The organism is Enterobacter sp. 725m/11, from assembly GCF_011683705.1.
Lineage (GTDB): Bacteria > Pseudomonadota > Gammaproteobacteria > Enterobacterales > Enterobacteriaceae > Enterobacter > Enterobacter bugandensis.
In genome coordinates this window covers 1-48,261 of the sequence record NZ_JAAQOK010000039.1, presented here as the reverse complement: position 1 = coordinate 48,261, position 48,261 = coordinate 1, and the positions used below count along the sequence as shown (strand labels likewise).

The 48,261-nt window shown below is 58.7% G+C and carries 51 protein-coding genes; 18 read left to right on the top strand and 33 right to left on the bottom strand.

From position 1 onward, the window contains the following. The 9 genes from hycI to hycA form a co-directional block, all read right to left on the bottom strand. Window positions 1-422, bottom strand: a 422-nt coding sequence (hycI, locus tag HBA26_RS16760) for a hydrogenase maturation peptidase HycI (RefSeq protein WP_166720961.1), incomplete at its 3' end; no start/stop codon positions are given. Then, on the bottom strand, window positions 415-825 hold the full coding sequence (locus tag HBA26_RS16755) for a formate hydrogenlyase maturation HycH family protein (protein WP_059358065.1): 411 nt from the start codon (window positions 823-825) through the stop codon (window positions 415-417). The genes hycI and HBA26_RS16755, both read right to left, overlap by 8 nt. Next, entirely contained in the window at window positions 822-1,589 is a 768-nt protein-coding gene (locus HBA26_RS16750) for an NADH-quinone oxidoreductase subunit B family protein (RefSeq protein ID WP_028014210.1), read from the bottom strand. Before HBA26_RS16750 ends, HBA26_RS16755 begins: the two co-directional genes overlap by 4 nt. After that, a complete protein-coding gene (locus HBA26_RS16745; RefSeq protein ID WP_041908477.1) occupies window positions 1,589-2,131 on the bottom strand; it encodes a formate hydrogenlyase complex iron-sulfur subunit in 543 nt (180 codons plus the stop codon). Before HBA26_RS16745 ends, HBA26_RS16750 begins: the two co-directional genes overlap by 1 nt. Window positions 2,132-2,140: 9 nt before the next feature. After that, window positions 2,141-3,850, bottom strand: coding sequence for a formate hydrogenlyase subunit HycE (gene hycE, locus HBA26_RS16740; RefSeq protein WP_041908476.1), 1,710 nt, complete (start codon window positions 3,848-3,850; stop codon window positions 2,141-2,143). A 15-nt stretch (window positions 3,851-3,865) separates the two neighbouring features. Next, window positions 3,866-4,789 (bottom strand): respiratory chain complex I subunit 1 family protein, encoded by a 924-nt coding sequence (locus HBA26_RS16735; protein WP_063155080.1) that lies wholly within the window; start codon window positions 4,787-4,789, stop codon window positions 3,866-3,868. A 1-nt stretch (window position 4,790) separates the two neighbouring features. Further along, window positions 4,791-6,605 carry a formate hydrogenlyase subunit 3 gene (gene hycC, locus HBA26_RS16730; protein WP_126344966.1) on the bottom strand — a complete coding sequence of 605 codons (1,815 nt, stop codon included), beginning with the start codon at window positions 6,603-6,605 and terminating at the stop codon, window positions 4,791-4,793. After that, window positions 6,602-7,210 (bottom strand): 4Fe-4S dicluster domain-containing protein, encoded by a 609-nt coding sequence (locus HBA26_RS16725; RefSeq protein WP_028014215.1) that lies wholly within the window; start codon window positions 7,208-7,210, stop codon window positions 6,602-6,604. The genes hycC and HBA26_RS16725 overlap by 4 nt, the downstream gene beginning before the upstream one ends. Window positions 7,211-7,283: 73 nt before the next feature. Continuing rightward, window positions 7,284-7,748, bottom strand: a complete 465-nt coding sequence (gene hycA, locus HBA26_RS16720) for a formate hydrogenlyase regulator HycA (protein WP_047364415.1) — start codon at window positions 7,746-7,748, stop codon at window positions 7,284-7,286. A 211-nt stretch (window positions 7,749-7,959) separates the two neighbouring features. On the opposite strand from hycA, the gene hypA reads away from it, so the two are divergent. From hypA to HBA26_RS16670, 10 genes are all read left to right on the top strand, one after another. Next, window positions 7,960-8,310: a hydrogenase maturation nickel metallochaperone HypA gene (gene hypA, locus HBA26_RS16715; protein WP_063155082.1), complete on the top strand. Its 351-nt coding sequence runs from the start codon at window positions 7,960-7,962 to the stop codon at window positions 8,308-8,310. A gap of 3 nt (window positions 8,311-8,313) precedes the next feature. After that, complete coding sequence (gene hypB / locus HBA26_RS16710) at window positions 8,314-9,177, top strand: hydrogenase nickel incorporation protein HypB (protein WP_045261247.1); 864 nt, start codon at window positions 8,314-8,316, stop codon at window positions 9,175-9,177. Next, window positions 9,168-9,440, top strand: a complete 273-nt coding sequence (locus tag HBA26_RS16705; RefSeq protein ID WP_028014219.1) for a HypC/HybG/HupF family hydrogenase formation chaperone — start codon at window positions 9,168-9,170, stop codon at window positions 9,438-9,440. The genes hypB and HBA26_RS16705 overlap by 10 nt, the downstream gene beginning before the upstream one ends. A gap of 3 nt (window positions 9,441-9,443) precedes the next feature. Continuing rightward, a complete protein-coding gene (hypD, locus tag HBA26_RS16700) occupies window positions 9,444-10,565 on the top strand; it encodes a hydrogenase formation protein HypD (RefSeq protein WP_126344965.1) in 1,122 nt (373 codons plus the stop codon). Next, window positions 10,562-11,572: a hydrogenase expression/formation protein HypE gene (gene hypE / locus HBA26_RS16695; RefSeq protein WP_063155084.1), complete on the top strand. Its 1,011-nt coding sequence runs from the start codon at window positions 10,562-10,564 to the stop codon at window positions 11,570-11,572. Before hypD ends, hypE begins: the two co-directional genes overlap by 4 nt. Before the next feature lie 63 nt (window positions 11,573-11,635). Next, on the top strand, window positions 11,636-13,708 hold the full coding sequence (flhA, locus tag HBA26_RS16690) for a formate hydrogenlyase transcriptional activator FlhA (protein ID WP_063155085.1): 2,073 nt from the start codon (window positions 11,636-11,638) through the stop codon (window positions 13,706-13,708). A 151-nt stretch (window positions 13,709-13,859) separates the two neighbouring features. After that, on the top strand, window positions 13,860-14,858 hold the full coding sequence (locus HBA26_RS16685) for an ABC transporter substrate-binding protein (protein WP_028014223.1): 999 nt from the start codon (window positions 13,860-13,862) through the stop codon (window positions 14,856-14,858). Beyond that, window positions 14,858-15,895 (top strand): iron chelate uptake ABC transporter family permease subunit, encoded by a 1,038-nt coding sequence (locus HBA26_RS16680; RefSeq protein ID WP_028014224.1) that lies wholly within the window; start codon window positions 14,858-14,860, stop codon window positions 15,893-15,895. The genes HBA26_RS16685 and HBA26_RS16680 overlap by 1 nt, the downstream gene beginning before the upstream one ends. Then, the gene (locus HBA26_RS16675) at window positions 15,895-16,656 is read left to right on the top strand and encodes an ABC transporter ATP-binding protein (protein ID WP_041908454.1); all 762 of its coding nucleotides are present in this window, start codon (window positions 15,895-15,897) and stop codon (window positions 16,654-16,656) included. The genes HBA26_RS16680 and HBA26_RS16675 overlap by 1 nt, the downstream gene beginning before the upstream one ends. Window positions 16,657-16,672: 16 nt before the next feature. After that, entirely contained in the window at window positions 16,673-17,893 is a 1,221-nt protein-coding gene (locus tag HBA26_RS16670) for an MFS transporter (protein ID WP_063155086.1), read from the top strand. 5 nt (window positions 17,894-17,898) lie between these two features. Here HBA26_RS16670 and HBA26_RS16665 read toward each other — a convergent pair whose 3' ends face one another. Continuing rightward, the gene (locus HBA26_RS16665) at window positions 17,899-18,243 is read right to left on the bottom strand and encodes a nitrous oxide-stimulated promoter family protein (RefSeq protein ID WP_047364429.1); all 345 of its coding nucleotides are present in this window, start codon (window positions 18,241-18,243) and stop codon (window positions 17,899-17,901) included. A gap of 175 nt (window positions 18,244-18,418) precedes the next feature. Here HBA26_RS16665 and HBA26_RS16660 point away from each other — a divergent pair, with 175 nt between their 5' ends. Continuing rightward, window positions 18,419-18,649, top strand: coding sequence for a SymE family type I addiction module toxin (locus HBA26_RS16660; RefSeq protein WP_041908449.1), 231 nt, complete (start codon window positions 18,419-18,421; stop codon window positions 18,647-18,649). A gap of 113 nt (window positions 18,650-18,762) precedes the next feature. Then, window positions 18,763-21,324, top strand: coding sequence for a DNA mismatch repair protein MutS (mutS, locus tag HBA26_RS16655; RefSeq protein ID WP_045261242.1), 2,562 nt, complete (start codon window positions 18,763-18,765; stop codon window positions 21,322-21,324). Between the two features lie 93 nt (window positions 21,325-21,417). On the opposite strand, the gene HBA26_RS16650 is transcribed toward mutS, so the two are convergent. The 3 genes from HBA26_RS16650 to HBA26_RS16640 are packed head-to-tail and all read right to left on the bottom strand — an operon-like array spanning window position 21,418 to window position 23,669. After that, window positions 21,418-21,639, bottom strand: a complete 222-nt coding sequence (locus tag HBA26_RS16650; protein WP_063158007.1) for a non-oxidative hydroxyarylic acid decarboxylases subunit D — start codon at window positions 21,637-21,639, stop codon at window positions 21,418-21,420. A gap of 10 nt (window positions 21,640-21,649) precedes the next feature. Further along, the gene (locus HBA26_RS16645) at window positions 21,650-23,077 is read right to left on the bottom strand and encodes a non-oxidative hydroxyarylic acid decarboxylases subunit C (protein ID WP_126344963.1); all 1,428 of its coding nucleotides are present in this window, start codon (window positions 23,075-23,077) and stop codon (window positions 21,650-21,652) included. Further along, window positions 23,067-23,669 carry a non-oxidative hydroxyarylic acid decarboxylases subunit B gene (locus HBA26_RS16640; RefSeq protein ID WP_028014231.1) on the bottom strand — a complete coding sequence of 201 codons (603 nt, stop codon included), beginning with the start codon at window positions 23,667-23,669 and terminating at the stop codon, window positions 23,067-23,069. Before HBA26_RS16640 ends, HBA26_RS16645 begins: the two co-directional genes overlap by 11 nt. 173 nt (window positions 23,670-23,842) lie before the next feature. On the opposite strand from HBA26_RS16640, the gene HBA26_RS16635 reads away from it, so the two are divergent. Beyond that, window positions 23,843-24,250: a MarR family transcriptional regulator gene (locus HBA26_RS16635; RefSeq protein ID WP_028014232.1), complete on the top strand. Its 408-nt coding sequence runs from the start codon at window positions 23,843-23,845 to the stop codon at window positions 24,248-24,250. On the opposite strand, the gene HBA26_RS16630 is transcribed toward HBA26_RS16635, so the two are convergent. Then, the gene (locus HBA26_RS16630; RefSeq protein ID WP_126345024.1) at window positions 24,247-25,134 is read right to left on the bottom strand and encodes a LysR family transcriptional regulator; all 888 of its coding nucleotides are present in this window, start codon (window positions 25,132-25,134) and stop codon (window positions 24,247-24,249) included. The genes HBA26_RS16635 and HBA26_RS16630 overlap by 4 nt on opposite strands. Before the next feature lie 108 nt (window positions 25,135-25,242). On the opposite strand from HBA26_RS16630, the gene HBA26_RS16625 reads away from it, so the two are divergent. Then, window positions 25,243-26,445: an MFS transporter gene (locus HBA26_RS16625; protein ID WP_048959484.1), complete on the top strand. Its 1,203-nt coding sequence runs from the start codon at window positions 25,243-25,245 to the stop codon at window positions 26,443-26,445. After that, a complete protein-coding gene (locus HBA26_RS16620) occupies window positions 26,442-26,819 on the top strand; it encodes a DUF4440 domain-containing protein (protein ID WP_048959483.1) in 378 nt (125 codons plus the stop codon). Before HBA26_RS16625 ends, HBA26_RS16620 begins: the two co-directional genes overlap by 4 nt. A gap of 52 nt (window positions 26,820-26,871) precedes the next feature. On the opposite strand, the gene rpoS is transcribed toward HBA26_RS16620, so the two are convergent. The 13 genes from rpoS to cysG form a co-directional block, all read right to left on the bottom strand. Beyond that, on the bottom strand, window positions 26,872-27,864 hold the full coding sequence (gene rpoS, locus HBA26_RS16615; protein WP_013098493.1) for an RNA polymerase sigma factor RpoS: 993 nt from the start codon (window positions 27,862-27,864) through the stop codon (window positions 26,872-26,874). A gap of 59 nt (window positions 27,865-27,923) precedes the next feature. Continuing rightward, the gene (gene nlpD / locus HBA26_RS16610) at window positions 27,924-29,048 is read right to left on the bottom strand and encodes a murein hydrolase activator NlpD (RefSeq protein WP_126344962.1); all 1,125 of its coding nucleotides are present in this window, start codon (window positions 29,046-29,048) and stop codon (window positions 27,924-27,926) included. Window positions 29,049-29,164: 116 nt separating this feature from the next. Then, window positions 29,165-29,791 carry a protein-L-isoaspartate(D-aspartate) O-methyltransferase gene (locus tag HBA26_RS16605; RefSeq protein ID WP_028014237.1) on the bottom strand — a complete coding sequence of 209 codons (627 nt, stop codon included), beginning with the start codon at window positions 29,789-29,791 and terminating at the stop codon, window positions 29,165-29,167. Next, complete coding sequence (gene surE / locus HBA26_RS16600) at window positions 29,785-30,546, bottom strand: 5'/3'-nucleotidase SurE (RefSeq protein ID WP_041908434.1); 762 nt, start codon at window positions 30,544-30,546, stop codon at window positions 29,785-29,787. The genes HBA26_RS16605 and surE overlap by 7 nt, the downstream gene beginning before the upstream one ends. Continuing rightward, the gene (truD, locus tag HBA26_RS16595; RefSeq protein WP_047367485.1) at window positions 30,527-31,576 is read right to left on the bottom strand and encodes a tRNA pseudouridine(13) synthase TruD; all 1,050 of its coding nucleotides are present in this window, start codon (window positions 31,574-31,576) and stop codon (window positions 30,527-30,529) included. Before truD ends, surE begins: the two co-directional genes overlap by 20 nt. After that, the gene (gene ispF, locus HBA26_RS16590) at window positions 31,573-32,052 is read right to left on the bottom strand and encodes a 2-C-methyl-D-erythritol 2,4-cyclodiphosphate synthase (protein ID WP_006811766.1); all 480 of its coding nucleotides are present in this window, start codon (window positions 32,050-32,052) and stop codon (window positions 31,573-31,575) included. Before ispF ends, truD begins: the two co-directional genes overlap by 4 nt. Next, window positions 32,052-32,762 (bottom strand): 2-C-methyl-D-erythritol 4-phosphate cytidylyltransferase, encoded by a 711-nt coding sequence (gene ispD / locus HBA26_RS16585; RefSeq protein ID WP_126326394.1) that lies wholly within the window; start codon window positions 32,760-32,762, stop codon window positions 32,052-32,054. Before ispD ends, ispF begins: the two co-directional genes overlap by 1 nt. A gap of 19 nt (window positions 32,763-32,781) precedes the next feature. Then, a complete protein-coding gene (gene ftsB, locus HBA26_RS16580; RefSeq protein WP_003862095.1) occupies window positions 32,782-33,093 on the bottom strand; it encodes a cell division protein FtsB in 312 nt (103 codons plus the stop codon). 79 nt (window positions 33,094-33,172) lie between these two features. After that, entirely contained in the window at window positions 33,173-33,499 is a 327-nt protein-coding gene (locus tag HBA26_RS16575) for a DUF3561 family protein (RefSeq protein ID WP_028014241.1), read from the bottom strand. A 58-nt stretch (window positions 33,500-33,557) separates the two neighbouring features. After that, a complete protein-coding gene (gene cysC, locus HBA26_RS16570; protein ID WP_028014242.1) occupies window positions 33,558-34,163 on the bottom strand; it encodes an adenylyl-sulfate kinase in 606 nt (201 codons plus the stop codon). Further along, window positions 34,163-35,587, bottom strand: a complete 1,425-nt coding sequence (cysN, locus tag HBA26_RS16565; RefSeq protein ID WP_048959480.1) for a sulfate adenylyltransferase subunit CysN — start codon at window positions 35,585-35,587, stop codon at window positions 34,163-34,165. Before cysN ends, cysC begins: the two co-directional genes overlap by 1 nt. Window positions 35,588-35,596: 9 nt before the next feature. Further along, on the bottom strand, window positions 35,597-36,505 hold the full coding sequence (cysD, locus tag HBA26_RS16560; protein ID WP_008499613.1) for a sulfate adenylyltransferase subunit CysD: 909 nt from the start codon (window positions 36,503-36,505) through the stop codon (window positions 35,597-35,599). Between the two features lie 9 nt (window positions 36,506-36,514). Then, a complete protein-coding gene (gene cysG, locus HBA26_RS16555; RefSeq protein ID WP_162196524.1) occupies window positions 36,515-37,864 on the bottom strand; it encodes a siroheme synthase CysG in 1,350 nt (449 codons plus the stop codon). A gap of 246 nt (window positions 37,865-38,110) precedes the next feature. On the opposite strand from cysG, the gene HBA26_RS16550 reads away from it, so the two are divergent. Then, window positions 38,111-39,154 (top strand): aminopeptidase, encoded by a 1,044-nt coding sequence (locus HBA26_RS16550; RefSeq protein WP_126344961.1) that lies wholly within the window; start codon window positions 38,111-38,113, stop codon window positions 39,152-39,154. Between the two features lie 46 nt (window positions 39,155-39,200). Here HBA26_RS16550 and cysH read toward each other — a convergent pair whose 3' ends face one another. The 3 genes from cysH to cysJ are packed head-to-tail and all read right to left on the bottom strand — an operon-like array spanning window position 39,201 to window position 43,468. Beyond that, window positions 39,201-39,935 carry a phosphoadenosine phosphosulfate reductase gene (cysH, locus tag HBA26_RS16545; RefSeq protein WP_126344960.1) on the bottom strand — a complete coding sequence of 245 codons (735 nt, stop codon included), beginning with the start codon at window positions 39,933-39,935 and terminating at the stop codon, window positions 39,201-39,203. A gap of 15 nt (window positions 39,936-39,950) precedes the next feature. Next, the gene (cysI, locus tag HBA26_RS16540) at window positions 39,951-41,663 is read right to left on the bottom strand and encodes an assimilatory sulfite reductase (NADPH) hemoprotein subunit (protein ID WP_166720960.1); all 1,713 of its coding nucleotides are present in this window, start codon (window positions 41,661-41,663) and stop codon (window positions 39,951-39,953) included. Beyond that, a complete protein-coding gene (cysJ, locus tag HBA26_RS16535) occupies window positions 41,663-43,468 on the bottom strand; it encodes an NADPH-dependent assimilatory sulfite reductase flavoprotein subunit (RefSeq protein ID WP_126344958.1) in 1,806 nt (601 codons plus the stop codon). Before cysJ ends, cysI begins: the two co-directional genes overlap by 1 nt. 303 nt (window positions 43,469-43,771) lie before the next feature. Here cysJ and queD point away from each other — a divergent pair, with 303 nt between their 5' ends. Continuing rightward, entirely contained in the window at window positions 43,772-44,137 is a 366-nt protein-coding gene (gene queD / locus HBA26_RS16530) for a 6-carboxytetrahydropterin synthase QueD (RefSeq protein WP_206512918.1), read from the top strand. Window positions 44,138-44,166: 29 nt separating this feature from the next. Here queD and queE read toward each other — a convergent pair whose 3' ends face one another. The 3 genes from queE to HBA26_RS16515 are packed head-to-tail and all read right to left on the bottom strand — an operon-like array spanning window position 44,167 to window position 47,159. Beyond that, window positions 44,167-44,838 carry a 7-carboxy-7-deazaguanine synthase QueE gene (gene queE / locus HBA26_RS16525; RefSeq protein WP_028014249.1) on the bottom strand — a complete coding sequence of 224 codons (672 nt, stop codon included), beginning with the start codon at window positions 44,836-44,838 and terminating at the stop codon, window positions 44,167-44,169. A gap of 54 nt (window positions 44,839-44,892) precedes the next feature. Continuing rightward, the gene (locus HBA26_RS16520; RefSeq protein WP_045261276.1) at window positions 44,893-45,600 is read right to left on the bottom strand and encodes an N-acetylmannosamine-6-phosphate 2-epimerase; all 708 of its coding nucleotides are present in this window, start codon (window positions 45,598-45,600) and stop codon (window positions 44,893-44,895) included. Next, window positions 45,600-47,159, bottom strand: coding sequence for a maltose/glucose-specific PTS transporter subunit IIC (locus HBA26_RS16515; protein ID WP_069732761.1), 1,560 nt, complete (start codon window positions 47,157-47,159; stop codon window positions 45,600-45,602). The genes HBA26_RS16520 and HBA26_RS16515 overlap by 1 nt, the downstream gene beginning before the upstream one ends. A 165-nt stretch (window positions 47,160-47,324) precedes the next feature. Here HBA26_RS16515 and HBA26_RS16510 point away from each other — a divergent pair, with 165 nt between their 5' ends. Then, complete coding sequence (locus HBA26_RS16510; protein ID WP_048959475.1) at window positions 47,325-48,149, top strand: MurR/RpiR family transcriptional regulator; 825 nt, start codon at window positions 47,325-47,327, stop codon at window positions 48,147-48,149. Window positions 48,150-48,261 lie beyond the last annotated feature (112 nt).

The following is a 48,261-nucleotide window of genomic DNA, read 5'->3' as shown; positions in this document are numbered from 1 at the left end:
AGATGTGTATAAGAGACAGCCTCCTCCACCGCCGCCTTCACCGGCGGCGTCATCGGGTAATAAAACCCGACAATGTCCGGCTGAATTCCTAAAAACAACACCTCGCCCACGTCGTCTTTAATCTGATCGACCAGGTAGTTCAGCGGCATATTGTGGGTGGTCATCATAAACATCTCGGCGATGTCGTCCGGATCAATCAGGCGGATCTCGCCCGGGTTGAGCCCCATATCGGTGGCATCGACGATTAGCAGCCTTTCCGGGTGCAGCTCGCGAATGGCGACCACATCGTTTTCCGGCGCGCTACCGCCGTCGATTACCACCCAATCGCCCTGCGGGTTCGCGGCGCACATTTCTGCCAGAAGCGGGCCCGCGCCGTCGTCGCCCATCATGCTGTTGCCGACACACAGTAAAACGTCAGTCACGTAATCTCCTCACCATCAGGTAGATGGCGCTCTCCTGATGAATATCGTGCAGCATGCCGAGCAGCGTTTTGCTCCACGCCTGCTGCGCCGGGGTTTGCCTGCCGAGCGCCGCGTCAAAGGCGTTGGCGAGCATCGTGATATGGTTGGCGTCGATAACGATCTCGCCGTACTTCGGTACGCCCTCCATCTTGCGCCGCGCGGTGCTGCCCTCCTCCAGCGTGGCGATCCACGCCAGGTATTCCGTCCACGGGCAGCTGAGCGCCGCCTCCAGGCAGTCGATCACCCCGAGGTGGTGCCCAATCGCCAGGCTGTAATAGACCACCTGCTGCGCCGCATCCGGCGTGGCATCGTTCTCATCAATAAACTTACGGCTCAGCTGGCTGAACACCACCGTTTCACTCATCGGATACGCGCCTCATCCACAATGCTGTTCAGGTTTGCCACGATCTCATTGAGACGCGGATCGTTTTCCGCCTCCAGCCAGCGCGCCACCTGATGGTCGCCCTGGCTCAGCAGGCGCAGGTAATCGTCGGCAATCTGACGCCCGTAGCGATAGCCCGCCAGCCTGCGCGCCGTGCGGTCCACCTTCACGCGCAGCGGCTGCACCATGTCCGGATGCAGAATGGCTGCGGGCTGGTTGTCGATCTCGCCAGGTGCGCGGGCGTGGATCTTCTGCTCCAGCAGGCCGAGCGCCATCGCAAAGCCGTACAGCGTGGCGGCGGGCGTCGGCGGGCAGCCCGGAATATAGACATCCACCGGCACGATTTTGTCGGTGCCGCCCCAGACGCAGTAAAGATCGTGGAAGATGCCGCCGCTGTTGCCGCAGGCGCCGTAGGAGATGCAGATTTTCGGATCCGGCGCGGACTGCCAGGCGCGCAGCGCGGGCGATCGCATGGCGCGGGTCACCGCCCCGGTAAACAGCAGAATGTCCGCATGACGCGGGGACGGTACCACTTTGATGCCGAAGCGCTCGGCGTCAAATAGCGGCGACAGGGTGGCGAAGATCTCGATCTCACAGCCGTTGCAGCCGCCGCAGTCCACGCGGTAGACGTAGGCCGAGCGTTTGATTTTTTTCAGTAGCGACGCTTTCATGCTGGCGATGGACTCCTCCACCGTCAGCGGCACCGGAATGCCGTTATCGTCGCGCGGGCCGAGTAAGTTTTCCATCAGCTGGCCTCTCTCATATGGCGGGTAATATCAATGCGGTCGGACGGCAGCAGGCACTTCTGACGTTTGCACTCCGGGCAGGTTTCGAAGCTTTCGCGGTGATGCTCCGCGCGGGCGTCGCCGTTGTGCTGCAGCAGCGCGATCGCGTAGTCGATCTCTTTTTGCACGGCGAACGGACGCTTGCAGACGCGGCAATTGCACAGCGCGAAGCGCGACTGCTGGAGAAAATCCTCTTTTTTCCACACCGCCAGCTCGTACTCCTGGGAAAGTCGAATGGCGACCGTCGGGCAAACCTCCTCGCAGCGGCCGCAGAAGATGCAGCGCCCGAGGTTAAACTGCCAGGCCAGCTCGCCGGTTTTGAGGTCCGTTTCCACCGTTAAGGCGTTCGACGGGCAGGCGTTGACGCAGGCCGCGCAGCCGATGCACTGCTGCGGGTTGTGCTCCGGCTTGCCGCGAAAGTTTTTATCCACCGGGATCGGCTCCAGCGGATAGCTGCTGGTCTGCGCGCCGGTTTTGATCACTTTTTTGATAAAGGTAAACATGGCGTGTCCTTATTTCAGCGGCGAGTTCTTGCGCTCGATGCTGTAGCGCTCAAGCTCTTTGTACGGCACCACCTGGCTTTTCTTCTTGCGCACGTCCACCACCGTCATGCGGTCAGTGCAGGAGTAGCACGGATCGAGGCTGCCGATGATCAGCGGCGCGTCAGAGACCGTGTTACCGCGCAGCATATAGCGCAGAGTAGGCCAGTTGGCGTAGGTCGCAGCGCGACAGCGCCAGCGGTAAAGCTTCTGATTGTCGCCGGTCATGCTCCAGTGAATGTCATCCCCGCGCGGCGCTTCGGCAAAGCCGAGGGCAAAGCGGTTTGGAATATAGGTGAAGCCTTCTACCATCAGCGGACCGCCCGGCAGGTTATCGAGGCCAAAGTCAATCATGTTCAGGGCGGTGTAGACCTCGTTAATACGCACCTTGAGGCGAGAAATAACGTCGCAGCCCTGTTCGCTGTGCACGGTCATCGGCAGCAGGCCGTAGCCGACGAACGGGTGATCGGCGCGGGTGTCGCGGGCGTGGCCGCTGGCGCGCACCATCGGGCCGACATTGCTGAAGTCGCGGGCAATTTCCGGATCGAGGCGACCAATCCCGACGGTGCGCTGCTCGATGTTTGGCGTGCTGAGCAGCATGTCCACCAGCTCCTGCACGTCGCGACGCATCTGCTGCGCCAGCTGGCGAGTCTTGATCATGTCGTCTTTCAGCAGGTCGCGGCGGATCCCGCCGATCAGGTTCAGGCCGTAAGTTTTACGCGCCCCGGTGAGAATTTCCGCCATTTTCATCGACGCTTCGCGCACGCGGAAGAACTGCATAAACCCGGAGTCAAAGCCGACGAAGTGGCAGGCCAGACCGAGGTTTAGCAGGTGCGAGTGCAGGCGCTCCACCTCCAGCAGAATGGCGCGGATCATCTGCGCGCGCTCCGGCACCACGATCCCCATACCGTTCTCCACCGAGGTGGTGTAGGCGGTGCTGTGGGCGAAGCCGCAGATGCCGCACACGCGGTCAGAGAGGAACGTGACCTCGTTGTAGCCCATGCGGGTTTCCGCCAGCTTCTCCATGCCGCGGTGGACGTAGAACAGGCGGTAGTCAGCGTCGATGATATTTTCGCCGTCGACGAACAGGCGGAAGTGGCCCGGTTCGTCGGAGGTGACGTGCAGCGGGCCGATCGGCACCACGTTGTTCTTCTTGCTGCCCAGCTCGTTGATGAACTCGTAGGTTTCGCTGTCGGTGGTCGGGGCCGGACGCTGGCGGTAATCCATGCTGTCCTTGCGCAGCGGATAGAGTTCATCCGGCCAGTCGTCCGGCAGCACCAGACGACGCTCGTCCGGCAGGCCGACCGGCACCAGGCCGTACATGTCGCGCACCTCGCGCTCACCCCAGACGGCAGCAGGAACGCGCGGCGTCACGGACGGGTATTCCGGCTTATTCGGGTCGACTTCGACGCGCACGGTGAGCCAGCACTTCTCGCCCTGCTCCATCGACATCACGTAGTACACCGCGTAGTTACCGCACAGCTGGCGCTCGTCGTTACCGAACAGCACCGACAGCCAGCCGCCCTGCTGGTAATAGAGAAACTCCACCACTTCCGGCAGGTAGTTCACCTTCACGGTAATGGTGATCTGATCTTTGGTTTGCCAGGACTCCTCCAGCACCACGCCGGGGAAAGCCTGATGCAACGCGGCGAGATACTGCTGACCTTTCTTTTCTTCAGACATAAACACTCTCTTTAATCACGCCACCAGCAAGGAGACGAACGCTAAAAATGCAAAACCAAAACCGGCCCAGGTGATGCGCGAGGTTGCCGCAAAACGCAGGCGCGCCATGCTGTTTTCAAACAGGGCGATGACCAGCACGCCGACCAGCAGCTTGAGGGCGGCCACCACCACGGCCAGCAGCAGGCCGCCTGCAGAGAAGTACGTCATCTGCCCCCACGGGAAGAAAACGCCAACAAACATCTGCAACACCACCAATTGCTTAAGGCTGATGCCCCACTTCAGCACCGCAAAGCCGTAGCCGCTGTACTCGGTGAGCGGCCCTTCCTGCAGCTCCTGCTCCGCTTCCGCGAGATCGAACGGCAGCTTGCCCATCTCAATAAACGTGGCGAACGCGCAGGCGCAGAGTGCCAGCACGAGCGGGATGGAGCGGGCCACCGGCCAGTGGTAAACGGTGTCGGTGATAAAACTGATGTGGGTCGAACCTGCAACCTGCGCGGCCACCCACAGCCCCAGCAGCAGGATCGGTTCAACCAGCACGCCGAGCATCGCCTCGCGGCTGGCGCCGATGCCGGTAAACGGGCTGCCGGTGTCCAGGCCCGCAATCGCAAAGAAGAAGCGCGCGATGGCGAAGAGATAGATGAGCGTAATCAGATCGCCGAGCACCGGCAGCGGCGAGCCTACCGTGACCACCGGCAGCGCGGTGGCGATGGTGAGCATCACGCCGACCATCACGAACGGCGTCAGGCGGAACACCCAGCCCGCGGCATCCGGCGCGACGCTCTGGCGGGAGAGCAGTTTGAAGAGATCGCGGTACTCCTGGAGCATGCCAGGCCCGCGACGGTTGTGCATTCGGGCGCGCGCCACGCGCGTGATGCCCGACAGCAGCGGCGCGGCGGCGAACAGCACCAGCGCCTGAAGAATTGCCAGTAAAAGACTCATGTCAGGCTCCTCGTGAAATCACAATCACTACCAGCACCGCCAGCTCGATCAGCGCCAGTCGGCGGAACAGCACGGGCACGGCAGCACTCTGCCAGCCCGGCACCCAGCCCTGCGGGTTAAGCCACTGGCGCAGCTTCAGCACGGCGGCGAAGTTCTCCTTCACCGGCATGGCAAAACCGTGGGCGGTGATAACCATTGACGGCTCGTGTTCATAACCGCAGGCCCACGCCGCGCCGCGAGAGCGGGAGGCGAGACGGTCGCGTCTGAAGAACAGCATCAGCACGAACGGCAGGAGCGGCCCGGCGATCAGCAGCAGCGCAATCATCGGCTGGGAGACAACGGTATGCGCCGTCGCCAGCGGCAGCGGAACGGCGTGGCCCAGCAGCGGCAGCAGCCACGGCGCGGCAACCCCACCCGCAATGCAGCACAGCGCCAGCGCGACCACGCTGGTGGCCATCAGTACCGGGGCGCAGCAGGCGTTTTCCGCTTCACGGGTACGCGGCGCGCCGAGGAAGGTGACGCCGTAGACCTTCGCCATGCACATCACCGCCAGCGCCCCGGTAATCGCCAGGCCCACCGCCAGCAGCGGGCCGAGCAGCCGCGCGATAAACGCGTCGCTCTGGCCGAGCGCGAAGAAGGACTGATAGATCACCCACTCCCCGGCAAAGCCGTTCAGCGGCGGCAGCGCGGCCATCGCCATCAGCCCCACCAGCATGGCGAGTGAAATCATCGGCATCTTTTTGCCAATCCCACCGAGCTTTTCGATATCGCGATGGCCGGTGCGGAACCAGACGCTGCCCGCGCCGAGGAACAGAGTGGTTTTAAACAGGCTATGGTTGACGAGGTGATACAGACCGCCGATAAACCCGGCGGCAATCAGCGCCGGTTGGTTGAGCGCCAGCCCGGTGACGCCCGCGCCCATGCCGAGCAGGATGATGCCGATGTTTTCCAGGGTGTGATAGGCCAGCAGACGCTGGATGTTGTGCTCCATCAGGGCGTACAGCCCGCCGACAAAGGCGGTGATCATTCCCGCAATCAGCAGCGCTACCCCCCACCACAGCGGCGGCTGACCGCCCGTCAGGGTAATCGTCAAAATGCCGAACAGACCGACCTTCATTACCACCGTCGAAAACAGCGCGGCGGCGGGCGCAGAGGCATTCGCGTGCGCCTGCGGGACCCAACCGTGCAGCGGGATAATCCCGGCCAGCAGGCCAAAGCCGACTGCGCCCAGCAGCCAGACGTCGTTCCCCAGCGGCTGGCCGTTAAGCGCGGCAAAGTCCAGGGTGCCAAAACGCTGCCACACCAGCCAGCAGGCCAGCGCCAGCAGCAGCGTGCCGAGGCGTCCGAGCGCAAACCATAGCTTGCTGGAGGCGCTGCAGCCGGTCAGGAACACGCCACACAGCGCCATGATCTCCGCCATCACCACCAGCGCGCCGAGGTTGCTGGCGATAACCGTGCAGACCGCGGCGGCCATCAGCAGATTGACCAGCAGGCCGTTGGCTTTGGTCTGCTGATGGCGGTGCCAGTCAATATTGAACAGGCTGATAAACAGCCCGCACAGGCCAAAGGTCACCAGCCAGATGGCGTTCAGCGGCGTAATCGCCACGGTATGGCGAATCAGCGGCATGAGTGTTTCCACTGATTGTCCGCCGAGCAGGACGACACCGCCCGCCGCCAGCGTCATCAGGCTGCCGACTGCCCCGCCGATACCGGCTATCCAGCCGCTCAGGGTTTTATGGAAAGAGAACACCAGCGCCAGCGCGGCGGCAGCGGCAAAGTACGCCACGGCGCTGTTAATCATAAATATCGCGTTCATTTCGCCCCCTCGTTTAGCGCCTGCAGAAGCGAAAGATCGCCGACGTCGGTATTAATGGTCAGCTCGCGCTTGCGCCTGCTGGTGCGGGCGATATCGCGGATGTTAACCAGGATCAGCGCTTTGGTCGGGCAGGTCCGCACGCAGGCCGGGCCCTGTTCGTCAAAGCTGCACAGGTCGCACTTCACCGCAATAGCGCGGATGCCGGGCACCCAGTCCAGCAGCGTGCTCACGCGTGCCGGAGCCGGTGGCGCAGGCGGCGCTTTCGGGGTATTGGCGTTCGCCGGGATATGCAGCGGGCGGCTGCCGGAGAATTCAATGGCACCGAACGGGCAGGCGATGCCGCACAGCTTGCAGCTCACGCACAGGCTTTCGTTCAGCTGGACCGCGCCATCGACGCGGGTGATGGCATTGACGGGACAGACGCCCGCGCAAGGGGCATCTTCACAGTGGTGGCAGAGCTGCGGGGCAGACTCTTTCTCATTACGCATGACGCGCAGGCGCGGCATGGACTGCAGCCCGTGCAGGCGGTGCGTTTCCGAACACGCCGCCTCACAGGTCCGACAGCCAATACAGACCGTCGAGTCAGCAATTACAAAACGGTTCACCGGGCAATCCTCTGGTGATGGTCATTTTTGACGACGAAAAACTGTCTCATCGACACTTTTCGACATTCGGTTATCAGGCAAGATTTGCGGGGGCCTTTCCCGCGACGAGCTGTTTGAGGTCGACCGGCAAGTCGTGCTCAACCGCGGCGTAGAGACCGTTGTAAACCGGCGCGATTTTCTCCAGATAGTGCTCAAGCACCTGCTGGCGATCGCGGTTGCTGACGTAGCCGTCGACCATGCCGTCGGCCATCAGCTGCGCCTGCGCAATACGTTGTTTTTCACCCTCTTTATTCTCAACGTAGTACTCGATGGTGTGGCTGTTAAAGCTGTCTGCCAGGGTCACAAAGACCGTGAAATGACCGAACAGGACAAAGCGCATATCCCCCTGCGCCGCGCAGCTCATTGCATGATGCAGTCGGGCTTTTGACAGGGTGATCCCCTGAACCAGAGAGTTACAGTAGAGGTGCCACTGATCCTGAAGCTGCTGGTGGCGCTGCGCGATGTAATCCGCTTTTTCGCTAATTTCCCAAATAGTCATAGAAGGTATCCGGTTAATGGAGATAGCGGCTGTTAAGCAGATTCCGTGCCAGTTTTTAATTTGTTGATTTGAATGATTTTTATCAAAAAAGACACTGTCAACGCCGCCGTGTCGACGTGTCATTTCGACAGCGCTGACATCGTCACGCCGTAACGCAAATCAAGCTGGCACCGTTATTGCATTTACTGGCGCAAATCATTGAGGAGGCGTCATGCACGAAATCACCCTCTGCCAGCGGGCTCTGGAACTTATCGAACAGCAGGCAGTGCAAAACCACGCGAAGCGCGTCACCGGCGTCTGGCTGAAGGTCGGGGCGTTTTCCTGCGTCGAGACCAGCGCCCTGAACTTTTGTTTTGAGCTGGTGTGCCGCGGCACGCTGGCGGAAGGCTGCGCGCTGCATATCGACGAGCAGCAGGCGGAGTGCTGGTGCGAGCAGTGCCAGCAGTACGTCACCCTGCTCTCATCAAAGGTTCAGCGCTGCCCGCAGTGTCAGAGCACGGATCTTCGCATCGTGGCGGATGACGGTATGCAGATCCAACGCCTCGAAATCGAGAAGGAGTAATGTATGTGTAGCACCTGCGGTTGCGCCGAAGGCAACCTGTATATAGAAGGGGATGAACACCGTCCCCACTCCGCGTTTCGCTCCGCGCCCTTTTCCCCTGCCCCGCGTCCTGCGGCGGCCCTGACCGGCATCACCTTTGCGCCGCAGCGTTCCGACGCGGGCGATCTGCATTACGGCCACGGCGAAGCGGGCACCCACGCGCCGGGCATAAGCCAGCGCCAGATGCTGGAGGTGGAGATCGACGTGCTGGACAAAAATAACCAGATCGCCGCCCGCAACCGCGCCCGCTTTGCCGCGCGTCAACTGCTGGTGCTGAACCTGGTCTCCAGCCCCGGCTCCGGCAAAACCACGCTGCTGACCGAAACGCTCACGCGCCTGAACGAACGCGTCTCCTGCGCGGTGATCGAAGGCGATCAGCAAACCGTTAACGACGCAGCGCGCATCCGCGAAACCGGGACGCCCGCCATCCAGGTTAACACCGGCAAGGGCTGCCACCTGGATGCGCAGATGATTGCCGACGCCGCCCCTCGCCTGCCGCTGGCGGATAACGGCATCCTGTTTATCGAAAACGTCGGTAACCTGGTATGCCCGGCAAGCTTCGACCTCGGCGAACGGCATAAAGTGGCGGTGCTCTCCGTGACTGAAGGAGAGGACAAGCCGCTGAAGTACCCGCACATGTTCGCCGCCGCCTCCCTCATGCTGCTGAACAAAGTCGATCTGCTGCCGTACCTGAACTTCGACGTGGATAAGTGCCTTGCCTATGCCCGCGAGGTGAACCCGGACATTCACATCCTGCTGGTTTCCGCCACGCGCGGCGACGGCATGGACGCCTGGTTGGACTGGCTGGAGAGCGAACGATGTGCATAGGCGTACCGGGACAAATCCATTCCCTCGACGGCAATCAGGCTAAAGTGGAGGTTTGCGGCATCCTGCGCGACGTCGACCTGACGCTGGTGGGCAGCACCGATGAGACGGGCGCGTCGCGCCTCGGCCAGTGGGTGCTGGTCCACGTGGGGTTTGCGATGAGCGTGATTAACGAAGCGGAAGCCCGCGACACGCTGGACGCGCTGCAAAACATGTTTGACGTGGAGCCGGACGTGGGCGCGCTCCTGTACGGCGAGGAGCGCTAGCCTATGCGTTACGTTGATGAATACCGCGCGCCAGAACAGGTGATGCAGCTTATCGGACATCTGAAAACGCGCGCGGCGCTGCTGGACTACACGAACGAAAGGCCGCTGCGGATCATGGAGGTGTGCGGCGGGCACACGCACGCCATCTTCAAGTTTGGCCTCGACCAGCTGCTGCCGGAGAACATCGAGTTTATTCACGGCCCCGGCTGCCCGGTGTGCGTTTTGCCGATGGGGCGTATCGACAGCTGCATCGAAATTGCCGGCCAGCCCAACGTCATTTTCTGCACCTTTGGCGACGCGATGCGCGTGCCGGGGAAAAACGGCTCGCTGCTGCAGGCGAAGGCGCGCGGCGCGGACGTGCGGATCGTTTACTCGCCGATGGATGCCCTGACGCTGGCAGAGGCTAACCCTGAGCGCAAGGTCGTCTTTTTCGGGCTGGGTTTTGAAACCACCATGCCCGCTACGGCCATCACGCTGCAGCAGGCGAAAGCGCGCAACGTCACTAACTTTTTCTTTTTCTGCCAGCATATTACGCTCATTCCCACGCTGCGCAGCCTGCTCGAAGAGCCAGACAACGGCATCGACGCGTTTCTGGCGCCGGGCCACGTCAGCATGGTGATTGGCACAGACGCCTACGGTTTTATCGCTGATCAGCACAATCGTCCGTTAGTGGTGGCTGGTTTCGAACCGCTTGATCTACTGCAAGGCGTAGCCATGCTGGTTGAGCAGAAAATAGCGTCCCTGAGCGCGGTCGAAAACCAGTACCGCCGCGTGGTGCCCGATGCGGGAAATGAACGGGCGCAGCAGGCGATAGCTGACGTGTTTAGCGTTGAGGGCGACAGCGAGTGGCGCGGGCTGGGGCTGATTGCCGAATCCGGCGTGCGCCTGACGCCTGCCTATCGCGAATTTGATGCCGAAGCGCACTTCCGCCCTCAGCCGCAGCAGGTGTGCGACGATCCCCGGGCCCGCTGCGGCGAGGTGCTTACCGGCAAATGCAAACCTCATCACTGCCCGCTATTTGGCAACACCTGTAACCCGCAAACCGCGTTTGGCGCGCTGATGGTCTCCTCTGAAGGGGCATGCGCCGCGTGGTATCAGTATCGCAACCAGGAGTGTGAAGCATGAACACGGTGGAAATGGCGCACGGAAGCGGTGGACAGGCGATGCAGCAGCTGATTAACCGGCTGTTCATGGAGGCCTTTAATAACCCCTGGCTCGCCGAACAGGAGGATCAGGCGCGCATCGCGCTCTCAACCCTCACCGCACACGGCGACCGGCTGGCGTTCTCCACTGACAGCTACGTGATTGACCCGCTATTCTTCCCGGGCGGCGATATTGGCAAGCTCGCCGTCTGCGGTACGGCCAACGACGTGGCCGTCAGCGGCGCCATTCCGCGCTACCTCTCGTGCGGATTTATCCTCGAAGAAGGATTACCGATGGAGACGCTTGCGGCAGTGGTCAACAGCATGGCGCACACCGCCCGCGAGGCGGGGATCGCTATCGTCACCGGGGATACCAAAGTGGTCCAGCGCGGCGCGGCGGATAAGCTCTTCATCAACACCGCCGGAATGGGGGCGATCCCCGCCGACGTTCACTGGGGCGCGCAGCAGCTTTCGGTGGGCGACGTGCTGATTGTCAGCGGAACGCTGGGCTGCCACGGGGCAACCATCCTGAACCTGCGCGAAGGCCTGGGGCTGGACGGCGAGCTTCGCAGCGACTGCGCGGTGCTCACCCCGCTTATCCAGACGCTGCGCGACATACCGGGCGTCAAAGCCCTGCGCGACGCCACCCGGGGCGGGGTGAATGCCGTTGTCCACGAGTTCGCCGCAAGCAGCGGGTGCGGGATTGAACTGAGCGAGCGCGACCTGCCCGTTAAGCCTGCCGTGCGGGGGCTGTGTGAGCTTTTAGGGCTTGACCCGCTAAACTTTGCCAACGAGGGCAAGCTGGCGATCGGCGTGGAACGTTCGGCGGCGGAAGCCGTACTTGAACAGCTGAGAGCGCATCCCTTAGGGAAAGACGCGGCCATCATTGGCGACGTGGTTGAGCGCAAAGGGGTGCGCCTGACCGGACTTTACGGCGTGAAGCGCACGCTGGATCTGCCGCACGCTGAGCCGTTACCCCGAATTTGCTAGAACCGCGCCATAAGCGGTCAGCAGTGAAGTCTCTTTTTTGCCAGTTTCTATTGGAAAGCAATAATGCCGTATACACCGATGAGCGATCTTGGACAGCAGGGCCTGTTTGACATCACGCGCACACTTTTACAACAGCCCGATCTCGGCGCGCTGAGCGATGCCCTGACACGGCTGGTCAGGCAATCGGCGCTGGCGGACAGCGCGGCGATTGTGCTCTGGCATAGCGGAACGCACCGCGCGAGCTACTATTCCACGCGCGAGAATGGCAAAACGTTTGAATACGAAGACGAAACGTACCTCGCGCACGGCCCGGTGCGCCGCATTCTCTCCCGGCCTGAAGTGCTGCACTGCAATTTTGAAGAGTTTCGGATGGCATGGCCGCGGCTGGCAGAGAGCAATCTCTATCAGCCTTTCGGTCATTACGGCATGCTGCCGCTGGCGGCGGAGGGCCATATCTTTGGCGGCTGCGAGTTTATCCGCTATACCGACCAGCCCTGGAGCGAGGCGGAGTACGAGCGGCTGCACACCTTTGCCCAGATTGTGGCCGTTGTCGCGGAGCAGATCCAAAGCCGCGTCACCAATAACGTGGATTACGACCTGCTGAGCCGCGAGCGCGATAACTTCCGCATTCTGGTCGCCATCACCAACGCCGTACTCTCAAGACTCGACATGGACGAGCTGGTCAGCGAAGTCGCCAAGGAGATCCACCACTATTTCAGGATCGACGCCATCAGCATCGCGCTACGCGGGAACCGCAAAGGCAAGCTGAACATCTACTCCACCCACTATCTTGATGAGGCCAATCCGGCGCACGAGCAGAGCGAGGTGGACGAAGCGGGCACCCTTTCTGAGCGGGTATTTAAAAGCAAAGAGATCCTGCTGCTGAATCTTAGCGAGCAGGACCCGGTGGCGCCGTACGAGCGGATGTTGTTTAACACCTGGGGCAACAAAATTCAGACCCTGTGCCTGCTGCCGCTGATGTCCGGCAGCACCATGCTTGGGGTGCTCAAACTGGCGCAGTGCGATGAAGCCGTGTTTACCACCGCCAACCTGAAGCTGCTGCGCCAGATCGCCGAGCGTATTTCCATCGCGCTGGATAACGCCCTCGCCTATCAGGAGATCCACCGCCTGAAAGAGCGGCTGGTGGACGAAAACCTGGCGCTGACCGAACAGCTCAACAACGTGGACAGCGAGTTTGGCGAAATCATTGGGCGCAGCGATGCCATGTACAGCGTCCTCAAGCAGGTTGAAATGGTTGCCCAGAGCGACAGCACGGTGCTGATCCTCGGTGAAACCGGCACCGGTAAAGAGCTGATAGCCCGCGCCATTCATAACCTGAGCAACCGCAACAGCCGGCGGATGGTGAAGATGAACTGCGCGGCGATGCCCGCGGGTCTGCTGGAAAGTGACCTCTTCGGCCACGAGCGCGGCGCGTTTACCGGGGCCAGCAGCCAGCGGCTGGGCCGTTTCGAACTGGCGGATAAAAGCTCGCTGTTCCTCGACGAAGTGGGCGATATGCCGCTGGAGCTGCAGCCCAAGCTGCTGCGCGTTTTGCAGGAACAGGAGTTTGAGCGCCTCGGCAGCAACAAGCTTATCCAGACCGACGTGCGGCTGATTGCCGCCACCAACCGCGACCTGAAAAAGATGGTCGCCGACCGCGAGTTTCGCAGCGATCTTTACTATCGCCTGAACGTCTTTCCGATCTGCCTGCCGCCGCTGCGCGAGCGCCCGGAAGATATTCCGCTGCTGGTGAAGGCCTTTACCGCGAAGATTGCCCGCCGGATGGGGAGGAATATCGACAGTATTCCTGCCGAAACGCTACGTACCCTTTCGGCGATGGAGTGGCCGGGGAACGTGCGCGAGCTGGAAAACGTCATTGAGCGCGCGGTGCTGCTGACGCGCGGGAACGTCCTTCAGCTCTCTTTGCCTGAAGTATCCCTTCAGGAAGCCCCCACGCTTTCGGCAGAAGTCGCGCAGGAAGGCGAAGATGAATATCAGCTGATATTGCGCGTGCTGAAAGAGACCAACGGCGTGGTAGCCGGACCGAAGGGCGCAGCTCAGCGGCTGGGGCTGAAACGCACTACCCTGCTCTCTCGCATGAAGCGTCTGGGAATCGATAAAGAGAGCCTGCTTTAACCCGTCATTCCGGCGCCGCTTATGGCGCCGCTTTTCGTCACCCTGCGCAATTGTCCCTCATTGACACAATATATTTTCCTCTGTATAAAATTCCGCCTTAATAATGCGTTTCATTTGCATCAAAAATAATATTAATGAAGGGTAGCGTTTCATGAAGAAGGTCATCTGCGCGTTAGGCCTGGCGATTGCGTCGGTCAGTTCTGCTCTGGCAACCACATATCCTCTGACGATTGAAAACTGTGGCTATAAAGAGACATTCACTAAAGCGCCGGAACGCGTCGTGGCCCTCGGTCAGAACACCGTGGAAATTTTGCTCCTGCTGGGGCTGGAAGATAAGGTCAAAGCCAGCGCCTTCTGGCCGACCAAAGTGCTGCCGCAACTGGCTGAGCAGAATGCAAAAATCAAAACCCTGACCGTCGAAATTCCGACTCTTGAATCCATCCTTGCGCAAAACCCCGATTTTGTTCCTGCACAGCTGCCCCTGCTGCTTGGGCCGGAAAGTAAGGTCGCAAAACGTGAAGATCTGGCTACCGTCGGCGTGAACAGCTATTTATCTCCAGGCATGTGCGCCACCAAAAAAGCGGCAGGCGATATGTACGGCAGCCGCCAGACGCTGTGGGATATGACGTACCTTTATAAAGAGATTGAAGATTTCGCGAAGATTTTCAACGTTGAAGCGCGCGGCCAGGCCGTTATCGCTGATTTCAAAAAACGTGAGGCCGACCTGCGTCAGGAATTTGGTAAAAACAAAAAAGATCTCTCGTTTGTTTTCTGGTTCTCAAGCGCCTCGCCTTCGGCAGATGCATATGTCGGCGGGAAAAACAGCGCCTCCGGTTTTATTGCTAACGTGCTGGGTGGCCATAACGCCATTACCGCTGAGACCGAATGGCCGACCGTCGGCTGGGAAAGTATTATTGCCGCGAACCCTGATGTGATTGTCGTCTCCAGTCTGGACCGCAACCGCTGGGCGCTGGATAACGCGGATGAGAAAATCAAATTCCTGAAAAGCGATCCTGCCGTGAGCCAGCTTGATGCCGTCAAAAAAGGCCATATCGTGGTGATGGACGGTCAGGCGATGAACCCGACGATTCGTACGATTTACGGTGCTGAACAGGTGGGTGAACAGCTCAGAAAACTGGGGCTGAACTGATGACGGCAGCCGTACTTCAGGCCCGCCAGGGCCTGATCCTGACCACTTCCGCTCTGCTTGCCGTTGTCCTGCTGTTTTTAGTGATTGCTCTTGGCGTCAGCGTCGGCGAGCTGTCGATTCCGCTGTCCAACGTCTTTTACGCTATTGGCAATAAGCTGGGGCTGACCGACGTTCCGCTCAACCGCATTTATGAGAGCGTAATCTGGGACTTTCGCCTGAGCCGCGCGCTGGTGGCGGCCTGCTGCGGGGCCGGTTTAGCCATCTGCGGTGCCGTGCTGCAAAGCCTGCTGAAGAACGCGCTGGCGGAACCCTACGTGCTCGGCGTGTCGGCGGGTGCCTCAACCGGGGCGGTATCGGTCGTCGTCCTGGGCATCGGCACCGGCGCGGTATCGCTCTCTGCGGGCGCGTTTGCCGGGGCGTTCGCCGCCTTTGCGTTTGTCGCCTTTCTGACGAACGGCGCGCGCGGCGGCAATGAACGCACCATTCTGGCAGGCGTTGCTGCATCTCAGCTTTTCAACGCCATTACCGCCTACACCATCAGCACCTCCGCCAGCGCGCAGCAGGCGCGCGACGTGATGTTCTGGCTGCTGGGCAGCTTTAGCGGCGTGCGTTGGCCGGAATTCCAGCTGGCGCTGGTTGTCGTGCTGGCGGGCCTTGCCGTCTGCCTCTACTATTCCCGGGCGCTGGACGCCTTTACCTTTGGTGATGACGCGGCTGCCTCCTTAGGCATTGCCGTGCCCTGGGTGCGTCTTGCCCTGTTTACCACCACGGCCCTGATCACCGCGACCATCGTCAGCATGGCGGGCTCAATCGGCTTTGTAGGGCTGGTGGTGCCTCACGTCATGCGCTTCCTGTTCGGGCCGCTGCACCGCACGCTGCTGATTGCCAGCGCGCTGGCGGGGGCGATCCTGATGGTGCTGGCCGATATCGCCTCGCGCATGCTGATTGCCCCGCAGAGCCTGCCCGTCGGCGTGGTCACCGCGCTGGTGGGCGTACCTTTCTTTGCCGTGATTATCTACCGCTCAAGGAATAAGTGATGAGTATCTGCGCTGAAAATATTACCTGGAAGGTAGGCAAAAAAGTTATCGTCAATGGTGTCTCGCTGAAGGTTTCACGCGGCGAAACGGTGGGTTTGCTTGGTCCTAACGGCTGCGGCAAATCGTCCCTTTTGCGTATCCTGGCAGGCCTGCGTCGCCCGGATTCGGGCAGCGTGACCCTGGACGGGCAGGACATTTCCCGCATCGCCAAAAAGCAGCTTGCCCGCCGGGTGGCGTTCGTTGAGCAGCACGGGATGACCGACGCCAATATGCGCGTGCGCGACGTGGTCAAACTTGGACGTATTCCGCACCACTCCCCTTTTTCTAACTGGAGCGCGCAGGATGACGACACCGTCACCGCGGCTCTGCAGCGTGTCGATATGCTGGACCGCAGCGAGCAGGGCTGGCTGAGCCTGTCCGGCGGCGAGCGTCAGCGGGTGCATATTGCCCGCGCGCTGGCGCAAACGCCAACCGAAATCCTGCTGGATGAACCGACCAACCACCTGGATATCCATCATCAGATGCAGCTGATGCAGTTGATCAGCCAATTACCCGTTACCAGTATCGTCGCCATCCACGATCTCAACCACGCTTCAATGTTCTGCGACTCGCTGATTGTGATGCAGAAGGGGCAAATTGTGGCGACCGGAACGCCGCAGGACATCTTATCCGAGTCGTTGCTCTGGGATGTCTTCCGGGTCAAAACCAAAATTGAGATCTCGCCGTTTCATGGCAAAAAGCACATTCACTTTATCGTTTAGGGACGAGTGATCGACAATGTCCCTTCGCCCCGCCACCACGCTCTGGCCGCCCGTTTTACTGGGTAGCCAGTTTGTTTTTAACATTGGTTTTTACGCCGTCGTTCCCTTCCTGGCGGTATTTCTGCGTGACGACATGCTGCTCTCCGGCGGGCTCATCGGGCTGATCCTGGGCCTGCGCACGTTCTCGCAGCAGGGGATGTTTATCGTTGGCGGTGCGCTCTCGGACCGGTTTGGCGCGAAGGTCATCATCCTCAGCGGCTGTATAGTTCGTGTTTCAGGCTATCTGCTGCTGGCCTTCGGGGGATCGCTGTGGCCGATTATTCTGGGCGCGTGTCTGACGGGCGTCGGCGGCGCGCTATTTTCTCCCTCAATTGAGGCTCTGCTGGCGAAAGCGGGTACCCACAGCGAGGCGAAAGGGAAACGAAGCCGGGCAGAGTGGTTTGCGCTCTTTGCCGTCTGCGGGGAGCTCGGCGCGGTACTGGGCCCGGTTGCTGGCGCTCTGCTAACGGGGCTTGGCTTCCGCCAGGTGGCGCTGGCGGGGGCAGGCATCTTTATCATTGCGCTAGTGGTGCTTTACTTCTGTCTGCCTGCTGCCGGGCAACGTTCACAGAAGATAAAAATAGTGCCCTGGTGGACGACGTTCCGCCAGCCGCGCTTTGTCGCCTTTATCATTGCCTACAGCTCCTGGCTGTTAAGCTATAACCAGCTCTATCTGGCGCTGCCGGTGGAGATCCAGCGCTCCGGCGGTAACGAGAAAGATCTCGGCCCGCTTTTTATGCTGGCCTCCGTTCTGATCATTACCTTACAGCTGCCGCTGGCGCGTGTCGCCCGACGCGTGGGCGCGGTGAACATTCTTCCGGTGGGCTTTTTGCTGCTTTCCGCCGCCTTTGCGAGCGTGGCAATGTTTGCGGCAACAGAACCGCCTGAGGGCTGGCTGCGGCTTCTGCCCTCGGTCTCGTTTGTCACGCTGCTGACGCTGGGACAGATGCTGCTGGTGCCCTCAGCAAAAGATCTCATTCCGCGGTTCGCCGATGAATCCACGCTGGGCGCGCACTATGGCGCACTCTCCACCGCCGGTGGTATTGCGGTACTGGCTGGAAACTTGTTATTTGGCAGCCTGCTGGATCGCGCGCTGGTGCCTTCAACGCAGGCGATTTACCCGTGGCTGCTGCTGGCGCTCTTTCCACTCTGCAGCGCGCTGGCCCTGAACGTGATTTGCCGCCCGCTACGAAGCTGATCGGTTCACTTTTTCGGGCGATACTTCTCCGGCAGTTCCGGCACCGGACGACGATCATCCATCAGATGGCGGACGGTCAGAATGGGGTGACGCCATAACATACGCGGGCCTGCCCAGCGCATAATCTGCTTCATCTCTTCACGTCTGGCAGGCTGGTAGCAGTGCACCGGGCATTGTTTACAGGCGGGCTTTTCTTCACCAAAAACGCACTTATCCAGGCGCTTATCAGCATACGCGTTGAGCGCCTGATAATGCCCCGCTTCCTGAGAAGCCTGTGGACACTGCTTTGCGTACAACGCGATCATTTTCGCGATGGTCTCTTTTTCACGTGATATGCGTTTACCGGTCATAGCGACTTACCAAATAATAAGATGCATCAATAATACACTTTAAAACTGTGGATTTCAGGTATTGCATTCCGTTTTCTGAAGCCTGATTCCACTATTAACCCTGCACCTCCTGAAAATCACTGGTATTTTATACAGGCATCAGGAATGACCGTTGTCCGTATAGTCTGGAGACCCTATGAAAGAGATCGCGATCGGCAAACCCTACCGCCATTTAAAAGTGGGATATTTCAGAAAACGTCACGAGGATCGAAAAACGAAGATACCAAAGCGATACAGCGTGCATGCGGCGCTGAGCTTAAAAGGAGACTGGCTTGAAAAGGCGGGCTTTACCACCAACTCCCAGGTCAGGGTGGGCGTTGAGCATGGAAAAATCGTCATTGAGTTAATGTCTGAAGGTGCCTCGTAAAGCCGCCACATTTTTCTGCGCCGTACCTTTTTTTCATGCGACAATAGAACGAACAAACGGCCACTGAGCCGCTCAAAACGGTTTATTTTCAAAGAAATGGACATCATAACTCCATGAGCACAATCGACAATTTCGACGCACATACGCCGATGATGCAGCAGTACCTGAAGCTGAAGGCACAGCATCCGGAAATCCTGCTGTTTTACCGCATGGGCGATTTTTACGAGCTGTTTTATGACGATGCTAAACGTGCGTCGCAGTTGCTCGACATCTCGCTAACCAAACGTGGCGCATCCGCAGGCGAGCCCATCCCGATGGCCGGTATCCCGCACCACGCGGTTGAAAACTATTTGGCCAAGCTGGTGAATCAGGGTGAGTCCGTTGCCATCTGCGAACAAATCGGCGATCCGGCAACCTCGAAAGGCCCGGTTGAGCGCAAAGTTGTGCGCATCGTCACGCCAGGCACCATCAGTGATGAAGCCCTGCTTCAGGAGCGCCAGGATAACCTGCTGGCGGCGCTGTGGCAGGACGGCAAAGGGTTTGGCTACGCCACGCTGGACATCAGCTCCGGGCGTTTTCGCCTGAGTGAGCCGGCTGACCGCGAAACGATGGCTGCCGAACTGCAGCGCACCAACCCGGCAGAATTGCTCTACGCCGAAGACTTCGCCGAAATGGCGCTGATTGAAGGCCGTCGCGGATTGCGCCGTCGCCCGCTGTGGGAATTTGAAATTGATACCGCGCGCCAGCAGCTGAACCTGCAGTTCGGTACCCGCGATCTGATTGGCTTTGGCGTGGAAAATGCTCCACGCGGGCTGTGTGCCGCAGGTTGCCTGCTGCAGTACGTGAAAGACACCCAGCGCACCGCCCTGCCGCATATCCGCTCTATCACCATGGAGCGCCAGCAGGACAGCATCATCATGGATGCCGCCACGCGCCGTAACCTGGAGATCACCCAGAACCTGGCAGGAGGCGTTGAAAACACGCTCGCGTCGGTGCTCGACAGCACGGTGACGCCGATGGGCAGTCGCATGCTGAAACGCTGGCTGCATATGCCGATTCGCGATACCGATACGCTGGTTTGCCGCCAGCAGACGATTGCTGCGTTGCAGGATCGCTATACCGAGCTGCAGCCGGTCCTGCGCCAGGTGGGCGATCTGGAGCGTATCCTGGCCCGTCTGGCTCTGCGCACCGCGCGACCACGCGACCTTGCGCGGATGCGACATGCTTTCCAGCAGCTGCCGGAGCTGCGTGCTCAGCTGAGTGACGTTGACAGCGCGCCGGTACAGAAACTCCGCGAAACGATGGGCGAATTTACTGAACTTCGCGAGCTGCTGGAGCGCGCCATTATTGATGCGCCTCCGGTTCTGGTGCGCGACGGCGGCGTGATTGCTCCAGGCTACAACGAGGAGCTGGACGAATGGCGCGCGCTGGCCGACGGCGCGACGGACTATCTCGATAAGCTGGAAATTCGCGAACGCGAGCGTCTTGGGCTCGACACGCTGAAAGTGGGGTATAACGCGGTACACGGTTACTACATTCAGATCAGCCGCGGGCAAAGCCATCTGGCGCCGATTCACTACGTACGTCGTCAGACCTTGAAAAACGCCGAGCGTTACATCATTCCCGAGCTGAAAGAGTACGAGGACAAAGTACTCACCTCGAAAGGTAAAGCCCTGGCGCTGGAAAAACAGCTGTATGACGAGCTGTTCGACATGCTGATGCCGCACCTTGCTGACCTGCAGCTCAGCGCCAGCGCGCTGGCGGAGCTGGACGTGCTGGTGAACCTGGCTGAACGGGCTGAAACGCTGAACTATACCTGCCCGACCTTTACCGACAAGCCCGGCATTCGCATTACGGAAGGCCGTCACCCGGTCGTTGAGCAGGTGCTGAACGAACCGTTCATCGCCAACCCGCTGAGCCTCTCGCCGCAGAGAAGAATGCTGATCATTACCGGCCCGAACATGGGCGGTAAGAGTACCTACATGCGCCAGACGGCGCTGATTGCTTTGCTCGCGTATATCGGCAGCTACGTCCCGGCGCAAAAAGTGGAGATTGGCCCCATCGATCGTATCTTCACTCGCGTTGGGGCAGCGGACGATCTGGCGAGCGGTCGCTCAACCTTCATGGTCGAGATGACCGAAACGGCTAATATTCTGCATAACGCGACGGAGCACAGCCTGGTGCTGATGGATGAGGTAGGACGCGGAACCTCAACCTATGACGGCCTGTCTCTGGCCTGGGCCTGTGCTGAAAGCCTCGCGAATAAAATCAAGGCCATGACGCTGTTCGCCACCCACTACTTCGAGCTGACGCAACTGCCGGAGAAAATGGAAGGCGTGGCTAACGTTCATCTTGATGCGCTGGAGCACGGCGATACCATTGCCTTTATGCACACGGTGCAGGATGGCGCGGCGAGCAAGAGCTATGGCCTGGCCGTTGCGGCGCTGGCAGGTGTACCAAAAGAGGTGATCAAGCGCGCTCGCCAGAAGCTGCGTGAGCTGGAAAGCCTCTCGCCGAATGCGGCGGCGACGCAGATTGATGGCACCCAGATGTCGCTGTTGGCACCAGCTGAAGAAACGTCGCCTGCGGTGGAAGCGCTGGAGAACCTCGACCCGGATTCACTGACGCCGCGTCAGGCGCTGGAGTGGATTTACCGGTTGAAGAGTCTGGTTTAGTTTTCTGCGGTCTGTTTTGTCGGGTGGCGGCTTCGCCTTACCCGACCTACAAAACCCTTAGGCCCGGTAAGCGCAGCGCTACCGGGCTTATTTTTACAACAGCGGCGGGATCGTCGGCACCTGCGGTGCTTCATCAATATCCTTCTGCGTCATGCGGAACGCTTCCGGGTAATGCTCGCGGCTGGTACGACGCAGCGGTTCGGTATCGCGCCAGGTATAAAGACAATGCTGGCACTGGTAAACGGTCCAGACCCCTTTCATCGGTGACGTCGCCATCACTTCAATATGCTCATCGGCACAACGTGGACAAATCATCTTTTCCTCCTTATTGGCGTGCTGCCAGCATCGCGGTCAGTTTTTCAGCCCAGGCTTTAGTTTCAGGCAGATCCTGTACCGGCTGGCTGTAGTGGCCACGGGTGTCCGGTGCAACAGGCGTGGTGGCATCAATAATCAGTTTGTCGGTAATGCCCGCCGGGCTGGAGCCAGGGTCGAGTTCAAGCACTGACATGTTCGGCAACTGCACCAGATCCCCTGCCGGATTGACCTTCGATGAGAGCGCCCACATCACCTGCGGGAGGTTGAACGGATCGACATCCTCATCCACCATAATCACCATCTTCACGTAGCCCAGACCGTGCGGCGTGGTCATGGCGCGTAAACCGACCGCGCGGGCAAAACCACCGTAGCGTTTTTTGGTGGAGATAATTGCCAGCAGACCGTGGGTGTACATCGCGTTCACCGCCTGCACTTCCGGGAATTCCGCCTTCAGCTGCTGGTAAAGCGGCACGCAGGTGGCTGGTCCCATCAGATAGTCAATCTCGGTCCACGGCATGCCGAGGTAAAGGGATTCGAAGATCGGTTTGGTGCGGTAAGAAACTTTGTCGATACGGACCACCGTCATATTACGGCCACCGGAATAGTGTCCGGTAAACTCGCCGAACGGCCCTTCGATTTCACGTTTGCGGCCTTCAATCACCCCTTCCAGGATCACTTCAGACCCCCACGGCACGTCGAAGCCGGTCAGCGGCGCGGTGGCAATCGGATACGGGCTTTCGCGCAGCGCGCCGGCCATTTCATACTCAGACTGATCGTATTTCAGCGGCGTGGCGCCCATCAGGGTGATGATCGGGTCGTTGCCGAGAGTAATCGCGATCGGCAGATCTTGCCCGCGCTCTTCCGCTTTGTGCAGATGGAGGGCGATATCGTGCATCGGTACCGGCTGCAGGCCGAGCTTGCGCTTGCCCTTGACCTCCATGCGGTAGATCCCGACGTTCTGCTTGCCGAAATGGTCCGGGTCGAGCGGATCGCGCGAGACAACGCACGCTTTATCAAGATAAAAACCGCCGTCACCGTCGTTCAGGCGAAACAGCGGCAGGATATCGAACAGGTTAATGTCTTCACCGTCGACCGTATTTTGCGCCCAGGCCGGGTTAGCGCGGCGCTCCGGCGTAACGGGGAATTTGTCCCAGCGGCGAATAAACTCGTCGATCTGTTTTTTTACCGGGGTATTCGCTGGCAGCCCCATCGATATGGCGTGGTTTTGCCACGAGCCGATGGTGTTCATCACCACGCGGGCATCGGTAAAGACACGAATATTGTCGAACCACAGCGCGGGCGCGCCGTCGCCAATACGGCCTGTGGCGTTGGCTGCCGCCGCCAGATCCGGCTCCGCATTCACCTCTTCCTCAATTTTCAGCAGTTGCCCTTGCTCATCGAGCGCCTGCAGGAAGCTTCTCAAATCATCAAATGCCATCTTTGTTCTCCTGTGAAAAATGTTTCGCCTCCCGCAACCCGTTCCATCGGCGCGCCTTTTTGTGCTCCAGACCAAACTGGTCGAGCACACGGGTCACGATATGCTGGGTGATGTCATCGGCGGTTTGCGGGTGGTTGTAATACGCAGGCATGGGCGGCACCATCGCCACGCCCATGCGGGAAAGCGCCAGCATGTTCTCCAGATGAATGGTGCTGAGCGGCGTTTCGCGGGGAACGAGCACCAGCTTGCGCCCCTCTTTCAGCACCACATCTGCCGCACGGCCCACCAGCCCTTCGGCGTAGCCCGCGCGGATCCCCGCCAGCGTTTTCATGCTGCAGGGAATGACGATCATGCCGTCGGTGCGAAACGAGCCGGAGGAGATAGTGGCGGCCTGGTCAGCCGGGCTGTGAACAACGTCAGCCAGCGCAGCAACGTCCTGCACGCTGTAAGGCGTTTCCAGCTCAATGGTTGTTTTTGCCCACTTCGACATGACCAGATGGGTCTCTACCTCCGGCATTTCCCTCAGCGCCAGCAGCAGCGCCACGCCCAGCGGAGCCCCCGTTGCTCCTGTCATTCCCACGATCAATCTCATTCATCACCTCAATCAATTTGTTCGTGTACGAACATTTATAGATAAATTACTCCCGGATCGCTCTACTGACAAGATCGTTCGTACACGATCACATTAATTGCTAAAAAATCCCGCGTTATCATCCCGGGCTTTAGCGGCTATCATAGGGGGTGATTTTTTCTGTCGGAGTGTTCATGGAACTAAGACAAGAGGCGTTCCACCTGTTACGTCAGCTTTTTCAACAGCATACCGCTAAGTGGCAACATTCCCTGCCGGAACTGACCAAGCCGCAGTATGCGGTTATGCGCTCCATTGCCGAGCACCCGGGCATTGAGCAGGTGGCATTGACCGAAGTGGCGGTCAGCACGAAGGCGACGCTGGCGGAGATGCTCAGCCGAATGGAGGCGCGCGGGCTGGTCAAACGCGAGCACGATCCCGCAGATAAGCGCCGCCGGTTTGTCTTCCTGACGCCGGAAGGCGAAGCCCTGCTTGCAGACTGCCAGCCGGTCGGCAACGAGGTGGATGAGGCGTTTTTAGGGCGTCTTAATAAGGCCGAACGGGAGCAGTTCTCTGCGCTCATCAAAAAGATGATGCACGATTAATTCACCCTGGCGCGCATAAAATCAATAAAGGTGCGCACTTTCGCAGGCACGTGCCGGGCATCCGGATAAACCGCGTGGATGCCCTGCCGCGCGAAGGTATATTCCGGTAAAACCGGGACCAGTTTTCCCGCATCAAGCGCATCGCGCACCAGCCATTCCGGCAGTAACGCCACGCCACTTCCCGCAAGCGCAAAAGCCATAAGCGCCTGCGCGCTGTCGGCAAACAGGCGCGGCGCTTTTTTTATCTCAAGCATTTCAGGCGCACCGCTGGCATCTTTTACCTGCCAGCGCAGCGGCGACGCTAAGCGCTCGTGAATAATCCAGTCGGCTTGCGCCAGCTGCGCAAGCGATTCAACCGGATGATTCATCCGCCATTCCGGCGTCGCGACGGGCAGGATGGAAAAAAGTGAAATCAATGCGGCGTGGTAGCGCGAGTCGGTAAGCGTTCCCAACCGAATAGCCACGTCAAAGCGCTCTGAGATCAGGTCGGCATGGAGTGAAGACGAAACATGACGCACGCGAAGCTCCGGGTGCAGCTGGCTAAACCTTGCCAGCAACGGTACCACGACCCGCGAACCATACTCAGGCGTGGTGGTAATCCGCAATTCCCCCGTGAGTCCTGCATGATTCGCGCGAACATCATCCCGCAGCCGTTCTGCGTCCTTCAGAAGCGCCACGCTGCGCTGATGAAAAAGCGCTCCCGCCTCGGTTAACGTCAGGCGGCGGGTGGAGCGCAGCAGCAGCGTCACCCCCAGCTCGGCTTCGAGCTGGCGAATATTGAAGCTGACCACGGCTTTTGTCAGGCCCAGCGCATCGGCTGCGGCAGTGAAGCTGCCGGTATCGGCCACCGCAACAAACATCTGCGTCCGCTGTAGGTTAATCATCATTACGCCTTTTACCGTCAAAATTTTTTTGACAGTATATCGCGCTTTGTCAGGTTTATCCGTGCTTCCGGGGTCGATACGATACGCCACCTCACGGGAGGATCCACCATGACGTATCGCAGCAAAGTCGCCGCTGTCTATCTGCTGGGCTTTTTTCTTGATTTGATCAACATGTTTATTGCCAGCGTCGCTTTTCCGGCGATGGCGCAAGCTCTTAACGCCACGCCTTCAGCGCTTGCCTGGGTCAGTAACGGGTACATTGCCGGCCTGACGCTGGCGATCCCGTTCAGCAGCATGCTCACGCGCCGTTTCGGACCAAAACGGGTCATCCTGATCTCGCTTTTTCTGTTCAGCGCGGCTTCTGCTGCGGCAGGCTTGTCTGCAACGCTGGAAAGTCTGATCGCCTGGCGCGTGCTGCAGGGCGTGGGCGGTGGCTTACTGATCCCCGTCGGACAGGCGCTAACCTGGCAACTGTTTCAGCCTCACGAGCGGGCCAGACTCTCCTCGGCGGTCATGCTGGTCGCGCTGCTTGCTCCCGCCTGCTCCCCCGCTATCGGGGGCCTGCTGGTGCAGATGCTAAGCTGGCGGTGGATATTTTTCGCGACGCTTCCGGTGGCCATCCTGACCTTTGTGTTGGCCTGCCTGTGGCTTAAACATGAAATACCCGCGATGAAAGCGGCCAGACTGCTCAACCTGCGGTTGCTCGCGGACCCGCTTTTGCGTTTTGCCATGCTTGTCTATGTATGCGTTCCTGGCGTATTTATCGGGGTGAACGTTACGGGCATGTTTTATCTTCAGCACGAGGCGAACATGAGCCCAGCCGCAACGGGTATGCTCATGCTGCCGTGGTCCGTGGCATCGTTTATCGCCATCACGGCGACGGGACGCTATTTTAACCGTTTCGGCCCACAGCCGCTGATTGTTATCGGCTGCCTGCTGCAGGCGACGGGCATTCTGCTTTTGCTTAACGTCAGTTCGGCTACGCTGCTTCCTGTCGTTGCGTTTACCCTGATGGGCGCGGGGGGAAGCCTGTGCAGCAGTACCGCTCAGAGCAGCGCTTTTTTGACAACGCGCCGGGAAGAGATGCCGGATGCCAGCGCGCTGTGGAATCTCAATCGTCAGTTGAGCTTTTTTGCCGGTGCCCTGCTGCTGGCAGAGGTGCTGAGTCTGGCGCAGAGTTATCTGGCGCCGCTCGCCGCCTGGCACGGAATGTTTCTTTTTGCCGCAGGCATGACCCTATTGCCTGTACTGTACGTTTTCCGACTTAACAATACGCAGGTGCTCGCCCAGCTGCGACAGGAGAATTCATGACGCCTTTTGAACACGACATTATCGACCTCCACATTGCGCTTGAAAACTGGTTAGGCAAAGGCGAAGGCGACTCCGACGCCCTGCTCGCCCGTTTCCGGCCAGATTTTCTGATGATCCCACCGGGAGGCGTTCATATTGACTATCACGGCCTTGTGGACTTTCTGCACAGTCAGCGAGGAAGCCGCCCCGGACTGAAGATCGTCATTGACGAATTATCCACGATCGAGCGCTGGGATCATGGCGCGGTACTGCACTACCGGGAGACGCAAACCCGGCCGGACCTGCCCGTCAACGTGCGCTGGTCAACCGCGGTGCTTAATCAGGAAGGCGGCGGGATTACATGGCGTCTGCTACACGAAACGGCCCAGCTGTAGCACAAAAGAAAAAGGCCCGTCTCACGACGGGCCTTTTTTGACGAAAGGATGCTTATTCGCGGAACAGCGCTTCGATATTCAGACCTTGCCCCTGCAGGATTTCACGCAGGCGGCGCAGACCTTCTACCTGAATCTGACGAACACGTTCACGGGTCAGGCCAATTTCGCGGCCGACGTCTTCCAGTGTCGCAGCTTCATACCCCAGTAAACCGAAACGACGTGCCAGCACTTCACGCTGTTTGGCGTTCAGTTCGAACAGCCATTTGACGATGCTCTGCTTCATGTCATCGTCCTGCGTGGTGTCTTCCGGGCCGTTGTCTTTTTCATCGGCCAGGATGTCCAGCAGCGCTTTTTCGGAGTCACCTCCCAGCGGGGTGTCAACCGAGGTAATGCGCTCGTTGAGACGCAGCATACGGCTTACGTCATCAACCGGTTTGTCGAGTTGTTCGGCAATTTCTTCTGCGCTTGGCTCGTGGTCGAGTTTATGGGACAACTCGCGCGCGGTACGCAGATAGACGTTCAACTCTTTGACGATGTGGATCGGCAGTCGGATCGTACGGGTCTGGTTCATAATAGCCCGTTCGATGGTCTGACGAATCCACCAGGTCGCGTAGGTTGAGAAACGGAACCCGCGTTCCGGGTCAAACTTCTCAACTGCGCGGATGAGACCTAAGTTGCCCTCTTCAATCAGATCCAGCAGAGCCAGACCACGATTGCCGTAACGGCGGGCAATTTTCACGACCAGTCGCAGGTTACTTTCGATCATGCGACGACGCGAGGCAACATCACCACGCAAAGCACGACGTGCGAAATAGACTTCTTCTTCGGCCGTTAGCAGTGGGGAGTAACCAATCTCCCCAAGGTAAAGCTGAGTCGCGTCCAGTACACGCTGTGTGGCGCCCTGCGATAACAGCTCTTCTTCAGCCAAATCGTTATCACTGGGTTCCTCTTCTACTAAGGCTTTTTCGTCAAAAGCCTCTGCTCCGTTCTCATCAAATTCCGCGTCTTCATTTAAATCATGAACTTTCAGCGTATTCTGACTCATAAGGTGGCTCCTACCCGTGATCCCTGAACGAGACACCCTGGCTGGCATGCCCCGTCAATTTATCGCTGCGGCAAGTACTGCAGCGGGTTTACGGATTTCCCCTTGTAACGAATTTCAAAATGCAAGCGTGTAGAACTGGTTCCGGTGCTACCCATGGTAGCGATTTTTTGCCCCGCCTTAACTTCTTGTTGTTCCCGGACCAGCATTGTGTCGTTATGGGCGTAGGCACTCAGGTAATCATCGTTATGTTTGATGATAATCAGATTACCGTAACCGCGCAGCGCGTTACCGGCATACACAACGCGTCCGTCTGCGGTCGCGATGATAGCCTGTCCTTTACTGCCTGCGATATCGATCCCTTTGTTCCCACCCTCAGAGGTTGCGAAGTTCTCGATAATCTTGCCGTCGGTCGGCCAGCGCCATGCGGTGATGGACGAACTGGCATTCTGACTGCTTGCAGTCGGTTCAGTAGAGCTAACCACAGGTGCCGTGGTCGGTGCTGTGACAACAGTCGCAGTCCCTTTATTATTCGGCAACATTTTGTTAGCAGTCTGATCACCTGAATCCTCAGAATACGTAATTACAGGTTGTGAAGCAACCACCGTGGTGGATTTTTGTGCAGGCTTGACGCTGTTATTTTGAGCCGTCACATCGGCCGCTGAAACCGTATTGCCAGGCGTCAGTGGCGTACCCGTTGCGTTGCCCACCTGGAGCGTTTGGCCAACTTCCAGAGCATACGGGGCCTGGACGTTATTGCGCTGCGCGAGGTCACGGAAATCGTTCCCGGTGATCCAGGCAATGTAGAACAGCGTATCGCCGCGCTTCACGGTATAGGTGCTGCCACCGGTATAGCTGCCTTTCGGAATGTTCCCATACTGGCGGTTATAGACTATGCGGCCATTTTGGGTCTGAACAGGCTGTTCAACTGGCTGAATCTGCGTTGGCTGTGTAACAGGATGTTGCACAGGCTGAATTTGTGGTGTTTGCTGCGGCGCAGCAGCACCCATTTTAGGCGGAGGCGTGATCAACATTCCGCTGGACGTGTTACCGGAGCCGCTGTTTCCCCCGACGGAACTGACGGGCGCAGGCGCGTTGTTGGAACTTGTACAGCCTGCCAGCCAGAGCGAAACCAGTGATAATGCCGCAACACGGCTGATGGTGAATTTAGGGCTTCCCGCGCTCATTTATCCCCCAGGAATGTGTTAACTACCAGTGACTTAAAATTTACCGTGATGACACGAATCTTTCGCGCCACACCATACGCTGAATTTGCCTTAATAACCCTGGATAAATCCGAGTCTCAGGCCAACTCCCCCTTTACCAGAGGCACAAAGCGCACGGCTTCCACGGTGTCGATAATATACTCGCCGCCGCGCCGACGAACGCGCTTCAATAGCTGCTGCTCGTCCCCGACGGGCAGAACAAGAATGCCCCCCTCATCCAGCTGCGACAAGAGCGCAGCGGGAATTTCAGGCGGAGCCGCCGTCACGATGATAGCGTCAAACGGGGCGCGAGCCTGCCAACCCTGCCATCCATCACCGTGTCGTGTCGAAACATTATGTAAATCAAGTTGTTTCAGGCGACGACGCGCCTGCCATTGCAAACCTTTGATCCGCTCTACGGAACAGACATGGTGTACCAGATGCGCCAGGATGGCGGTCTGATACCCCGACCCGGTGCCAATCTCCAGCACGCGTGAGTCGGGCGTGAGCTCCAGCAGCTCCGTCATCCGCGCCACCATATAAGGCTGCGAAATCGTCTGGCCTTGCCCGATGGGCAGCGCTACGTTTTCCCACGCTTTGTGTTCAAACGCCTCGTCTACAAATTTCTCACGCGGGACCTGAGCGAGCGCTTCAAGCACGTGCTCGTCGCGGATCCCCTGTGCGCGAAGTTGTTCCAGAAGAGTTTGTACACGTTTGCTTACCATTGCGCGTTCACTCCTGCGCGATCCAGCCAGCCCGACACCACATCATGCGCGCTATAAGCGGTTAAATCTACGTGCAGCGGAGTGACCGAGACATAGCCATCATCCACGGCGGCAAAGTCGGTGTCCGGACCCGCATCGCACTTATCGCCGGGAGGCCCGATCCAATACAGCGTGTTGCCGCGAGGATCCTGCTGCGGGATCACCTGATCGGCCGGATGCCGGCTTCCGCAGCGCGTAACGCGAATGCCCTTAATTTCATTAAGAGGAAGATCCGGCACGTTGATATTGAGAATGCGCCCGGTACGCAGCGGCTCGCGGCCGAGCGCCCGCAGGATCGAGCAGGTCACCGCGGCGGCGGTATCGTAGTGCGTGTGGCCGTTTAACGAGACCGCCAGCGCCGGGAACCCCAGATGGCGCCCTTCCATTGCCGCCGCTACCGTTCCGGAGTAAATCACGTCATCGCCGAGGTTCGGCCCGGCGTTAATGCCGGAGACGACGATATCCGGACGCGGGCGCATCAGCGCGTTCACGCCCAGAAACACGCAGTCCGTCGGCGTGCCCATCTGCACGGCAATATCGCCATTTTCAAAGGTAAAGGTGCGAAGCGACGACTCCAGCGTCAGTGAGTTAGACGCTCCACTGCGGTTACGATCGGGGGCCACAACCTGCACATCCGCAAATTCACGGAGGTGCTTCGCCAGGGTCTGAATGCCCGGCGCGTGGATCCCGTCATCGTTACTCAGCAATATTCGCATAATCACCCGAGGTGTTGATTAGTTCCCTGACAACACTGGTGGCAAAGCTACCTGCCGGCAGCCAGAAGCGTAACTCGACGGTCACGTCATCCCACCAGTTCCAGCTTAACTGCTGCGGATAGAGCAGCATCGCGCGGCGCGCTGCTTCGACTTTTTCCCGCACCAGCAAGGATTGTAATTCCGGCGCATCCGCCACGGCGGAGTGCTCAGCGCTCAACGCGTCGCCCTGGGTGCCCCAGTCGCCTGAGCCCGGCAAAGCTGCGGTAATCATCAGCGCTTTGGCATCCACGCGCGACTGCACATCGGCCATTTCTTCGGCCGTTGCCACAAACCAGCTTCCGCGTCCCGCTAATTGTAGCGCATCGCCAACAACAACTTGATTCGCGTCCGGTTTTTTCAGCCTTTCGCTCACAATCTGATTAAACAACGCGCTGCGGGCCGCCGACAACCAAAAACTGCGTTTATTCCTGTCGCGCACCGGCACATCGCTTTGCGCCCAGCGCAGCGCGCCCTGCAGGTTGCTGCCGCCAATGCCAAAGCGCTGCGCGCCAAAGTAGTTCGGAACGCCGCGTTCATTGATGGCATTCAGGCGCTTTTCAACGTCTTCACGGTTAGTCACTTCGCGCAGCACCAGCGTAAACGCGTTGCCTTTCAACGCCCCCAGGCGCAGCTTGCGCTTGTGGCGGGCGTACTCCAGCACCTTACAGCCTTCAAGCTCAAATTTGCTTAAATCAGGCATCGCATTGCCGGGCACGCGGGCGCAGAGCCACTGCTCGGTGACAGCGTGTTTATCTTTCTGCCCGGCAAAGCTCACTTCCCGGGCGTGAATTTTGAGGAATTTTGCCAGCGCGTCGGCCACAAAGCGGGTGTTGCAGCCGTTTTTCAGAATACGCACCAGGATATGTTCGCCTTCGCCATCGGGTTCAAAGCCCAGATCCTCAACCACGAGGAAATCTTCCGGGCTGGCTTTCAGCACCCCGTTCCCCTGCGGCTTACCGTGCAGGTATGTCAGGTTATCGAAGTCCGTCATTTTGCCGCCTTCACCAGCAGCGCCACGGCTTCACAGGCAATCCCTTCGCCACGACCGGTAAAGCCCAGCTTCTCCGTGGTGGTGGCTTTGACGTTGACGTCGTCCATATGGCAGCCCAGATCTTCAGCGATAAATACGCGCATCTGCGGAATGTGCGGCAGCATTTTCGGGGCCTGGGCAATAATCGTCACGTCGACGTTGCCGAGGGTGTAACCTTTCGCCTGAATACGGCGCCACGCTTCGCGCAGCAGTTCGCGGCTGTCCGCCCCTTTAAAGGCCGGGTCGGTGTCCGGGAACAGCTTGCCGATATCACCCAGCGCGGCAGCGCCGAGCAGCGCGTCGGTCAGCGCATGCAGCGCCACGTCGCCATCAGAATGCGCCAGCAGCCCTTTTTCGTAAGGAATACGTACGCCGCCAATGATAATTGGGCCTTCTCCGCCAAAGGCGTGTACATCAAAACCGTGTCCAATTCGCATTATGCCTTCTCCTGATGGGTCGAACGGGTAAGATAAAATTCCGCGAGCTGTAAATCTTCCGGGCGCGTCACTTTTATATTATCAGCGCGCCCTTCAACAAGCGTGGGGTGAAAACCGCAATACTCCAGCGCGGAGGCTTCGTCCGTGATGGTCGCGCCTTCATTAAGGGCACGCGTTAAGCAGTCGTGGAGCAGTTCGCGGGGGAAAAATTGCGGCGTCAGCGCGTGCCATAAGTCGACGCGCTCAACGGTGTGGGCGATAGCACGCTTGCCCGGCTCGGCACGCTTCATGGTGTCGCGCACCGGCGCGGCCAGAATGCCGCCCACTTTACTGGTTTCGCTCAGCGCCAGCAGGCGTGCCAGGTCGTCCTGATGCAGGCACGGACGTGCCGCGTCATGGACCAGCACCCACTGGGCGCTTCCGGCAGCCTGAATGCCCGCCAGCACGGAATCGGCGCGCTCGGCGCCGCCATCAACTACGGTAATCTGTGGGTGGTTTGCCAGCGGCAACTGCGCAAAGCGGTCGTCGCCGGGACTGATGGCGATGACCACGTGCGTCACCCGCGGGTGCGCCAGCAGCGCCGCCACGGCGTGCTCAAGGATCGTTTTATCGCCAATTGAGAGGTACTGCTTGGGACATTCTGTCTGCATGCGCCGACCAAAACCTGCGGCCGGCACCACGGCACATACGTCCGAAAAAGTTGCTGCCATGTCGTAATCCTGGGCCTGATTATCGATTGTTTTGTGCTGAGCCCTGATTGCGTTTAGACGCATCCGGAACCAGACGATAAAAGGTTTCGCCCGGCTTAGTCATACTGAGTTCATTGCGTGCGCGCTCCTCAATCGCCTCCTGGCCGCCATTGAGGTCATCAATTTCAGCAAAGAGTTGATCGTTACGCGCCTTAAGTTTGGCATTTGTTGCCTGCTGAGCCGCGACGTCATCGCTCACCCGGCTGTAGTCGTGCAGCCCGTTCTTACCGAACCACAACGAATATTGCAGCCAGACCAGCAAAGCCAGCAACAGCAGCGTTAGTTTACCCATCCTGCCCCCTGAAAAAACGGCATCATCATCCCATAACTTTCCGTTCGACTCTACTGCGGGGTTTTAATTATGTCGCAAGTTAGCCCATCAGCCATAAAAACAGCAGGCCAAAGATCACGACAACGGTGGCAATCGTGATAACCGTACTGTACAGGAGCTTGCCGTTGAAAAGGGAGTGCAGCGCAACCCCGACAACGACCGCAACGGGCATCAGCGCCAGGAAGAAGGGCCAGGTGTAGAGAAAGAAGAAAAGGGTGTTACCACCGTAGATCAAAAACGGGATACCCAGCGCCAGTAACCACGACGCAAAGCCGACTATCGCCCCAGGGAAGGACCAGGTCGTCTCATTGTCGGTGGTTAACGGTTCCGACCCGGTGGTAATAATGTAGTTTTCACTGTTGCGCATAGCTAATCCTGTGACCGTGACTCATCGTTCGGGAAGACAGCTCCCGAACGATACCGCCTCAGGATCTGATAATATCGTCCCGTCTGAGCAGGTCTAATAATTGGCTTACTAAATTTGTTACCAATTGTTGACCTTCCAGGTGAATCTCAGGCGATTCAGGCGCTTCGTAAACCGAGTCAATTCCGGTGAAGTTTCGCAGCTCGCCGGCACGCGCTTTTTTGTACAGCCCTTTCGGATCGCGCGCTTCGCAGATCTCCAGCGGCGTATCGACAAACACTTCGATAAAGCGATCCTGGCCCACGCGCTCGCGCACCATCTGGCGCTCGGCGCGGTGCGGCGAGATAAACGCCGTCAGCACCACCAGCCCGGCGTCTGCCATCAGGCTGGCGACTTCACCTACCCGGCGGATGTTCTCTTTGCGGTCGTCGTCGCTGAACCCCAAATCGCTGCACAGGCCGTGACGCACGTTGTCGCCATCCAGCAGGTAGGTACTTACTCCCTGCTGATGCAGCGCCTCTTCCAGCGCGCCCGCCACCGTGGATTTACCGGAGCCAGACAGCCCGGTAAACCACAGCACCACCCCACGGTGGCCGTGAAGCTGTTCGCGCTGGGCGACGGTGACCGGATGAGGATGCCAGACGACGTTCTCATCATGGGCGGCCATTACTTGCCTCCCAGCAGATCGCGTGCGCCCCAGTGCGGGAAGTGCTTACGCACCAGCGCGTTCAGCTCCAGCTCGAAGGCGCTGAACTCAGAGGTCACGCTCGCCTGCGCGTTAGGCTCGCGCACCATGCCCGCGCCGACGGTAACGTTGGTCAGGCGGTCAATAAAGATCAGCCCGCCGGTTACCGGGTTCTGCTGATACGGATCCAGCACCAGCGGCTCGTCGAAGGTCAGATCCACCAGGCCAATACCGTTCAGCGGCAGCTCGCTCACGTCACGGTGGGTCAGGTTGTTGATGTCCACCTGGAACTGAATGCCGTCCACGCGGGCGCGGGTTTTCTTCCCGGCAATTTTGATGTCGTAGCTCTGGCCTGCGGTCAGCGGCTGTTCGGCCATCCACACCACGTCCACGGACGCGCCCTGCACCGCCGTCAGCGTCTCCTGCGCGTCGACCAGCAGGTCACCGCGGCTGATATCAATTTCGTCTTTCAGCACCAGCGTGACCGCTTCCCCTGCCCCGGCTTCCTGCAGGTCGCCGTCGAACGTCACGATGCGAGCGATTGCTGACTCCACGCCGGATGGCAGTACCTTAACGCGCTGCCCCACCTTCACGGAACCGGAAGCAATAGTGCCGGAGAAGCCGCGGAAATCGAGGTTTGGACGGTTCACGTACTGCACCGGGAAGCGCATTGGCTGAGTGTCGACCACGCGCTGAATTTCAACGGTTTCGAGCACTTCCAGCAGCGTCGGGCCGCTGTACCACGGCATGTTCGCGCTCTGGGAGGCGACGTTATCCCCTTCCAGCGCCGAGAGCGGCACAAAGCGAATATCCAGGTTGCCCGGCAGCTGTTCGGCAAAGGTCAGGTAGCTCTGGCGGATCTCCTCGAATTTTTCTTCGCTGAAGTTCACCAGATCCATCTTGTTGACCGCCACCACCAGGTGCTTGATCCCCAGCAAAGTGGAGATAAAGCTGTGGCGACGGGTTTGATCCAGCACGCCTTTACGGGCGTCCATCAGCAGGATCGCCAGATCGCAGGTGGATGCGCCGGTCGCCATATTGCGGGTGTACTGCTCGTGCCCCGGGGTGTCGGCGATAATAAACTTGCGCTTCTCGGTGGAGAAATAGCGATAGGCCACGTCAATAGTGATGCCCTGCTCGCGCTCCGCCTGAAGGCCGTCCACCAGCAGCGCCAGGTCAAGTTTTTCGCCCTGGGTGCCGTGACGCTTGCTGTCGTTATGCAGGGAAGAGAGCTGATCTTCATAAATCTGGCGCGTGTCGTGCAGCAGGCGGCCAATAAGGGTACTTTTCCCGTCATCCACGCTGCCGCAGGTCAGAAAGCGCAGCAGGCTTTTATGTTGTTGGGCGTGCAGATACGCTTCCACGCCGCCTTCGTTGGCAATTTGTTGAGCAATAGTGGTGTTCATGGCGGCTCCTTAGAAATAACCCTGACGTTTCTTCAGCTCCATGGAGCCTGCCTGGTCGCGGTCAATCACGCGCCCCTGTCGCTCGCTGGTTGTGGACACCAGCATCTCTTCGATGATCTCCGGCAGCGTCTGCGCGTTCGATTCCACCGCGCCGGTCAGCGGCCAGCAGCCGAGGGTACGGAAACGGACCATCTGTTTTTTGATCACTTCACCCGGCTGCAGGTCGATACGATCGTCGTCAATCATCATCAGCATGCCGTCGCGCTCCAGCACCGGGCGCTCGGCGGCCAGGTACAGCGGAACAATCTCGATGTTTTCCAGATAGATGTACTGCCAGATATCCAGCTCGGTCCAGTTAGAGAGCGGGAAGACACGAATGCTTTCGCCCTTGTTGATCTGGCCGTTGTAGTTATGCCACAGCTCCGGGCGCTGGTTTTTCGGATCCCAGCGATGGAAGCGGTCGCGGAAGGAGTAGATACGCTCTTTGGCGCGGGATTTTTCTTCGTCACGCCGCGCGCCGCCGAAGGCCGCGTCAAAACCGTACTTGTTCAGCGCCTGCTTCAGCCCTTCGGTTTTCATGATGTCGGTATGCTTGGCGCTGCCGTGGACGAACGGGTTAATGCCCATCGCCACCCCTTCCGGATTTTTGTGCACCAGCAGCTCGCAGCCGTAGGCTTTGGCGGTACGGTCGCGGAATTCGTACATTTCGCGGAATTTCCAGCCGGTATCCACGTGCAGCAGCGGGAACGGCAGCGTGCCCGGATAAAACGCTTTACGCGCCAGGTGCAGCATGACGCTGGAATCTTTACCGATGGAGTACATCATCACCGGGTTAGAGAACTCGGCGGCCACTTCGCGGATAATATGGATACTTTCCGCTTCGAGCTGCCGCAGGTGAGTAAGTCGTTTTTGGTCCATAACCGTTCCTTAAGCCAAATTTACAACAGAAGAACCAAAGCCTTCTGTATCGGTTGTGTGTTGGAACCAGGCGAGGGTGCTGTGCAGCTGCACCACCTCTCCCACCACGATCAGGGCAGGCATCGGGGCGTCTTTCGCCAGGGTTGCAAGGTCTTGTAATGTGCCGATAGCGACATGCTGATCGACGCGCGTACCGCGAGAAATGACGGCAACGGGCGTCGTCGCCTCGCGACCGTGCTGAATAAGCTGTTCGCTGATGTCTGCGGCCTTCATCGTGCCCATGTATATCGCCAGCGTTTGTCGGCTCTGGGCGAGGTGCGACCAGTCGAACGGCGTGCTGTCGGCCTTGTAGTGCCCGGTCACAAAGGTGACGCTCTGGGCGTAATCGCGATGGGTCAGCGGAATGCCGGCGTAGGCCGTCACCGCAGAGGCCGCCGTGATGCCGGGCACCACCTGGAACGGTACGCCCGCCTCGGCTGCCGCCTGCAGTTCTTCACCGCCACGACCGAAAATGAACGGGTCGCCCCCTTTCAGGCGGACCACGGTTTTGCCCGCTTTCGCGGCGTCAATCAGCATCTGGTTGGTATCGTGCTGCGGCACGGAGTGTTCCCCCGCCCGTTTGCCGACGCAGATTTGCTCCGCATCGCGACGGATCAGCTCGCGCACGCCATCGGTGACCAGGTGGTCGTAGAACACCACGTCCGCATCCTGCAGCACCTGCAGGCCGCGCAGCGTCAGCAAACCGGCATCGCCCGGCCCGGCTCCCACCAGAATAATTTCCCCGCCCGTACTGCCGGGGTTATCCAGTTCGTCTTCGAGAATTTTCTGCGCCGCCGTCTCATTGCCCGCCTGCATCAGGCTGGCAAAGCGGCCGCGAAATACGCGCTCCCAGAAGCGACGGCGTTCCGTCACGCTGGTCAGGCGGTTTTTTAAATGGTTGCGCCAGTAGCTGGCTTTCTCCGCCATGCGCCCGAGGCTGGTCGGCAGCAGCGCTTCGATCTTTTCCCGCAGCACGCGCGCCAGCACTGGCGCGGTGCCGCCGGAGGAGATCGCCACCAGCAGCGGCGAGCGGTCAACGATCGACGGGAAGATAAACGAGCATAAAGGCTGGTCGTCCACCACGTTCACCAGACGGTAACGGGCCTGGGCCGCGTCGGAGACCCGCCGGTTAAGTTCCCGATTTTCAGTCGCCGCAATCACCAGCACCACGCTGTCGATCTGTGACTCGTCGAAATCCGCCTCTTCAACAACCCGCACCTGTGCCCCTGCGCGCTGCAAAAACGCGATTTTGCGATCGGCAATTTCTCCCGTGCCGACAACCAGTACCGGTCGGTCTTTTAAGGCGGCAAAAAGGGGCAGATAGTCCACAGGCAACAACTCACTAACAACGAGGAATAGAGGGACTATAGGGGGCGGCTTAGATCGAATGAAATTACGAATTGGAATGAGTAGTTACTCAATGGAATAACGCCGTGAAAAAGCAAATACCAAAAAATGCTTAACACGCGAAATTTCGGGCATTTAAGAGCAATTCAAATTGTGTATGGACGATCACAGTTTCATACTATGCACGTTATTATTTTGCTCTGTTTTTAAGGACTCACTATGTTTTCCGCAACGCGCCACCGTATTGCTGCCCTGGCGCTCGGCGTTTGCTTTATCCTTCCGGCTCAGGCAAAAAATCAACCCTATGGTGAAATCGCCACTATGCAGGCGCGACATATTGCGACGGTTTTCCCTGGCCGCATGACCGGTTCACCCGCGGAGATGCTCTCCGCCGACTATATTCGCCAGCAGTTTGCACAGATGGGCTACCAGAGTGACATACGCTCGTTTCACAGCCGCTACATCTATACCTCACGCAATAAAACGCAAAACTGGCATAACGTGACCGGCAGCACGGTGATTGCGGCGCATGAGGGGAAAGCGGCTGAGCAGATTATTATCATGGCGCACCTGGATACCTATGCGCCAATGAGCGACGCCGATATTGATAATAACCTCGGGGGACTGACGCTGCAGGGCATGGACGATAACGCAGCGGGTCTCGGCGTGATGCTTGAACTGGCTGAACGCCTTAAAAATATTCCGACGAAATACGGTATTCGCTTTGTGGCGACCAGCGGCGAAGAAGAAGGAAAACTCGGCGCTGAGAATCTCCTTAAACGGATGAGCGCTGAGGAGAAGAAAAATACGCTGCTGGTGATTAACCTCGATAACCTGATCGTGGGCGATAAGCTCTATTTTAATAGTGGACAGAGCACGCCGCGCAGCGTGCGTAAACTCACCCGCGACCGCGCGCTGGCGCTTGCCCGTACGCATGGCGTCTATGCTGCAACAAACCCAGGCGGTAACCCGGATTACCCAAAAGGCACTGGCTGTTGTAACGACGGGGAAGTGTTTGATAAAGCAGGCATTCCGGTGCTGTACGTCGAGGCGACGAATTGGGCGCTGGGCAAAAAGGATGGCTATCAGCAGCGCGCTAAATCGAAAGCGTTCCCGGACGGGACCAGCTGGCATGACGTGCGGCTGGATAATCAGCAGCACATTGATAAAACGCTGCCGCAGCGGATTGAGCACCGCAGCCGGGATGTCGTGAAAGTGATGCTACCGCTGGTGAAGGAGCTGGCGAAAGCGGGCAAAGCCTGATGTCGTTAAGCCCGGTGGCGGCTACGCCTTACCGGGCTAAAATACATTACCCTTCGTGCAATCCGCACTCGCGCTTCAGCCCGAAGAATCGCGTCTCTTCTTCCGCCATTCCCGGCTCCCATTTGCGCGTGGTGTGGGTGTCGCCTACGGACAGGTAGCCCTGGTCCCATAGCGGATGGTACTTGAGCCCGTGTTCTTGCAGGTACTGATACACCGTCCGGTTATCCCAGTCGATAATCGGCAGCACTTTGAATACGCCGCGCTGTACCGCCAGTACCGGTAAGGTTGCGCGGCTCCCGGACTGCTCGCGGCGCAGGCCGGCAAACCACGTCTGGGCGTTCAGCTCTTTCAGCGCCCGGTTCATCGGCTCAACTTTGTTGATCTCATTGTATTTCTCAATGCCCTCAACGCCCTGCTCCCACAGCTTGCCGTAGCGCGCCTCCTGCCAGGCCGCGCTTTCCGTTGCGCTGTAGACTTTGAGGTTCAGCCTGAGCTTGTCCGTCAGCTCGTCGATAAACTGGTAGGTTTCCGGGAACAGGTAGCCGGTATCGGTGAGGATCACCGGTATGTCCGGACGGATCTGATTCACCAGATGCAGGCTCACAGCCGCCTGAATACCAAAGCTCGACGAGAGCACATAATCTCCCGGCAGGTTTTCCAGCGCCCACGCTACGCGCCCTTCGGCGTCCAGCTTTTCAAGGTGGGCGTTAGTTTCTGCCAGGGCCAGAATGCGTTCGACTTTTGGCAGGTCATTAAGGGCGTTTAGATCGAGTACGGACATAATTACCTCTCGTGGTTACTCCCAGAAATCCCTGGCGGGATCGAGCACCGGGCGAATGATGCCCGCACGCACCGTAAAGTCCCCGAAGCCTTCACCCGCTTCGCGCTCTTTTGCCCAGCGCCCGACAAGCACGTCGAGGGAATCGAGAATTTCCGGCTCGGTGATGTTCTCGCGGAACATACGCGGGATACGCGTGCCGATACGGTTACCGCCCAGGTGCAGGTTATAGCGGCCCGGCGCTTTCCCCACCAGACCGAGCTCGGCCAGCATCGCGCGACCGCAGCCGTTCGGGCAGCCCGTCACGCGCATAACAATATGCTCGTCCGGAATACCGTGTTTTTCCAGAATCGCTTCCACTTTGTCCGTAAATGACGGCAGGAAACGCTCGGCTTCGGCCATCGCCAGCGGACAGGTCGGGAACGACACGCAGGCCATCGAGTTTTCACGCTGTGGCTTCACCGCGTTCATCAACCCGTGCTCGCGCGCCAGCTCCTCAATTTTCGCCTTTTCGCTTTCCGGCACGCTGGCGACGATCAGGTTCTGGTTAGCGGTGATACGGAACTCGCCTTTGTGGATCTTAGCGATTTCCAGCAGACCGGTTTTCAGCGGGCGGCCCGGATAATCCAGAATACGGCCATTTTCAATGAACAGCGTCAGGTGCCAGTTATTGTCGATGCCTTTCACCCAGCCGATGCGATCGCCGCGACCGGTGAATTCGTAAGGGCGGATCGGCTCAAATTTGATCCCCGCGCGACGCTCCACTTCCGCTTTGAACGTTTCAACGCCCACGCGCTCCAGAGTGTACTTGGTTTTCGCGTTTTTACGGTCGGTACGGTTGCCCCAGTCGCGCTGGGTGGTCACTACCGCTTCCGCCACGGCCAGCGTATGCTCCAGCGGCAGGAAGCCGAACTCGCTCGCGGTGCGGGCGTAGGTTTTCTTATTACCGTGCTCAATAGACAGGCCGCCGGCCACCAGCAGGTTAAAGCCAATCAGCTTGCCGTTCTCGGCAATCGCCACGAAGTTCATGTCGTTGGCGTGCAGATCGATGTCGTTCTGCGGCGGGATCACCACCGTGGTTTTGAACTTACGCGGCAGGTAGGTCTGACCGAGGATCGGCTCTTCGTCGGTGGTCGCGACTTTTTCCTGATCGAGCCAGATCTCCGCATAGGCGCGGGTACGCGGCAGCAGGTGCTCGGAAATTTTCTTCGCCCACTCATACGCTTCGGCATGCAGCTCGGACTCATACGGGTTCGAGGTGCAGAGCACGTTACGGTTCATGTCGTTGGCGGTCGCCAGCGCGTCCAGACCCACGGAGTGGAGCATCTGGTGCACCGGCTTCACGTTCTTCTTCAGAATCCCGTGGAACTGGAAGGTCTGACGGTTGGTCAGGCGGATGCTGCCATAAATCGTGTTTTCACCCGCAAATTTGTCGATCGCCTGCCACTGTTTGGTGGTGATCACTCCACCCGGCAGGCGGCAGCGCAGCAGCATCGCGTGGCGCGGCTCCAGCTTCTGTTCTGCGCGCTCGGCGCGGATATCGCGGTCGTCCTGCTGATACATGCCGTGGAAACGGATCAGCAGGAAGTTGTCGCCTTTGAAACCGCCGGTCAGACCGTCATTCAGATCTTCAGCAATGGTGCCGCGCAGATAGTTGCTTTCCAGCTTCATGCGCTCGGCGTCTGTCAGTTTACCTTCGACCACCAGTGGCCCTGGATGTTTTTCGCTCATTAGTAGACATCTCGCTGATAACGGCGCTCAACGCGCAGCTCACTTAAAAATTCATCCGCCGCTTCGGCATCCATACCGCCGAATTCGGCAATCACTTCCAGCAGTGCCTGCTCAACGTCTTTCGCCATGCGATTGGCGTCGCCGCAGACATAAATGTGGGCACCGTCATTGATCCAGCGCCACAGCTCTGCGCCCTGTTCGCGCAGTTTGTCTTGTACGTATACTTTTTCTTTCTGATCGCGGGACCAGGCCAGATCGATGCGGGTCAGTAGGCCCTCTTTGACGTAGCGCTGCCACTCAACCTGGTAGAGGAAATCTTCGGTAAAGTGCGGGTTGCCAAAGAACAGCCAGTTTTTACCCGGCGCGTCGTCCGCGGCACGCTGCTGCATAAAGGCGCGGAACGGCGCGATGCCGGTGCCCGGGCCAATCATGATCACCGGCGTCTCCGGGTTCGCCGGCAGGCGGAAGTTGTCGTTGTGCTCGATAAAGACGCGCACCTCGCCCTCTTCTTCCACGCGGTCCGCCAGGAAGCTTGATGCCCCACCCGCGCGGGCGCGGCCTTCGATGTCGTAGCGCACCACGCCGACGGTAACGTGAACTTCGCTTTCCACTTCCGCCTGGGAAGAGGCAATAGAGTACAGGCGTGGGGTCAGCGGACGCAGCAGACCGATCAGCGCATCGGCATCCAGCTGTGCCGGAGAGAAACGCACCATATCGACAATCGGCGTCGTCGCGGCGTAATGCTGCAGCTTCGCTTTGTCGCCCACCAGCGGCAGCAGGGATTCGCTGCGCGTTAGGGTGGCATAATTCTCGACGATATTCGGGGTGTTCACCGTCAGCTCGAAATGCCACTGCAGCGCCTCTGAAAGTGGCTGGGTTTTGCCGTCAACGGTGACGGGCTCGTCACCCTTCAGCCACAGCAGTTCCACCAACTCTTTCACCAGCGCCGGATCGTTCTGATACCAGACGCCCAGCGCATCGCCAGGCTGATAGCGCAGGCCGGAGTCGCCAAGATCGATTTCAATATGGCGCACGTCTTTTTCCGAGTCGCGGCCCGTAATTTTCTGGTTCACCGACAGGCTCGCCGTCAGCGGCGACTCTTTGGTGTACGGGCTGGTGTGGATCTCATTGACGGTGCCCGCAGCGGTCACCGCGGCCTGTGCTGGCGTCTCTTTCGGGACGCGGGCTTTCAATACCTCAACGATGCGCGCACGCCATTCAGCGGCGGCAGTCTGGTATTCCACATCCGCGTCCACGCGGTCCAGCAGGCGCTCCGCGCCCAGCTCCGCCAGCTTGCTGTCGAAATCTTTACCGGACTGGCAGAAGAATTCATAGGAGGTATCGCCCAGGCCAAAGACGGCAAACGCCGTGCCGTTCAGCTTCGGCGCTTTTTTCGAGAACAGGAACTTATGCAGCGCCACCGCTTCTTCAGCGGGTTCACCTTCACCCTGGGTCGAGGCGACCATCACCAGCAGTTTTTCTGACGCGATTTGTTTGAATTTATAATCCCCGGCGTTGACCAGGTTCACGTTCAGTTTGGCGGCCAGCAGATCATCACGCAGCGCTTCGGCCACGCGGCGGGCGTTGCCCGTCTGCGAGGCGCTAATCAGCGTAATGGCAGGAATTTCCACGGCCGTTGCCGGTGCGCCAGCCACCGCGCCAGGCTGCTGGTTGAGCATTCCCCAGAAATAACCGGAGACCCAGGCAAGCTGAGTGGGAGAAAAATCAGAGGTGGCAGCCTGAAGGCGCGCCAGTTGCTCCGGGTTAAGGGGAAGCAAATTTGAAGGTGGGGCCTGTGTTGTCATGCGTCGTTATGTTCCAGTAGCCAAGCGGACTTTAAGCGAATAAATCCAAACTGAAGATAAGGTTAACGGCGTGGATAATAACAATTAAAGAAGGGATGGAAATAATAAATAACCAAATGGACTAACCTGTTTTAGTTATCGTTCTTAGCGATAAAAACGATTGAATAACCATTTGAAATAAAAGAATAAAAACCAATAATCACCCTGAATACCGGGCGTTCACCGTTCAGAGCCGTTTTAGTTAATGCTAAAAATTGTGCTTTCCGGTACTATGCGGCGGTTTTTTCCGCATTACTGAGAGCGATCATGTCCACCACACTGTTTAAAGATTTCACCTTCGAAGCCGCCCACCACCTTCCGCACGTTCCTGCAGGACATAAATGCGGCCGCCTGCACGGGCATTCGTTTATGGTGCGTCTTGAGATCACCGGTGAAGTTGATCCGCATACCGGTTGGATCATGGACTTTGCCGAGCTGAAGGCCGCGTTTAAGCCGATCTACGATCGTCTGGATCACTACTATCTCAACGATATTCCGGGCCTGGAAAACCCGACCAGCGAAGTGCTGGCAAAATGGATCTGGGATCAGATGAAGCCGCTGGTACCGCTGCTGAGCGCGGTGATGATCAAAGAAACCTGCACGGCAGGCTGCGTGTATCGCGGAGAGTAAAAAAAAGCCCGGCAAAACCGGGCTTTTTTCTAGGCAATATTCAGATACTTGTGCGTCTGCATCGACAGCCGCCAGTTGCGCGCAATGCAGGTTTCAATGCACAGGCGCGTCGCATCCTCTTTCTGGCTGATCGGCTGCAGGGCGATTACCCGCTGCTTCTCATCCGTCAGCGTTGCCAGCAGTTCATCCAGCGCTTCGATATCACGTACGCGTCCTACCGGATGCTTAATTTCATCCGCGCGCTCCAGCGCCTGAGACAGCACGTCATACCCGCCACGCATATTCACTTTTGGCGATACCGTCACCCAGGTGGTGTGCGAGCAGCGCACTTCATGGGTGCCGCTGGTCTCAATCTGGCAGCTGTAGCCGTTCTTTTCGAGCAGCTCGGTCAGCGGCGTCAGATCGTGAATGCAAGGTTCGCCGCCGGTGATGACGACGTGGCGAGCCGTCCAGCCCTGGCGACCAATAATGGCCAGCAGGTCTTCTGCACTGCCCGCGCCCCACTTATCGCTCTCTTTGGTTTTCGCCAGAATGCTAAACAGCGACACTTCCCGATCTGCGAGCTTATCCCACGTATGTTTGGTATCACACCAGGCACAGCCAACCGGGCATCCCTGTAAACGAATAAAGATAGCGGGAACGCCGGTAAAGTAACCCTCGCCTTGCAGGGTCTGGAACATCTCGTTAATCGGGTACTGCATAGTCATCTCAGTAAAGGGGATAAACGATAAGTATCGCAGATCCCCGTCGGATGGTCATGCTCCATCGGTGCTTTGCGCGCTAATCGCCGCCATAAAGCGCGCGGTAATTTGCTGTGGGCGGGTGATCGCCCCGCCGACAACGACCGTATGCGCGCCCAGCGCCAGACACCGGGCCGCGCGCTCGGGCGTATCCACGTTGCCTTCGGCAACCACGGGGACCGTCACGGCCGCCAGCACCGCTTTCAGGAACGCACAGTCATTCTCCGGAAGCGTATGGCCTGCCGTTTCCGCCGTATAGCCGTACAGCGTGGTACCGACGCAGTCAAAGCCAAGCGTCTGCGCCGTCACGGCTTCGTCTACGGTGGAAATATCTGCCATCAGCAGTACCGAGGGGTAACGTGAGCGGATGGCCGTGACCAGTGTTTCCAGGGATTCACCGCCAGGACGTTCCCGCGCCGTCGCATCAAGGGCAATGATTTCCGGAGAGACGGCCATGAGCTCATCCACCTCTTTCATCGTAGCGGTGATAAATACTTCGCTCCCTGGATAGTCCCGTTTGATGATGCCGATAACCGGTAAAGACACCTGCTGTTTAATGGCCTCGATATCTACCACGCTGTTGGCGCGAATGGCGAAGGCTCCACCCTGTGCCGCCGCCAGCGCCATTCGCGACATGATAAACGGGCTGTGCAGCGGTTCGTTTTCCAGCGCCTGACAGGAGACGACCAGTTTTCCCTTCAGGTTATCCAGTACATTTTTCATTACGATAAAATCTCTTCCACTTCGTTTTTGATAATCGTGACGTGCGGGCCATAAATGACCTGTACACCGTTACCGCGCACGATAACGCCGCGCGCGCCGGTGGCTTTCAGCGCCGCGTCATTCACTTTGCTGCCGTCTTTGACCGTCACGCGAAGCCGCGTGGCGCAGCAGTCCACCTCTTCCAGATTGTCTTTTCCTCCCAACCCGGCGATCACCGCCGCAGCGCGCTCGCTTTGCGGCAGGCTGACGTCATCCACCATCGCCTCCTTTTCACGGCCCGGCGTGGCGAAATCAAAGCGGTTAATCAGGTAGCGGAAAGTGAAGTAGTAGAGGAAGAACCACGGCACGCCGACCAGCGGAACGAACATCCAGTTGGTTTTGGCCTCCCCCTGCAAAATGCCGAACAGCACGAAGTCAATAAAACCACCGGAGAAGGTCTGCCCGATGGTGATGTGCAGCATGTGCGCGAGCATAAACGCCAGCCCGTCAAACAGCGCGTGAATGACGTAGAGCACCGGGGCAATGAACAGGAAGGAGAACTCGATGGGCTCGGTAATTCCCGTCAGGAATGAGGTTAACGCCGCGGAGAGCAGCAGCCCGGCAACGCGCTTTTTGTTCTCCGGTTTCGCCGTGTGGTACATCGCCAGGCAGGCACCAAGCAGGCCAAACATCATCGTGATAAAGCGCCCGGACATGAAGCGTGACGTGCCTTCATAGAAATGCTGCGTGTTCGGGTCGGCGAGCTGAGCGAAGAAGATCCGCTGCGTGCCCTCAACCAGGTGGCCGTTGACGATCTCGCTGCCGCCGAGCGCGGTGGTCCAGAACGGCAGATAGAAGATGTGGTGCAGACCAAACGGGCCAAGCATGCGCAAAATAAAGCCGTACAGCAGCGTGCCAAGATAACCGGTGGCATCCACCAGCCCGCCCAGACCAAAAATAAGCTTCTGGAAATGCGGCCAGACCACGGTCATGATCGCGCCAACGAGTATCGCCGCCAGCGAGCTGATAATCGGGACAAAGCGCGAGCCGCCAAAAAAGCCCAGGAACTGCGGAAGCGCTATCTTGTTAAACCGATGATGCAGCGCGCAGGTCACGAGACCAATCACCACGCCGCCAAACACCCCGGTTTCCAGCGTCTGAATACCCAGCGTCATGCCCTGCCCTACAGCGCCCGGGTTCTCGTGCGCCAGTTTGCCGGTGAGGATCAGCAGCGCGTTGATGGTGGCGTTCATCACCAGAAACGCGAGTAGCGCTGCCAGCCCCGCCGTGCCCTTATCGTTTTTTGCCAGCCCGACGGCCACCCCAACCGCAAACAGCACCGAGAGGTTCGCAAACACAATCGAACCCGCACTGCTCATGATGGTGAAAATGGCCTGTAGCCAGCCCACATCTAAAAACGGATAGGCCGCCAGCGTATTAGGGTTCGATAACGCCCCGCCGATACCGAGCAGCAGACCCGCCGCGGGCAATACGGCGATAGGCAACATAAAGGATTTGCCAAAGCGCTGCGCTTTTTCAAACCATCCACCCGACGAAGCGCCACTGAATATTTGCATCATTTTTTCATCCCCCCATTAAAAGATGAAAATTTTTACCATATAAATATTTTATAGTGAAAATTATCATCGCAAACCAGGAGGCCGATCATACTTTTTTAAAATGACTGGCATCTTTCCCCCGCTTTCCGCCACACTAGTCGCAATGAAACACATTAAGGACGTGGCATGTCGGACCATGAAAACCTGCTGCTGAAGCTCCGCCAGGAGGCTTCCGGGTACAGCCCAACGCAACAAAAACTCGGTGAGTTTGTCCTCAGCGACCCTGCCCGGGTGCTCTACCTGACCATCACCGAACTGGCGCGAGAGAGCCACACCAGCGAGGCCAGCGTGACGCGTCTTTGCCGGACGCTCGGGTGTAAGGGGTATAACGAATTCAAAATGGCGCTGGCGCTGGATATTCAGCAGGGGCAGCCCGCACGTCAGGCGGGGGATGAGATTGACAGCGTGGTGGATGAATCGGTGCAGGCTTTACAGGATACCGCGAGACTCCTCGACCGCGCGCTGCTTGAAAAAGCCGCACTGGCGCTGCATCAGGCGCAGTCCGTGCAGATTTATGGCGTCGCGGCCAGCGCAATCCTCGGGGAGTATCTGCATTACAAGTTATTAAGGCTGGGTAAATCCGCACAGCTGTTTAGCGATATGCACCGCGCAGCCATGAATGCGACCACGCTTTCGGCAGAGACGCTGGTGGTGGCGATCTCCAGCTCCGGTTCAACGCGAGATTTACTTCACGTGGTGAAACTTGCCCGCAAGCGCGGGGTGAAGGTTCTGGCGCTCAGCAACACGCCCCGCAGCCCGCTGGCGTCTCTTAGCGATATGCTGCTGGTGGCCGCCAAGCCAGAAGGCCCTCTTAGCGCGGGCGCGCTCAATGCCAAAGTTGGGGTGATGCTGCTGGTCGAATTACTTACGACATCCATGATTGCGATGGATGGTCATTACGCTGACGTCAGCCAGCAAACGGCCAGCGCCACGCTTCCTCTTCTGCTCTGAAAACCATTCGCAGGCTAAATAAAATAGCCTGCGTTTTATTTTTCTCAATTTTACTTAAGCAGGGCTCAATTCATTCTGTCTCTTATACACATCTGACGCTGCCGACGACGGA

Excerpts from the sequence above, each read along its gene's own strand:
- HBA26_RS16755 (WP_059358065.1), bottom strand. The coding sequence starts at position 825 with ATGAGTGAAACGGTGGTGTTCAGCCAGCTGAGCCGTAAGTTTATTGAT.
- HBA26_RS16750 (WP_028014210.1), bottom strand. The coding sequence starts at position 1,589 with ATGGAAAACTTACTCGGCCCGCGCGACGATAACGGCATTCCGGTGCCG.
- HBA26_RS16745 (WP_041908477.1), bottom strand. The coding sequence starts at position 2,131 with ATGTTTACCTTTATCAAAAAAGTGATCAAAACCGGCGCGCAGACCAGC.
- hycE (WP_041908476.1), bottom strand. The coding sequence starts at position 3,850 with ATGTCTGAAGAAAAGAAAGGTCAGCAGTATCTCGCCGCGTTGCATCAG.
- HBA26_RS16735 (WP_063155080.1), bottom strand. The coding sequence starts at position 4,789 with ATGAGTCTTTTACTGGCAATTCTTCAGGCGCTGGTGCTGTTCGCCGCC.
- hycC (WP_126344966.1), bottom strand. The coding sequence starts at position 6,605 with ATGAACGCGATATTTATGATTAACAGCGCCGTGGCGTACTTTGCCGCT.
- hycA (WP_047364415.1), bottom strand. The coding sequence starts at position 7,748 with ATGACTATTTGGGAAATTAGCGAAAAAGCGGATTACATCGCGCAGCGC.
- hypA (WP_063155082.1), top strand. The coding sequence starts at position 7,960 with ATGCACGAAATCACCCTCTGCCAGCGGGCTCTGGAACTTATCGAACAG.
- hypB (WP_045261247.1), top strand. The coding sequence starts at position 8,314 with ATGTGTAGCACCTGCGGTTGCGCCGAAGGCAACCTGTATATAGAAGGG.
- HBA26_RS16705 (WP_028014219.1), top strand. The coding sequence starts at position 9,168 with ATGTGCATAGGCGTACCGGGACAAATCCATTCCCTCGACGGCAATCAG.
- hypD (WP_126344965.1), top strand. The coding sequence starts at position 9,444 with ATGCGTTACGTTGATGAATACCGCGCGCCAGAACAGGTGATGCAGCTT.
- hypE (WP_063155084.1), top strand. The coding sequence starts at position 10,562 with ATGAACACGGTGGAAATGGCGCACGGAAGCGGTGGACAGGCGATGCAG.
- flhA (WP_063155085.1), top strand. The coding sequence starts at position 11,636 with ATGCCGTATACACCGATGAGCGATCTTGGACAGCAGGGCCTGTTTGAC.
- HBA26_RS16685 (WP_028014223.1), top strand. The coding sequence starts at position 13,860 with ATGAAGAAGGTCATCTGCGCGTTAGGCCTGGCGATTGCGTCGGTCAGT.
- HBA26_RS16680 (WP_028014224.1), top strand. The coding sequence starts at position 14,858 with ATGACGGCAGCCGTACTTCAGGCCCGCCAGGGCCTGATCCTGACCACT.
- HBA26_RS16675 (WP_041908454.1), top strand. The coding sequence starts at position 15,895 with ATGAGTATCTGCGCTGAAAATATTACCTGGAAGGTAGGCAAAAAAGTT.
- HBA26_RS16670 (WP_063155086.1), top strand. The coding sequence starts at position 16,673 with ATGTCCCTTCGCCCCGCCACCACGCTCTGGCCGCCCGTTTTACTGGGT.
- HBA26_RS16665 (WP_047364429.1), bottom strand. The coding sequence starts at position 18,243 with ATGACCGGTAAACGCATATCACGTGAAAAAGAGACCATCGCGAAAATG.
- HBA26_RS16660 (WP_041908449.1), top strand. The coding sequence starts at position 18,419 with ATGAAAGAGATCGCGATCGGCAAACCCTACCGCCATTTAAAAGTGGGA.
- mutS (WP_045261242.1), top strand. The coding sequence starts at position 18,763 with ATGAGCACAATCGACAATTTCGACGCACATACGCCGATGATGCAGCAG.
- HBA26_RS16650 (WP_063158007.1), bottom strand. The coding sequence starts at position 21,639 with ATGATTTGTCCACGTTGTGCCGATGAGCATATTGAAGTGATGGCGACG.
- HBA26_RS16645 (WP_126344963.1), bottom strand. The coding sequence starts at position 23,077 with ATGGCATTTGATGATTTGAGAAGCTTCCTGCAGGCGCTCGATGAGCAA.
- HBA26_RS16640 (WP_028014231.1), bottom strand. The coding sequence starts at position 23,669 with ATGAGATTGATCGTGGGAATGACAGGAGCAACGGGGGCTCCGCTGGGC.
- HBA26_RS16635 (WP_028014232.1), top strand. The coding sequence starts at position 23,843 with ATGGAACTAAGACAAGAGGCGTTCCACCTGTTACGTCAGCTTTTTCAA.
- HBA26_RS16630 (WP_126345024.1), bottom strand. The coding sequence starts at position 25,134 with ATGATTAACCTACAGCGGACGCAGATGTTTGTTGCGGTGGCCGATACC.
- HBA26_RS16625 (WP_048959484.1), top strand. The coding sequence starts at position 25,243 with ATGACGTATCGCAGCAAAGTCGCCGCTGTCTATCTGCTGGGCTTTTTT.
- HBA26_RS16620 (WP_048959483.1), top strand. The coding sequence starts at position 26,442 with ATGACGCCTTTTGAACACGACATTATCGACCTCCACATTGCGCTTGAA.
- rpoS (WP_013098493.1), bottom strand. The coding sequence starts at position 27,864 with ATGAGTCAGAATACGCTGAAAGTTCATGATTTAAATGAAGACGCGGAA.
- nlpD (WP_126344962.1), bottom strand. The coding sequence starts at position 29,048 with ATGAGCGCGGGAAGCCCTAAATTCACCATCAGCCGTGTTGCGGCATTA.
- HBA26_RS16605 (WP_028014237.1), bottom strand. The coding sequence starts at position 29,791 with ATGGTAAGCAAACGTGTACAAACTCTTCTGGAACAACTTCGCGCACAG.
- surE (WP_041908434.1), bottom strand. The coding sequence starts at position 30,546 with ATGCGAATATTGCTGAGTAACGATGACGGGATCCACGCGCCGGGCATT.
- truD (WP_047367485.1), bottom strand. The coding sequence starts at position 31,576 with ATGACGGACTTCGATAACCTGACATACCTGCACGGTAAGCCGCAGGGG.
- ispF (WP_006811766.1), bottom strand. The coding sequence starts at position 32,052 with ATGCGAATTGGACACGGTTTTGATGTACACGCCTTTGGCGGAGAAGGC.
- ispD (WP_126326394.1), bottom strand. The coding sequence starts at position 32,762 with ATGGCAGCAACTTTTTCGGACGTATGTGCCGTGGTGCCGGCCGCAGGT.
- ftsB (WP_003862095.1), bottom strand. The coding sequence starts at position 33,093 with ATGGGTAAACTAACGCTGCTGTTGCTGGCTTTGCTGGTCTGGCTGCAA.
- HBA26_RS16575 (WP_028014241.1), bottom strand. The coding sequence starts at position 33,499 with ATGCGCAACAGTGAAAACTACATTATTACCACCGGGTCGGAACCGTTA.
- cysC (WP_028014242.1), bottom strand. The coding sequence starts at position 34,163 with ATGGCCGCCCATGATGAGAACGTCGTCTGGCATCCTCATCCGGTCACC.
- cysN (WP_048959480.1), bottom strand. The coding sequence starts at position 35,587 with ATGAACACCACTATTGCTCAACAAATTGCCAACGAAGGCGGCGTGGAA.
- cysD (WP_008499613.1), bottom strand. The coding sequence starts at position 36,505 with ATGGACCAAAAACGACTTACTCACCTGCGGCAGCTCGAAGCGGAAAGT.
- HBA26_RS16550 (WP_126344961.1), top strand. The coding sequence starts at position 38,111 with ATGTTTTCCGCAACGCGCCACCGTATTGCTGCCCTGGCGCTCGGCGTT.
- cysH (WP_126344960.1), bottom strand. The coding sequence starts at position 39,935 with ATGTCCGTACTCGATCTAAACGCCCTTAATGACCTGCCAAAAGTCGAA.
- cysI (WP_166720960.1), bottom strand. The coding sequence starts at position 41,663 with ATGAGCGAAAAACATCCAGGGCCACTGGTGGTCGAAGGTAAACTGACA.
- cysJ (WP_126344958.1), bottom strand. The coding sequence starts at position 43,468 with ATGACAACACAGGCCCCACCTTCAAATTTGCTTCCCCTTAACCCGGAG.
- queE (WP_028014249.1), bottom strand. The coding sequence starts at position 44,838 with ATGCAGTACCCGATTAACGAGATGTTCCAGACCCTGCAAGGCGAGGGT.
- HBA26_RS16520 (WP_045261276.1), bottom strand. The coding sequence starts at position 45,600 with ATGAAAAATGTACTGGATAACCTGAAGGGAAAACTGGTCGTCTCCTGT.
- HBA26_RS16515 (WP_069732761.1), bottom strand. The coding sequence starts at position 47,159 with ATGATGCAAATATTCAGTGGCGCTTCGTCGGGTGGATGGTTTGAAAAA.
- HBA26_RS16510 (WP_048959475.1), top strand. The coding sequence starts at position 47,325 with ATGTCGGACCATGAAAACCTGCTGCTGAAGCTCCGCCAGGAGGCTTCC.